The 56888-nt window shown below is 64.3% G+C and carries 54 protein-coding genes (1 of these 54 running past the window's edge); 32 read left to right on the top strand and 22 right to left on the bottom strand.

Translation table 11 applies throughout. The annotated features are described in order from the left end of the window. Window positions 1-38: 38 nt before the first annotated feature. From mreC to ACHAC9_RS18720, 5 genes are read left to right on the top strand one after another with little or no spacing between them, the layout of a single operon-like run. Complete coding sequence (gene mreC, locus ACHAC9_RS18740; RefSeq protein WP_435762147.1) at window positions 39-1163, top strand: rod shape-determining protein MreC; 1125 nt, start codon at window positions 39-41, stop codon at window positions 1161-1163. Then, complete coding sequence (mreD, locus tag ACHAC9_RS18735) at window positions 1163-1678, top strand: rod shape-determining protein MreD (RefSeq protein WP_435762145.1); 516 nt, start codon at window positions 1163-1165, stop codon at window positions 1676-1678. Before mreC ends, mreD begins: the two co-directional genes overlap by 1 nt. Before the next feature lie 40 nt (window positions 1679-1718). Continuing rightward, on the top strand, window positions 1719-3632 hold the full coding sequence (mrdA, locus tag ACHAC9_RS18730) for a penicillin-binding protein 2 (RefSeq protein ID WP_435762143.1): 1914 nt from the start codon (window positions 1719-1721) through the stop codon (window positions 3630-3632). A gap of 10 nt (window positions 3633-3642) precedes the next feature. Next, the gene (rodA, locus tag ACHAC9_RS18725; protein WP_435762141.1) at window positions 3643-4758 is read left to right on the top strand and encodes a rod shape-determining protein RodA; all 1116 of its coding nucleotides are present in this window, start codon (window positions 3643-3645) and stop codon (window positions 4756-4758) included. 15 nt (window positions 4759-4773) lie between these two features. Further along, window positions 4774-5826, top strand: a complete 1053-nt coding sequence (locus ACHAC9_RS18720) for a septal ring lytic transglycosylase RlpA family protein (protein WP_435762139.1) — start codon at window positions 4774-4776, stop codon at window positions 5824-5826. Between the two features lie 28 nt (window positions 5827-5854). Here ACHAC9_RS18720 and ACHAC9_RS18715 read toward each other — a convergent pair whose 3' ends face one another. From ACHAC9_RS18715 to argS, 7 genes are read right to left on the bottom strand one after another with little or no spacing between them, the layout of a single operon-like run. Further along, on the bottom strand, window positions 5855-6577 hold the full coding sequence (locus ACHAC9_RS18715) for an SPOR domain-containing protein (protein WP_435762137.1): 723 nt from the start codon (window positions 6575-6577) through the stop codon (window positions 5855-5857). Continuing rightward, window positions 6571-7320: a type III pantothenate kinase gene (locus ACHAC9_RS18710; RefSeq protein ID WP_435762135.1), complete on the bottom strand. Its 750-nt coding sequence runs from the start codon at window positions 7318-7320 to the stop codon at window positions 6571-6573. Before ACHAC9_RS18710 ends, ACHAC9_RS18715 begins: the two co-directional genes overlap by 7 nt. After that, on the bottom strand, window positions 7321-8088 hold the full coding sequence (locus ACHAC9_RS18705) for a biotin--[acetyl-CoA-carboxylase] ligase (RefSeq protein ID WP_435762133.1): 768 nt from the start codon (window positions 8086-8088) through the stop codon (window positions 7321-7323). After that, window positions 8085-8876 carry an SDR family oxidoreductase gene (locus ACHAC9_RS18700; protein WP_435762131.1) on the bottom strand — a complete coding sequence of 264 codons (792 nt, stop codon included), beginning with the start codon at window positions 8874-8876 and terminating at the stop codon, window positions 8085-8087. The genes ACHAC9_RS18705 and ACHAC9_RS18700 overlap by 4 nt, the downstream gene beginning before the upstream one ends. Beyond that, a complete protein-coding gene (locus ACHAC9_RS18695; RefSeq protein ID WP_435762129.1) occupies window positions 8873-9568 on the bottom strand; it encodes a thiol:disulfide interchange protein DsbA/DsbL in 696 nt (231 codons plus the stop codon). Before ACHAC9_RS18695 ends, ACHAC9_RS18700 begins: the two co-directional genes overlap by 4 nt. Window positions 9569-9580: 12 nt before the next feature. Beyond that, complete coding sequence (locus ACHAC9_RS18690) at window positions 9581-10291, bottom strand: SPOR domain-containing protein (RefSeq protein WP_435762127.1); 711 nt, start codon at window positions 10289-10291, stop codon at window positions 9581-9583. 12 nt (window positions 10292-10303) lie between these two features. After that, window positions 10304-12091 carry an arginine--tRNA ligase gene (argS, locus tag ACHAC9_RS18685; RefSeq protein WP_435762125.1) on the bottom strand — a complete coding sequence of 596 codons (1788 nt, stop codon included), beginning with the start codon at window positions 12089-12091 and terminating at the stop codon, window positions 10304-10306. A 156-nt stretch (window positions 12092-12247) separates the two neighbouring features. Here argS and rsmB point away from each other — a divergent pair, with 156 nt between their 5' ends. The 8 genes from rsmB to ACHAC9_RS18645 all read left to right on the top strand — a co-directional run bounded on the left by rsmB (window position 12248) and on the right by ACHAC9_RS18645 (window position 20602). Then, a complete protein-coding gene (gene rsmB / locus ACHAC9_RS18680) occupies window positions 12248-13807 on the top strand; it encodes a 16S rRNA (cytosine(967)-C(5))-methyltransferase RsmB (protein WP_435762123.1) in 1560 nt (519 codons plus the stop codon). A 44-nt stretch (window positions 13808-13851) separates the two neighbouring features. Then, a complete protein-coding gene (locus tag ACHAC9_RS18675; RefSeq protein ID WP_379726133.1) occupies window positions 13852-14415 on the top strand; it encodes a DUF4390 domain-containing protein in 564 nt (187 codons plus the stop codon). Between the two features lie 3 nt (window positions 14416-14418). After that, window positions 14419-16719: an ATP-binding protein gene (locus tag ACHAC9_RS18670; RefSeq protein WP_435762121.1), complete on the top strand. Its 2301-nt coding sequence runs from the start codon at window positions 14419-14421 to the stop codon at window positions 16717-16719. Window positions 16720-16781: 62 nt separating this feature from the next. Further along, window positions 16782-17504 carry a response regulator gene (locus ACHAC9_RS18665; RefSeq protein WP_435762119.1) on the top strand — a complete coding sequence of 241 codons (723 nt, stop codon included), beginning with the start codon at window positions 16782-16784 and terminating at the stop codon, window positions 17502-17504. A gap of 107 nt (window positions 17505-17611) precedes the next feature. Beyond that, window positions 17612-17962, top strand: a complete 351-nt coding sequence (locus tag ACHAC9_RS18660) for a GTPase (protein ID WP_435762117.1) — start codon at window positions 17612-17614, stop codon at window positions 17960-17962. A 95-nt stretch (window positions 17963-18057) separates the two neighbouring features. Next, the gene (locus ACHAC9_RS18655; protein ID WP_192053224.1) at window positions 18058-18315 is read left to right on the top strand and encodes a BTH_I0359 family protein; all 258 of its coding nucleotides are present in this window, start codon (window positions 18058-18060) and stop codon (window positions 18313-18315) included. Window positions 18316-18442: 127 nt separating this feature from the next. Then, window positions 18443-19222, top strand: coding sequence for a class II glutamine amidotransferase (locus ACHAC9_RS18650; protein ID WP_435762115.1), 780 nt, complete (start codon window positions 18443-18445; stop codon window positions 19220-19222). 105 nt (window positions 19223-19327) lie between these two features. After that, entirely contained in the window at window positions 19328-20602 is a 1275-nt protein-coding gene (locus tag ACHAC9_RS18645; protein ID WP_435762113.1) for an EAL and HDOD domain-containing protein, read from the top strand. A 55-nt stretch (window positions 20603-20657) separates the two neighbouring features. Here ACHAC9_RS18645 and ACHAC9_RS18640 read toward each other — a convergent pair whose 3' ends face one another. Next, window positions 20658-21023 carry an SPW repeat protein gene (locus ACHAC9_RS18640; protein ID WP_435762111.1) on the bottom strand — a complete coding sequence of 122 codons (366 nt, stop codon included), beginning with the start codon at window positions 21021-21023 and terminating at the stop codon, window positions 20658-20660. Window positions 21024-21103: 80 nt separating this feature from the next. After that, on the bottom strand, window positions 21104-24883 hold the full coding sequence (gene metH, locus ACHAC9_RS18635) for a methionine synthase (protein ID WP_435762109.1): 3780 nt from the start codon (window positions 24881-24883) through the stop codon (window positions 21104-21106). A 259-nt stretch (window positions 24884-25142) separates the two neighbouring features. Here metH and ACHAC9_RS18630 point away from each other — a divergent pair, with 259 nt between their 5' ends. After that, complete coding sequence (locus tag ACHAC9_RS18630) at window positions 25143-25376, top strand: BrnA antitoxin family protein (protein ID WP_435762107.1); 234 nt, start codon at window positions 25143-25145, stop codon at window positions 25374-25376. A gap of 45 nt (window positions 25377-25421) precedes the next feature. On the opposite strand, the gene fmt is transcribed toward ACHAC9_RS18630, so the two are convergent. Both fmt and def read right to left on the bottom strand, forming a co-directional pair. Continuing rightward, a complete protein-coding gene (fmt, locus tag ACHAC9_RS18625) occupies window positions 25422-26369 on the bottom strand; it encodes a methionyl-tRNA formyltransferase (RefSeq protein WP_435762235.1) in 948 nt (315 codons plus the stop codon). Window positions 26370-26388: 19 nt separating this feature from the next. Beyond that, window positions 26389-26931 carry a peptide deformylase gene (gene def / locus ACHAC9_RS18620; RefSeq protein WP_435762105.1) on the bottom strand — a complete coding sequence of 181 codons (543 nt, stop codon included), beginning with the start codon at window positions 26929-26931 and terminating at the stop codon, window positions 26389-26391. Window positions 26932-27209: 278 nt separating this feature from the next. Between def and ACHAC9_RS18615 the strand changes: the two genes are divergently transcribed. From ACHAC9_RS18615 to ACHAC9_RS18605, 3 genes are all read left to right on the top strand, one after another. Then, on the top strand, window positions 27210-28307 hold the full coding sequence (locus ACHAC9_RS18615) for a LysM peptidoglycan-binding domain-containing protein (protein ID WP_435762103.1): 1098 nt from the start codon (window positions 27210-27212) through the stop codon (window positions 28305-28307). A gap of 7 nt (window positions 28308-28314) precedes the next feature. After that, complete coding sequence (dprA, locus tag ACHAC9_RS18610) at window positions 28315-29451, top strand: DNA-processing protein DprA (protein ID WP_435762101.1); 1137 nt, start codon at window positions 28315-28317, stop codon at window positions 29449-29451. 161 nt (window positions 29452-29612) lie between these two features. Continuing rightward, entirely contained in the window at window positions 29613-30077 is a 465-nt protein-coding gene (locus tag ACHAC9_RS18605; RefSeq protein WP_136223162.1) for a DUF494 family protein, read from the top strand. An 82-nt stretch (window positions 30078-30159) separates the two neighbouring features. Here ACHAC9_RS18605 and ACHAC9_RS18600 read toward each other — a convergent pair whose 3' ends face one another. Beyond that, the gene (locus ACHAC9_RS18600) at window positions 30160-30585 is read right to left on the bottom strand and encodes an organic hydroperoxide resistance protein (protein ID WP_435762099.1); all 426 of its coding nucleotides are present in this window, start codon (window positions 30583-30585) and stop codon (window positions 30160-30162) included. 148 nt (window positions 30586-30733) lie between these two features. Beyond that, entirely contained in the window at window positions 30734-31189 is a 456-nt protein-coding gene (locus ACHAC9_RS18595) for a MarR family winged helix-turn-helix transcriptional regulator (RefSeq protein WP_435762097.1), read from the bottom strand. Between the two features lie 301 nt (window positions 31190-31490). Here ACHAC9_RS18595 and ACHAC9_RS18590 point away from each other — a divergent pair, with 301 nt between their 5' ends. Beyond that, window positions 31491-34166 carry a DNA topoisomerase III gene (locus ACHAC9_RS18590; protein ID WP_435762095.1) on the top strand — a complete coding sequence of 892 codons (2676 nt, stop codon included), beginning with the start codon at window positions 31491-31493 and terminating at the stop codon, window positions 34164-34166. Window positions 34167-34311: 145 nt separating this feature from the next. On the opposite strand, the gene ACHAC9_RS18585 is transcribed toward ACHAC9_RS18590, so the two are convergent. From ACHAC9_RS18585 to ACHAC9_RS18575, 3 genes are read right to left on the bottom strand one after another with little or no spacing between them, the layout of a single operon-like run. Beyond that, a complete protein-coding gene (locus ACHAC9_RS18585; RefSeq protein ID WP_435762093.1) occupies window positions 34312-34512 on the bottom strand; it encodes an addiction module protein in 201 nt (66 codons plus the stop codon). Window positions 34513-34564: 52 nt separating this feature from the next. Further along, a complete protein-coding gene (locus ACHAC9_RS18580; RefSeq protein WP_435762091.1) occupies window positions 34565-38077 on the bottom strand; it encodes a hypothetical protein in 3513 nt (1170 codons plus the stop codon). A gap of 3 nt (window positions 38078-38080) precedes the next feature. After that, entirely contained in the window at window positions 38081-38974 is an 894-nt protein-coding gene (locus tag ACHAC9_RS18575; RefSeq protein ID WP_435762089.1) for an ABC transporter ATP-binding protein, read from the bottom strand. 250 nt (window positions 38975-39224) lie between these two features. Between ACHAC9_RS18575 and coq7 the strand changes: the two genes are divergently transcribed. Next, a complete protein-coding gene (coq7, locus tag ACHAC9_RS18570; protein WP_435762087.1) occupies window positions 39225-39869 on the top strand; it encodes a 2-polyprenyl-3-methyl-6-methoxy-1,4-benzoquinone monooxygenase in 645 nt (214 codons plus the stop codon). 50 nt (window positions 39870-39919) lie between these two features. On the opposite strand, the gene ACHAC9_RS18565 is transcribed toward coq7, so the two are convergent. The 4 genes from ACHAC9_RS18565 to ACHAC9_RS18550 all read right to left on the bottom strand — a co-directional run bounded on the left by ACHAC9_RS18565 (window position 39920) and on the right by ACHAC9_RS18550 (window position 43808). Continuing rightward, window positions 39920-40345: an OsmC family protein gene (locus ACHAC9_RS18565; RefSeq protein WP_435762085.1), complete on the bottom strand. Its 426-nt coding sequence runs from the start codon at window positions 40343-40345 to the stop codon at window positions 39920-39922. Window positions 40346-40434: 89 nt separating this feature from the next. Further along, window positions 40435-41619 carry an ABC transporter permease gene (locus tag ACHAC9_RS18560; RefSeq protein ID WP_435762083.1) on the bottom strand — a complete coding sequence of 395 codons (1185 nt, stop codon included), beginning with the start codon at window positions 41617-41619 and terminating at the stop codon, window positions 40435-40437. After that, complete coding sequence (locus tag ACHAC9_RS18555) at window positions 41616-42347, bottom strand: ABC transporter ATP-binding protein (RefSeq protein ID WP_435762080.1); 732 nt, start codon at window positions 42345-42347, stop codon at window positions 41616-41618. Before ACHAC9_RS18555 ends, ACHAC9_RS18560 begins: the two co-directional genes overlap by 4 nt. A gap of 12 nt (window positions 42348-42359) precedes the next feature. Then, entirely contained in the window at window positions 42360-43808 is a 1449-nt protein-coding gene (locus ACHAC9_RS18550; protein ID WP_435762078.1) for an alpha/beta hydrolase, read from the bottom strand. Between the two features lie 316 nt (window positions 43809-44124). Here ACHAC9_RS18550 and rplM point away from each other — a divergent pair, with 316 nt between their 5' ends. From rplM to erpA, 6 genes are all read left to right on the top strand, one after another. After that, the gene (gene rplM, locus ACHAC9_RS18545; RefSeq protein WP_192053289.1) at window positions 44125-44553 is read left to right on the top strand and encodes a 50S ribosomal protein L13; all 429 of its coding nucleotides are present in this window, start codon (window positions 44125-44127) and stop codon (window positions 44551-44553) included. A 9-nt stretch (window positions 44554-44562) separates the two neighbouring features. After that, window positions 44563-44955, top strand: coding sequence for a 30S ribosomal protein S9 (gene rpsI / locus ACHAC9_RS18540; RefSeq protein WP_259211456.1), 393 nt, complete (start codon window positions 44563-44565; stop codon window positions 44953-44955). A 230-nt stretch (window positions 44956-45185) separates the two neighbouring features. Then, on the top strand, window positions 45186-45545 hold the full coding sequence (locus tag ACHAC9_RS18535) for a hypothetical protein (protein WP_435762075.1): 360 nt from the start codon (window positions 45186-45188) through the stop codon (window positions 45543-45545). A gap of 174 nt (window positions 45546-45719) precedes the next feature. After that, on the top strand, window positions 45720-46757 hold the full coding sequence (gene argC, locus ACHAC9_RS18530; RefSeq protein WP_435762073.1) for an N-acetyl-gamma-glutamyl-phosphate reductase: 1038 nt from the start codon (window positions 45720-45722) through the stop codon (window positions 46755-46757). A 148-nt stretch (window positions 46758-46905) separates the two neighbouring features. Further along, complete coding sequence (locus ACHAC9_RS18525) at window positions 46906-47304, top strand: bactofilin family protein (protein ID WP_435762071.1); 399 nt, start codon at window positions 46906-46908, stop codon at window positions 47302-47304. A gap of 54 nt (window positions 47305-47358) precedes the next feature. Next, window positions 47359-47727, top strand: a complete 369-nt coding sequence (gene erpA, locus ACHAC9_RS18520) for an iron-sulfur cluster insertion protein ErpA (protein ID WP_136220584.1) — start codon at window positions 47359-47361, stop codon at window positions 47725-47727. Between the two features lie 106 nt (window positions 47728-47833). Here the strand turns inward: erpA and ACHAC9_RS18515 are convergent, their stop codons facing one another. Both ACHAC9_RS18515 and ACHAC9_RS18510 read right to left on the bottom strand, forming a co-directional pair. After that, window positions 47834-48931 carry an anhydro-N-acetylmuramic acid kinase gene (locus ACHAC9_RS18515; RefSeq protein ID WP_435762069.1) on the bottom strand — a complete coding sequence of 366 codons (1098 nt, stop codon included), beginning with the start codon at window positions 48929-48931 and terminating at the stop codon, window positions 47834-47836. Between the two features lie 86 nt (window positions 48932-49017). Then, entirely contained in the window at window positions 49018-50382 is a 1365-nt protein-coding gene (locus ACHAC9_RS18510) for a peptidoglycan DD-metalloendopeptidase family protein (protein ID WP_435762067.1), read from the bottom strand. Between the two features lie 149 nt (window positions 50383-50531). Between ACHAC9_RS18510 and tyrS the strand changes: the two genes are divergently transcribed. The 7 genes from tyrS to purH form a co-directional block, all read left to right on the top strand. After that, window positions 50532-51812: a tyrosine--tRNA ligase gene (gene tyrS, locus ACHAC9_RS18505; protein WP_435762065.1), complete on the top strand. Its 1281-nt coding sequence runs from the start codon at window positions 50532-50534 to the stop codon at window positions 51810-51812. Next, window positions 51809-52267 carry a D-aminoacyl-tRNA deacylase gene (gene dtd / locus ACHAC9_RS18500; RefSeq protein ID WP_435762063.1) on the top strand — a complete coding sequence of 153 codons (459 nt, stop codon included), beginning with the start codon at window positions 51809-51811 and terminating at the stop codon, window positions 52265-52267. Before tyrS ends, dtd begins: the two co-directional genes overlap by 4 nt. Window positions 52268-52319: 52 nt before the next feature. Continuing rightward, on the top strand, window positions 52320-52985 hold the full coding sequence (locus ACHAC9_RS18495; protein ID WP_435762061.1) for a YbhB/YbcL family Raf kinase inhibitor-like protein: 666 nt from the start codon (window positions 52320-52322) through the stop codon (window positions 52983-52985). A 28-nt stretch (window positions 52986-53013) separates the two neighbouring features. Next, the gene (locus ACHAC9_RS18490) at window positions 53014-53667 is read left to right on the top strand and encodes a histidine phosphatase family protein (protein ID WP_435762059.1); all 654 of its coding nucleotides are present in this window, start codon (window positions 53014-53016) and stop codon (window positions 53665-53667) included. A gap of 175 nt (window positions 53668-53842) precedes the next feature. Continuing rightward, window positions 53843-54868: a tRNA dihydrouridine synthase DusB gene (gene dusB / locus ACHAC9_RS18485; RefSeq protein WP_435762057.1), complete on the top strand. Its 1026-nt coding sequence runs from the start codon at window positions 53843-53845 to the stop codon at window positions 54866-54868. Window positions 54869-54956: 88 nt separating this feature from the next. Continuing rightward, entirely contained in the window at window positions 54957-55190 is a 234-nt protein-coding gene (locus ACHAC9_RS18480) for a helix-turn-helix domain-containing protein (protein WP_056338842.1), read from the top strand. A gap of 180 nt (window positions 55191-55370) precedes the next feature. Next, window positions 55371-56888, top strand: partial view of a bifunctional phosphoribosylaminoimidazolecarboxamide formyltransferase/IMP cyclohydrolase gene (purH, locus tag ACHAC9_RS18475; protein WP_435762054.1) — the 5' portion only. The gene runs 84 nt beyond the window's last position; the window shows 1518 of its 1602 coding nt (coding positions 1-1518); its start codon is at window positions 55371-55373; the stop codon falls past the right edge of the window.

Below are 56888 nucleotides of genomic sequence, written 5' to 3'. Positions count from 1 at the left end.
CTACAGCGTTCCCGGCTACGTCGTCAACATTGAAATTCATGGATTACAGTCCTCCGCCGCTATTCAAACAGGGCGCCTCCGCGCGGGTAAAGGTGACGGTGTTCGCGCTCGTGTCGCTGGTGCTGCTGGTGGTCGACGCGCGCCTGCATGTCCTCAATACGGTGCGCCAGGTGGCCGCCACCGTGCTGTACCCATTGCAGATGGCCGCGCTCATGCCGCGCGACGCCGTCGCCAGCATGGGCGGCTATTTTTCTTCGCTCTCGAGCCTGCAGAATGAAGTGCGCGACCTGAAGAACCACCAGGTGGCCCAGGCCCAGGCGATGCAGCAGGCCCAGCTTCAAATGGCCGAGAACGCCCACCTGCGGCGCCTGCTCGAAGCGCGCGAATACCTGCCGGTGCAGTCGATCATGGGCGAGATCCTGTACGACGCGCGCGACCCGTCGACCCGGCGCATCGTGCTCGACCGCGGAACGCGCAACGGCGTGCAGCCCGGCTTGCCGGTGATCGACAACGCCGGCGTCATCGGGCAAGTCACGCGGGTGTTCCCGTTCACTTCCGAAGTCACCCTGTTGACCGACAAGGAGCAGGCCATTCCCGTGCAGGTGCTGCGCTCGGGTTTGCGCAGCATCGCGTATGGCCGCGGCCGTTCGGGCCTGCTCGACCTGCGTTTTGTCGCGCCCGACGCCGACATCCAGGTCGGCGACGTGATCGTCACCTCGGGCCTGGACGGTATGTATCCGGCCGGTCTTGCCGTGGCCAAGGTGATGCAGGTCGAGAAGGTCGCGGCCGGCGCCTTCGGCCGCGTGGTCTGCCAGCCGCTCGGCGGCGTCGACCGCAACCGCCAGCTCCTGATCGTGATGTCGGGCGTGGCCAGGGCGCCGCGTCCGGCAGAGACCCCGCAGCCCGCTGCGCACGGGGCCCCGCGCCGCAACCTGCCGAAGATGGAGCCGGTACCGCTGCCCCCGCTGGCGGCGTCTCCGCTGCCGGCGCAAGGCGTGCCGGGCCAACCCGGTGCTGCACCCGGTTCCGTGGCCGGTACCGGCGGCACGCCGCCGAACGCGCCGGCTTCTCCCTCTGCCGCGCCGGCCGCTGTCCCGGCGCCGGCCCCCACTGGCAGCACCACCTTGCCGGCTGCGCCGGCAACCCGGAAGGAGGGCCTGTGATGGCTGGGCGCCCGAACTACATACTGCTGCCGGTCAGCCCGCTGTTCATCATCTTCAGCCTGACCTGTGCCTTCATGCTCAACCTGCTGCCCTTGGGCCAGTGGATCGGCGCGCCCGATTTCGTGGCGCTGGTGCTGGTATTCTGGGGCATCCACCAGCCGCGCAAGGTCGGCATCGGCGTCGCCTTCGGCATGGGCCTCCTGATGGACGTGCACGACGCCACCCTGCTGGGCGAGAACGCACTGGCCTACACGCTGCTGTCGTACGTCGCCACGATGATCCACCGCCGCGTGCTGTGGTTCCCGGTGCTGACCCAGGCCATGCACGTGTTCCCGCTGCTGCTGCTGGCGCAGGCGATCCAGTCGCTGGTGCATTTCTTCGCGAGCGGCCGCTTCACCGGCTGGCTGCACTTCATCGAAAGCGCCGTCGCCGTCGCATTGTGGCCGCTGATCACCTGGCTGCTGCTGGCGCCCCAGCGCCGCTCGGTCGACCGCGACCATACCCGCCCGATCTGATGACGCCCGTCGCCGACCGCAGCAATGACTGAACGCAGCAATGACCGAAATTAAAGACAGCGACCGCGAGATCCACCACTTCCGGCTGCGCCTGACGGTGCTGCTGGTGCTGGTGTTCGTCTGCTTCGGCATCCTCGTGGCCCGCTTCGTCTGGCTGCAGGTGATCCAGCACGACAAATACCACGCCCAGGCCGAGGACAACCGCATCGCGCTGGTGCCGATCGTGCCCAATCGCGGCCTGATCGTCGACCGCAACGGCGTGGTCCTGGCGCGTAACTACTCGGCCTACACGCTCGAGATCACGCCCTCGAAGCTGCAGGCGAGCATGGACTCGGTGATCGACGAGCTGGCCAAGCTGGTCAGCATCGAGCCGAAGGACCGCAAGCGCTTCAAGCGCCTGCTGGAAGAGTCGCGCACCTTCGCCAGTGTGCCGCTGCGCACCCGCCTGACAGACGACGAGGTGGCGCGCTTCACGGCCCAGCGCTTCCGCTTCCCGGGCGTCGAAGTCCAGGCTCGCCTGTTCCGCCAGTACCCGCTGGGCGAAGTGGCCTCGCACGTGGTCGGCTACATCGGCCGCATCAACCAGCGCGAATCCGAAGTCCTGGCCGAGGGCGACGACGCCGCCAACTACAACGGCACCGACCATATCGGCAAGGAAGGCCTGGAAAAGAAATACGAACGCCACCTGCATGGCACCACCGGCTACGAACAGGTCGAGCGTTCGGCCGGCGGGCGCGCGATCCGCACGCTGTCGCGCCGTCCGCCGGTCCCGGGCAGCAACCTGATCCTGTCGATCGACATCGAACTGCAGAAGGTGGTCGAGGAAGCCTTCGGCGACCAGCGCGGCGCTTTCGTCGCGATCGAACCGGCCACCGGCGACGTGCTGGCCTATGTGTCGCGCCCGGGCTTCGATCCGAACCTGTTCGTCGACGGTATCGACACCCAGAGCTGGAACGAACTGAATACCTCATTGGACAAGCCGCTGATGAACCGGCCGCTGTCGGGCACCTATCCGCCCGGCTCGACCTTCAAGCCGTTCATGGCGCTGGCGGCGCTCGAGCTGGGGCTGCGCCGCCCCTCCGACGCCATTCGCGACCCCGGGTTCTTCATGCTCGGCGGGCACCGCTTCAACGACGACAAGCCGGGCGGCCACGGCTATGTCGACATGTACAAATCGGTCGTCGAATCCTGCGACACCTATTACTACCAGCTCGGCCACGAGATGGGGATCGACCGGATGTCCGCCTTCATGCGTCCGTTCGGCTTCGGCGAGCCGACCGGCATCGACCTCGATCACGAAAAGACCGGCGTGCTGCCTTCAAAAGAGTGGAAGGCGAACCGCTTCAAGCGCAACCGCGCGGCCCAGAAATGGGTCGGCGGCGACACCATCTCGATCAGCATCGGCCAGGGCTTCAACAACTACTCGATGATCCAGCTGGCGCATGCGGTGGCCAACCTGGCCAACAACGGCGTGGTCATGAAGCCGCACCTGGTCAAGCTGATCGAGGACGGCGCCACGCGCCAGCGTACCCTGACCGTGGCGAAGGAAACCCGCCGCATTCCGCTCAAGCAGGCGAACATCGACTTCATCAAGAGCACGATGGTCGGCGTGACCCAGGAGGCGAACGGCACCGGCCGCCGCGCCTTCGCCAACGCCGGCTACATCTCGGCCGGCAAGACCGGCACGGCGCAGGTGATCGGCCTGAAAGGCCAGAAGTACAATGCCAACGCCATCGACGAACGGCACCGCGACAATGCGCTCTACACCGCGTTCGCGCCGGCCGACACGCCGCGCATCGCGATCGCGATGGTGGTCGAAAACGCCGGCTTCGGCGCGGCCTCGGCGGCGCCGATCGCGAGAAAAGCGCTCGACTATTACCTGCTCGGCAAGCGCCCGGCGCCGCCGAAACCAGGTGCTGTTGCCGCCAAGCTGGCCGCGCCGGCCCATCACTAGGAGTCAGAAGATGGCCTATTATCCCGAACGGCGTTCCCTCGGACGCCGGCTCAAGCCGTATTTCACCGTCTTCGACTGGCCGCTGGCGATGATCCTGTTCATGCTCGCCACCACCAGCATCATCACCATGTCCTCGGCCGGCGTGGAGTTTCCGGGCCGGGTTGAAGCACAGATGCGTAACTTCCTGCTCGCCTTCGTCGTCATGTGGGTGGCCTCGCTGATTCCGCCGCAGACCCTGATGCGCCTGGCCGTGCCGATCTATACCTTCGGCATCACGCTCCTGATTGCAGTGGCCATGTTCGGCATCATCAAGAAGGGCGCGCGGCGCTGGCTGCACCTGGGTGTCGACATCCAGCCCTCCGAAATCATGAAGATCGCCACCCCCCTGATGATCGCCTGGTATTTCCAGCAGCGTGCCAAGCTGGGAGACTGGAAATCCTTCGTGGTGTCGGGCGTATTGCTCCTGATTCCGTTCGTACTGATCGCCAAGCAGCCCGATCTCGGCACGGCGCTGCTGGTCGGCGCCTCGGGCTTCTACGTCATTTTCCTGGCCGGCCTGTCGTGGAAGGTGCTGATCGGGCTGGCCGTGGCCGCTGCTGCCGGGATGCCGGTCGCCTGGTCGATGCTGCACGACTATCAGCGCGAACGCGTGATGACGCTGGTCGACCCGACCTCCGACCCGCTGGGAAAGGGCTTCCACATCATCCAGTCGACCATCGCGATCGGTTCGGGTGGCGTCACCGGGAAAGGCTATACGCAGGGCACGCAGGGCCAGCTCGAATTCGTGCCCGAGCAGACCACCGACTTCGTGTTCTCGGTCTATTCGGAAGAATTTGGACTGGTCGGCAACCTATTTCTTTTGGTAATCTATCTGCTGCTGATCGGCCGCGGCGCGATGATTGCCGCGAATGCCCCGAACACGTTTTCGCGTCTGCTAGCCGGCGCGATCACGATGATTTTTTTCACGTATGCATTTGTCAACATGGGAATGGTGAGTGGGATCCTGCCGGTGGTAGGAGTTCCGCTTCCATTCATGAGCTACGGCGGTACCGCGTTCATCACGCTGGGCCTCGGCGCTGGTATATTGATGAGCATACAAAGGCACCGGAAACTGGTGCAGACCTGAATGGAGGAGGATGCGATGACCGCTCCGAGACATCTCCCAGCGGTCATTGCCCTCGCGGCATTGTTGACCGGATGCGGATCGACTGGCGAACATAAACGCCTGGTGCCGCTACCCTGGAACCATAAAATCACGCCCAACCATGGCGCCGTGCCACTGCCGCCGGCCGGCTCCGGCCGTGGCGGCTATTACAAGGACGACGGCCCGGGCCGTAACATTCCGCTCGGCCTGGACCTGGTGCCCGACGCCATCGTGCGCGCCGAGCCCTACGCGAAATGGGCAAACCGTCCGTATTCCATATTCGGCCGTACCTACAACCCGATCCTGCACGAGGAGCCTTTTACGCAGCGCGGGGTCGCCAGCTGGTATGGCGTGAAGTTCCACGGCCAGCGCACCTCCTCGGGCGAACCCTACGACATGTACAAGATGACGGCCGCGCATCCGACGCTGCCGATCCCGTCCTACGCGCGCGTCACCAGCACCACCACCGGCAAATCGGTGGTGGTGCGCATCAACGACCGCGGTCCTTTCCACGCCAGCCGCATCGTCGATGTCTCGTACACGGCAGCGCTGAAGCTCGGCCTGCTGGGCAAGGGCAGCCATGAAGTCGAGCTCGAACGTCTGTTCCCGCAGGACCAGAGCCGGATTGCCACGCTGCGCCGCGCCGCGACCTCGCTGGCCCAGGCCTTGAGCCCCGCGCCCGCCAAGGCGCAGGCCTTGAACGTCAGTCCGCCGCCGCCCGACATTGCCGCGCTGATGCTGGAAGACCGTGTCCAGTCCGACAGCGCCGCTGCGGTGCCGGCGGCGCCGGCCGGGCAAGACCTGGCGACGTCGAACGCGGTGGCCGGCTTCTACCTGCAGCTGGGCGCCTACAGCCGCGCCGACAAAGCGCAGGAAATGGGCCGCCAGCTGGCCGACGCCGGGGTCGAAGTCGGCAAGCTCGAAGTGGCGCCTTCAGGCGGCGTGCACCGGCTCTATGGCGGGCCGTTCGAGTCGCGTGCGCAGGCGCAGGAGGCGGCCAGGGCGCTGCCGTCGGGCTTGGGGTTGAAGCCGATTGTGGTGAAGCGGTAATCCAGGCGCGGCTTCGGGGAATCAACCCTTACCGGCAAATATGCAGCACCGCTGCCGGCATGCCGCGCCCGGCCTCGACGAGCCGGCCACGAATCTCCGCATCGATATCCCGGAACCGGTACGCGAAGCGCTGCGATTGCGGGCCGCGCGGCAGGATGCGCACGTTCGCCACGCCCTGTTTCGCCAGTTTTGCCGACTCGGTACGCGCTGCCGCCTCGGTCTTGAACACGCCCAGCGAAATCGCCCATTTCAAGGGCGACTCGCCCTGCATCACGAAGGAATTGGTCACGCCGCGCTCGCGCAGTTCGGCTGTGCGGCGGTCCGCCCCTTCCTTGCCGCCCTGCGGCGCCAGGTAGACCATGTAGCTGCTCACTTCCTGGAAGGGCAGCGTCAGGCGGGTCTGGCGTGCACCGAGGTCCAGGCGCGCCAGGCGCGTCTCGAAGCGGCGCGCATCGAAGGCCGTGAAGGCGTCGGTCTCGACACAGGCGACGGCAGGCGCGGCCGCCGGCGCTGGTAGCGTCGGCACTTGCGCCGCTGCGGTCGTTTCAGCGGCAGCCTCGACAGGCGCGGCGGCGCGCGCCACCGCCTGCGCCTGGGCGCCGCTCAAGAGCACCAGCTTGTCTGCGGCGAGCTGGCTGCGCAGGCGCGCCGGCTCGCGCGCTTCACCCTCGAAACTGCCGAGAAAGCCGCGTCCATACGCGAACAGCAGCGCGTTCGCGCACAGTAAAGCCCAGAATACGAATCTCAACACCTCTTGTCCCCCATTGGCGTCGCGGCCAGCGCCACGGCGTGCAGCCCGACCAGCACGATATTATCGACCAGTTGATGTCCGTACTTGAGGGCCGGTGCGATATACCGCGCGGCCCCGCCGGACAGGATGCAGGCTGCGCCCGCGTGTGCAGCGAGCGCGCGCTCGATCGCGCCGGCCTGGGCCGACAGGCAGCCGGACACGATCGCGTCCATCGTATTGTCGGCGAACAGCGGCGGCGGATTGACGCCGGGCACGGCCTGCGGCAGCTGCGCCGTGTTGCGCGCCAGCGCGCCGGCCATCAGCGCCAGGCCCGGCAGGATCATGCCGCCGATGAAGCGGCCGTCGCTGGACACGGCATCGACCGTCGTCGCTGTGCCGCAGGTGGCGACGATCAGCGCCTGGCCGGGCGCCAGCGCGCGTGCGCCGATGGCGGCGGCGAAGCGATCGCAGCCCAGGCGTTCCGGTTCGCGGTAGCCGTTGACCAGACCGGCGCGCTCGGCGTTCGATGCAAACCATTCGGTGGTGATCGGTTGCAGCAGGGCGGCAAGGCGCTCGCGCAGGACGGCGCCGGCCACGTTTGAGACAATCGCACTGCTGACACCCTGGCCATGCCAGCTCGCGGCAGCGGCGTCGAGGTCGGCATGCGGGGCTGCACCGACTGCAAGCCAGTCGCCGGCAGCCGCGCCAGGCGCGGCCAGTGCCCACTTCACGCGGGTATTGCCCGCATCGATCAACAGCAGCATCTAGGCGCCTTTCACGCGCAGCGACACGTCGCCGGCCAGCACCGCGATGCGGCCTTCGCTTGTATCGAGCAGCAGGCGGCCGGCGTCGTCCACGCCGGCGGCACTGCCTTCATGCAGCACGGCGCCGCCGTCGAGGATCATGACAGTTTCGCCCTGCCAGGCGTGGCGCCGATTCCAGCGCGCGGCAAAGGCCGGAAAGCCGGCGCGCTCGAATTCGCGCAGCGCGCCGGCCAGGCCGTCGAGCAGGGCGGCCAGCAGCGCCTCCCGGTCCATGCGCGCCAGCCAGGGGAGCGATGCGACGCTGCGCCCGATCCGCGCTTCGAGTTCGTCGGGTATGACCAGGTTCAGGCCGATGCCGATCACGGCCCACAAGGCGCCGCCTGGTGCCGCTTGCGTCTCGATCAGGATCCCGGCCAGCTTGTCGCCGTCGCGCAGCACGTCGTTCGGCCATTTCAGGCCCACTTGCACGCCGAGGCCCTCCAGGGTTTCGGCGAGCGCGACGCCGATTGCCAGCGGCAGCCCGGTCAGGCGCGGCAAGCCGCCTTCAAAAAACCAGGCCAGCGAGAAGGTCAGCGACCCCTCGCTTGACGACAGCCAGCTGCGGCCGGCGCGGCCGCGCCCTGCCGTCTGCTCCCGTGCAACGAGCAGCAAGGGCGCATTCAAACGCGCGGCGCGCGCCAGCAAGTCGGCATTCGTCGAGCCGGTTTCCTCGACCACTTCGACGGCAACTCCGGCCTTCGACAGCGCAGCAATCGCAGCGCCGTTCATGCGGCCTCCTTGCGCGGTTTCGTTGGCGCGCGTGCGAACAAGAAATCGAACACGCTATTCGGCAGCGCGCGCAGCAGCTTGGCGACGAAACCCATCTGCCAGGGCAGCACGCGGTAGCTGTCGCCGCGCGCGATTGCGCGCACGGCAGCGGCTGCAAAACGCCCGGCCGGCATCAGGAAGGGCATGGGGAAACGGTTGTTGCGGGTCATGGGCGTATCGATATAGCCAGGCGCGATCGTCACGACCCGAATGCCGGACGATTTCAATTCGAGGCGCAGCGACTCGCAATACGCGTGCACCGCGGCTTTGGAGGCGCAATACGCGCCGGCGCCGCGCATGCCGCGCACGCCGGCAACGCTGCCGATCGCCACCAGGCGGCGCATGCCGGACTGCGCTTTCATCGGCGCGACGAAGGGCGCGAACGTGGCAACGGTGGCGTTGACGTTGGTGGCGAACACGGCCTCGAACACGGCCAGGTCTTCAGGCCGTTCGGTGAGGGTGCCGTGCGAGATGCCGGCGCAGGCGATGACGATGTCGGCGCCGCCGGCAGCGGCCATGAAATCCTGCGCCGCCGCGGCCAACGCGGCGTGGTCGAGCACATCGACCGCATAGCTGCGGTGGCGTTCGGGATGGGGGAGGGAAGCGCTGAGCGCGCCGAGTACCTCGCCGCGTCGCGCGACCAGGCCGAGGATGGCGCCGCGCGCCGCGTATTCGCGCGCCAGCGCCGCGCCGATGCCGCTCGAGGCGCCGGTGATGAAGACCCGGTCGGCTCCAGCCTCCGCGGTCATTTTTTGTCCGCTTTGGCGCGTCCCACCAGTGCATCCATCACCTGCAAGGCCACCTTCTGCTGTTCGAGTTCGCTATGCGCGTGGGAACCATGTGCGTGCGACTCGTCCGGGTTCGCCATCGAAGGCGACGTGATGAAGCGGCCGTCGATGGCGATCATCGGCCAGTGGTCGATCTGGTAGTCTTTCATCATGTTGGTTGCGCGGCGTACCCTCGACTGCACGCCCATGGAACGATAGGCGTCGGAAAAGCGCGCGCGGTCGATGCCGGCCTTGGCTACCCAGTCGAGCACTTCCTCATCGTCGGCGAAGCGCACGCCTTGCTGGTGCATGGCGGCGAACAGCTTGGTGTGGTACTGCTCGACCAGGCCGAGCGCCTCGAGGGTGCTGTACATGCGCAGCTGCGGCAGTGCACGCGCGCCGCCCGCCACGTGGACACGCTTGAAGACGATGTTGTTGCCCTGCTTTTTCACCCACTCGGCCAGCAGCGGCTCGAACACGTTGCAGTGCGGGCAGGCGTACGAGAAGAACTCGATGACTTCGACCCCCTTGCCGGCGGGCGTCTCCAGTTTCTGCGGCAGTACCTTGTAGTGCACGCCTTCTTTCGGCGCGGCAGGGGCAGCAGGGGCGGCAGCGACAACGCCGCTCAGGGTCAGCAGGGCGGCGGTACAGAGCAGGCGGCGGAGCATGTGCATCGAGTTTTCCTTTTACTTTTGGTTGCGGACGATGGCGACGTCGATGCCGCTGTCGAGCAGCTTGGCGCGCGCCTTATTCACGGCTTCGACCTGGCTGAACGGACCCAGGCGCACGCGGTGCAGCGTGCCGCTGTCGCTTGGACGGTCGCTGATCGCGGCCTCGAAACCGAGCAGGGCCAGCTTGGCACGGGTGTTCTCGGCGTCCGATATGTCGCGGAAGGCGCCCGCCTGCAGGTAATAGATGTACTTGTCGTCGCCGCCGGCCGCGGTGGCGGCGGGCGCCGCCGGGGAGCCGGCGGGCGCTGCGGCCGGGGCAGGGGCGGCAGCTGGTGCGGCTGCGGGTTTCTCGCTGGCGGCGGTCATGCCGGCAATAGCCTGGCCCAGCGGATCGGCTTGGCTGGCAGCCGCCGGTGCCCGTGCCGGCGTCGCCGCTGGCGCTGCCGCTTTCGCAGCCTGCTTCGCTTCGCGCTCGGCCAGCTGCTTTGCCGCTTCGCGTGCGGCGTCGCGGTTACCGTACATCGGCTTGTTCGGGTCGTTTGCCTGGCTCGGCTCGAGGTCGGCCGGACGGCCCATCTTGTTCGAGCGGTCGGTGAAGGGCGATGCGCCCTTGGTGATCATCAGCGCAACGACGACCGCGATACCCAGGCCGATGATCAGGCCGATGATGATGCCGGTCAGGGTGCTGCCGCGCTGGCGGGAAGGGAAACGAAGGAGGGCGGTCATGGTCGCTTGGGTTTACACGTGTGAATCGGCTTGTGAATCGGCTTGTGGATCGGCTTGTGGTTCGTCTTGTGCTTCGGTCGGCGCGCGTTCCATCTTGTTCGGCGCCGAGACGCCGATCAGGGCCAGGCCGTTGCGCAGCACCTGGCGCGTTGCCGTGGCCAGGGCCAGGCGCGCCAGCTTGAGCGTTTCGTCGCCGTCGAGCAGCCACTTGTGCGCAAAATAATAGCTGTGCAGTTCGCCGGCCAGTTCGCGCAGGTAGAAGGCTACCTGGTGCGGGCCGAGCTCGGCCTGGGCGCGCTGCAGCACTTCCGGATAAGCGGCCAGCTTCGACAGCAGGCTCGCCTCGTGCGGGGTGCTCAGGAGCGACAGGTCGACGTTTGCCAATTGCGCTTCGTCGCCGCCCCAGTTGGCAAGGGCAGAGCAGATGCGCGCGTGGGCGTACTGCACGTAATACACCGGGTTCTCGTCCGAGGTTTTCAGGGCGACGTCGACGTCGAATACGAATTCGGTGTCGGCCTTGCGCGAGATGAGGAAGAAGCGCACCGCATCGCGCCCGCGCGTGACGTCGCCGTTGCCCGACCATTCGATCAGGTCGCGCACGGTGACGTAGGAGCCGGCGCGCTTGGAGATCTTGACCTCTTCGCCGTTCTTCATGACGGTGACCATCTTGTGCAGCACGTAGTCCGGGTAGCCCTGCGGCACGCCGATGTTCACCGCCTGCAGCCCGGCGCGCACGCGCGCGATGGTGCCGTGGTGGTCGCTGCCCTGGATGTTGATGGCCTGGTCGAAGCCGCGGCGGAACTTCTGCATGTGGTACGCGACGTCCGGCACAAAGTAGGTGTAGGTGCCGTCGGACTTGCGCATCACGCGGTCCTTGTCGTCGCCGTAGTCGGTGGTTTTCAGCCACAGCGCGCCGTCCTGCTCGTAGGTGACGCCGGCGTCGACCAAGGCTTCGACAGCGTGTTCCACTTTGCCGTCGGCGTACAGCGACGACTCGAGATAATAATTGTCGAACTTGACGCCGAAGGCTTGCAGGTCCTGGTCCTGCTCGTTGCGCAGGTAGGCGACGGCAAAGCGGCGGATCGATTCTAGGTCGTCGGCATCGCCGCTCGCGGTGGCTGGCTCGCCATCGCTGGCGGAGACGGTTTTCTTGGCCAGGAAGTCGTCGGCGATGTCGGCGATGTAGTCGCCGTTGTAGGCTGACTCGGGCCACCCGGCGTCGCCCGGCTTGACGCCGCGCGCGCGCGCCTGCACCGAGTTGGCCAGCGTGGCGATCTGCACGCCGGCGTCGTTGTAGTAAAACTCGCGGGTGACTTCATGGCCCTGCGCTTCGAACAGCGAGGACAAGGCATCGCCCAGCGCCGCCTGGCGGCCGTGGCCGACGTGCAGCGGACCGGTCGGATTGGCCGAGACGAATTCGATGATCGCGTGGTGGCCTTCGCCCGCGGTGCCGCGGCCAAAAGCGTCGCCCTGCGCCAGGATCGTGCGCACCACCGACTGCTTGGCGCTTGCCGCCACACGCAGGTTGATGAAGCCGGGACCTGCGACGTCAGCCGATTCGACCAGGCCGGCAGCCTGCGGGTCGGCCAGCAGGGCTGCGACCAGGCGCGTGGCCAGTTCGCGCGGGTTGGTCTTCAGGGGCTTGGCCAGCTGCATGGCGATATTGCAGGCAATGTCGCCGTGGCTTGGGTCGCGCGGACGCTCCAGCACGATGTTGGGTGTCAGATCGGTGCCGGCGACGATCGGCGCAAGGGCGGCCTGGAAGAGGGCAACGATCTCTTGTTTTTGTTGGGCGAGCATAAGTTCGGTCGGTAAGCGGTCGGTAAGTTCGGTGAAGCGGTGGCGCGGCCACGGGAAAACAAGGGTTCATTATACTGGTTTGCCGCAGCGCCGAATACGGCCGGAGCCGCTGCTGCTGCCGTCCGTTTAAGCCCGGCCAAAGACGGACCCGGTACAATGCGCATCTTTCCCGTATTGACCGCTACCATGACCGACAAGCGCCGCACGCTCTCCATCCAGCCCAAGGCCGCCCAAGCCAAGGCGTCCAAGCCCGCCGGAAATCCGGCCGCCCAGTACGCCCGGCCGAAGGCGCAAGCGAAGCCGGCGGCCAAGCCCGAGAGAAAACCGGAAGCAAAGCCGGCGCCGCGCAAGAGCGCGCCGGCGGTGCGCCCAAGCCACGAGGTCAAGCCGCAGTTCCAGCAGGAGTACCGCCCGGACCTGCCGGGCGACTCGCTGGCGCTGGCCATGCTGGGTGCGGCCAGCGCGGTGGCGCAAGTACGCGCCGGTACGGCCTTGCCGCAGGCGCTGTCGAACGTGTTTGCCGCTTTTAATGCCACGCCGCAGAGCCGCGGCGCGATCCAGGACCTGGCCTACCGCACGATGCGCGGACTGGGGCGCGCCGAGACCCTGCTCGGCCTGATGACGACCAAGGCACCGGACGTGCCGATGCTGGTCGGCCTGATCCATTGCGCATTGGTCTTGCTCGACCCGCCCGAGGGCGAGAGCGCAGCCTACGAGCCGTTCACCGTGGTCGACCAGGCGGTGACGGCGGCCGCGAAGCATCCCGATCTTGCCCACGCCAAGGCGATGGTGAACGCCGTGCTGCGCCGCTTCCTGCGCGAGCGCGACGACCTCCTCGCGACCGCCCTGGCACAGCCGCTGGCGCAGTGGAATTATCCGCAGTGGTGGATCGATGCCATGCGCGATGCCTATCCGCGCGACTGGGAAGCGATCCTGGCAAGCGGCAACCGCCAGCCACCGCTGACCCTGCGCGTGAACATCCGCAAGATGAGCGTCGAAGACTACCTGCGCCTGCTTGAAGAAGCGGGCATGGCAGCCGACGTGGTCGGTGTTCAGGCCTTGCGCCTGAAGCAGGCGGTGAATGTGGCGCAGATCCCCGGTTTCCACGACGGGCTGGTCTCGGTGCAGGACGCCGGTGCCCAGCTGGCCGCATCGTTACTGGACCTCGAGGACGGCATGCGCGTGCTCGATGCCTGCGCCGCACCGGGCGGCAAGAGCGGCCATATCCTCGAGATGGCGGATGTGCAACTCACCTCGGTCGACTCCGATGCGCAGCGCCTGGCGCGCGTGGGCGACAACCTTGGCCGGCTCGGCCTGTCGGCGACGCTGGTGACGGGCTTAGCGCAGGCGCAGTACTGGTGGGACGGCCAGCAGTACGACCGCATCCTGGCCGACGTGCCTTGCACGGCCTCGGGCATCGTGCGCCGGCACCCCGACATTCGCTGGCTGCGGCGCAAGACCGACACACGCCAACTTACAACACTTTCCGCTGAGATACTCGACAATCTTTGGCAGATGCTGCGGGCCGATGGTAAATTGTTGTTCGTGACATGTTCGCTCTGGCCCCAGGAATCGGAGGCGCAGGCGGCCGCGTTTGCGGCGCGCCACGACGACGCCATCCGCCTCGATGCGCCAGGGCAGCTGCTTCCCTCGAGCGGCGCCGGGCTCGATCATGATGGACTGTTCTACGCCCTGTTCCAGAAGAGAGCGGCGTAACAGTCCCGCACAATCCGCTCAATTTATTTAGGTTCCGGCCCTCTGTGACTCTACGATTTTTCCGCCTCCTCGCCTGCCAGCTCCTGCTGGTCTTCGCGTGCGCAACGGCGCAGGCGGCCGACGGGATCGACATCACGCTGGCGAAAATCGAGGCGACCGACGAAGGCTACCGGCTCGGGGCGAACTATGCGTTCGACCTGAACCGCGACCTGGAAGACGCCCTCCAACACGGCGTCAAGCTCTACTTCACGACCGAAATCGAACTCACGCGCCCGCGCTGGTGGTGGCGCGACGACCGCGCCGTGTCCTCGAAGCGCACGGTCAGCATCTCCTACGACGTGCTGCTGCGGCAGTACTACGTGTCGATGGGCGGCAGCGTCCAGCAGACCTTCCAGACCCTGGATGAAGCGATGTTCCAGATCCGGCGCCCCGGGCGCTGGGTGATCGCCCCGAAAGGCGCGCTGAAACAAGGTGAAACCTACGAGGTTACCCTGCGCATGTACATGAACCGCGACCTGCTGCAAAAGCCGCTGCAGGTCAACGCGTTCAGTAATTCGGACTGGCACCTCGCCTCGAACCGAAAGACCTTCACCTACCGTGCGGAGTAAGTCTTGAACCAGGCCATGCGCTACGCGCTGGTAGTCGGCGGCGCGGTCGTCTCGATCCTGCTGTTCCTGCTTGCCTCGGCGTCCGACAACTCCGGCTTCTTCGACCGCTACTACTCCTGGCTGCTCGGGCTGAACGCGACGATCGCGTTCCTGCTGCTGATCCTGGTCGTGGTGGCCCTCGGGCGCCTGTATTCGCGCTATAAAGCCAAACGCTTCGGCTCGCGCCTGATGGCGCGCCTGGTGCTGCTGTTCGCCGGCATCGGCATCCTGCCGGGCCTGGTCATCTTCATGGTGTCGGTGCAGTTCGTCTCGCATTCGATCGAATCCTGGTTCGACGTCAAGATCGAGGCGGCCCTGCAATCGGGCCTGAACCTGGGCCATGCGGCGCTCGACGAGTCGCTGGCCGAACTCTCCGCCAAGAGCCAGACGGTGGCTGCCACCCTGTCCGGCCAGGGCGACAGCGGCGCCCAGATGGCGCTGTCGCAGTTGGTGTCCGATACCGACGGCATGCAAAGCGCGCTCCTGCTCGACGCCACCGGCAAGCTGGTCGCGAGCGCCAGCCAGGACAAGCGCGCCGACCTGACAAGCGATCTGCCGAACCCGCAGATGGTGCGCCAGGCCGCCATGCCCGGCGGTTATGCGCGGGCCGAGGGCGGCATCGAACTCGACTTCCGCGAAAACGCCGGCGGCGCCAATTCCAGCGTGCTCGACGCCGCCACCGGCCTGCGCCTGCGTGTGGTGATCTCCGTGCCCGAGCCGCCGGGCGCGGCGCCGCGTTATCTGCAACTGATGCAGACGGTGCCGGTGAACCTGGCCTCGAACGCCCAGGTGCTGCGCAGCGCTTTCAGCGAGTACCAGCAGCGCTCGGTGGCGCGTACGGGCCTGCGCCGGATGTACATCGAAACCCTTACCCTGACCCTGCTGCTGGCCATTTTCGGCGCCATCGGCAGCGCGGTCCTGATCGCCGGGAACCTGGCCCAGCCGCTGCTGGTGCTGGCCGAAGGCACGCAAGCGGTGGCCGAAGGCGACCTGTCGCCGCGTCCGATCGTCGAGACCAATGACGAACTGGGCACGCTGACGCAGTCGTTCAATGCCATGACGGGCCAGCTGTTCGAAGCGCGCAGCGCCGTCGAACGCAACCGCGCGGCCCTGCAAAGCGCCAAGGCCCACCTCGAGTCGGTATTGGCGAACATGTCGGCCGGCGTGCTGGTGCTGGACGCCGAAGGCACGGTGGTGAACTCGAACGAGGCCGCCTGCCGCATCCTGCAGATGGAGCAGTGCCAGCTGAACGGGCCGTTGTCAAAAATCGAGGGACTGGAAAACTTCGCCACCACTGTCACGCGCGCCTTCTCGACCCAGAGCGCGCAATCGGCCGCCGGCACCACGCGCCAGCGCACCCACTGGCAGCAGGAAATCGAGATCCCGCGCCGCGCTCCCGGCGAAGACCACGACACCACCATCCTGGCGCGCGGCTCGCGCCTGCCGGTGGGCGTGGGCAGCGGCTTCATCGTCGTGTTCGACGATATCTCGGACGTGATCTCGGCGCAGCGCTCGGTGGCCTGGGGCGAGGTCGCGCGGCGCCTGGCGCACGAGATCAAGAACCCGCTGACGCCGATCCAGCTGTCGGCCGAACGCCTGCAGATGAAACTGGAAGGCAAGCTCGAGCCGCTCGACGCGGCCCTGCTGGCGCGCGCGACGACCACCATCGTCAACCAGGTCGACGCCATGAAGCGCATGGTCGACGACTTCCGCGATTACGCACGTACGCCGCCGGCGGTGCTCGAACCCCTCGACTTGAACGGCCTGATCGGCGAAATCCTGACGCTGTACCTGGCCGAGGACGCCTCCGACATCATCCACGCCAAGCTCGCGCCGAACCTGCCGCGCGTGATGGGCGACGCGACCCAGCTGCGCCAGGTGATCCACAACCTGCTGCAAAATGCGCAGGATGCACTGGCGGATCGAGACTTGAACGCGCGCGACATCAATGCCCGGGAACCACGCATTGATGTCGCCACCGAGATCATCCGCTTCAAGGGCGCCGACGGCACGGCGGGCGAGGCCGTGCGCCTGGCGATCCTCGATAATGGCCCGGGTTTCGCGCCGAAAATTCTGGCCCGCGCGTTCGAGCCGTACGTTACCTCGAAGGCGCGCGGCACGGGTCTGGGCTTGCCGATGGTGAAGAAGATCGTCGATGAGCACGGTGGCCGCATTGACGTTCAGAACCGTCCGGACGGAAGTGGCGCGTCGGTATTCATTTTGCTGTTAAAGTTGGCACAAGAGACAAACTTGGCTGAACTGTAAATCAGGCATAGAATCATGACACGAAGCACAACAGTTACTCGGGTGGAGACGGAAGGCGAACGATGGCAAACATACTCGTAGTTGATGATGAAATGGGCATCCGCGAGCTCCTCTCGGAAATTCTGGGAGACGAAGGACACGCAATCACGCTCGCTGAAAATGCGCAGCAGGCACGCGAAGCGCGTGCCGCAGGCGCACCTGACCTGGTCCTGCTCGATATCTGGATGCCCGATACCGACGGCGTCACGCTGCTCAAGGAGTGGCAGCGCGATGGCTTGCTGACCATGCCGGTCATCATGATGTCGGGCCACGCCACCATCGACACGGCCGTCGAGGCTACCCGCATCGGCGCCCTGAATTTCCTTGAAAAACCGATCGCCCTGCAAAAACTGCTGAAGGCCGTGCAGCAGGGCCTGACCCGCGCCCAGGAAGTGGCGCGTGCCCCGGTTCCGCCGCCACGTCCGGCGATGCCGGCGCCGATTCTCGAAGCGCCGCCCGTCAGCAACCCGATGTACGCGGCCCAGCCCGTGCCCGCACCCCTGAACGGCGCCCGCGTGGGCGTGATCGGCCATGGCGAAACCCAGGGCTATACGCTCTCGTTCGATTTGCCGCTGCGCGAGGCACGCGACGCTTTTGAACGTATGTACTTCGAACACCACCTGGGCCGCGAAGGCGGCAGCATGACGCGCGTGGCCGAAAAGACGGGACTCGAGCGCACCCACCTGTACCGCAAGCTCAAGCAGCTCGGCGTCGAACCGGGCAAGCTCGGCAAGCGGGGCGGATGAACGGGGATGGTCCGGGGGACCGTCCTCGGACGGCTACCCCTGGCGCCGGTCCCCGGGTCGCCGGATCCTTCTCTTCTCACTCCTCTTTGCGTCATCCGATTCCTACGGTGCTCGTCACCGGTTCCAGCGCGGCTGCGCGCGAAGCGGCCATCGCCCACGCGATCGTCCTCTCTACGCCCGGTAACGATGGGGCTGCTGTCATCCTCGAAGGCATTTCCAACGGCATTCCCGTGCTGGAAGCATCGAGCAAACTCCTGATGTCGCGCATCGCGCCCGGCTGCCTGTGCTGCGCGGGAAATCTGGTGATGCGTGTTACATTAAATCGTCTGCTGCGCCAAGGTCCGGCGCGCCTGTTCATCGGCGTCGCGGACACGGCACATCTTGATCAGTTGCGATCATGGTTAAGTAAGCCGCCATACGATCAACTGCTGGCTCTCGCGCCCGACCTGCACTCTTGAAATTGGTCGGGCCAGCCCCACCTCTTCACTAAGTTAAAGCTGTTCGCCCGCCGCCGCGCGAATGGTCATCACTCTGATCAAGAGAAGGAGTCACCATGAACATGATTTACAACAGCGAACAGTACAGCGTGGTCGAATTTGGCGTCGATCGCGACCTCGAAGCCCTGCGCTTCGGTGGTTACGAAATCGTCGACAAAGCTGGCCGCCGCGAAGCGTTCATCGGCGGCAAACTGGCGCAATCGTTCCGCCGCGACGTCAACAACCTCATTGCAAGCGAGCCGACCATGGAAGAAATCGACGATTTCCTCGGTTCCTACGACACGATGATGAACCAACCGGTCGTGCTGCATTAAGCAGTCCCCCTCAGCTGGAGGACCACCACACAGACGGCCAGGGACATAAGGGGATGCAGGCACCAGACTGATGCCGGCGTCCGCCCTGCGCCTCGCCTTACCCGCGTGACATGGTAAGCTTCCTGCCATGTGCCAACTCCTTGCAATGAACTGCAATGTTCCGACCGACATTGTGTTTTCCTTCACCGGTTTCGCCCATCGCGGCGGCCGCACCGATACCCACCATGATGGCTGGGGCATTGCTTTCTTCGAGGGCGCCGGCGTGCGCCATTTCGTCGACCACCAAGCCGCGATCGCCTCGCCAATCGCCGAACTGATCAAGCGATATCCGATCAAGTCGACGAATGTCATTGCGCATATCCGCAAGGCCACCCAGGGACAAGTCGCGCTCGAAAATTGCCATCCCTTCGTGCGTGAACTCTGGGGCCGCTACTGGGTGTTTGCCCACAATGGCGACCTGAAAGAGTTCAAGCCGCAGCTCGACGGCGCCTTCCGCCCGGTCGGGACCACCGACAGCGAGCACGCCTTCTGTTTTCTGTTGCAGGAACTGCGGCGCCGCTTCGGCAACCATCCGCCGGCGCTGCCCGCCTTGCGCGCCGCCCTGGGCGAACTGGTAGGCGCCGTCTCGGCTTACGGCACCTTCAACATGATGCTGTCCGACGGCACGGCCCTGTTCGCGCACTGTTCGACCAAGCTCAGTTATGTTGTGCGCCAGTATCCCTTCGTCACCGCGCGCCTGTCCGATGAAGACCTGTCGGTCGATTTTTCGCAGGTCACGACGCCCCAGGACCGGGTCGCCATCATCGTCACCGAACCGCTGACGACGAACGAGACCTGGACGGCGTTCGCTCCCGGGGAACTGCTGGTGTTCATCGACGGCGCCCCGGTACCCGCTACGATTCAGTAATTTTTAGCTTTTCGACATCAACTTTTCGAAAAAATGATGCCCGGAATCCACTAATTGATGAGAATGGGGTAGAGTGGGCGGCTTGAATGTGACCACGGGACCGCGATGACGAATACCGCCAGCCTTGACCAGGCATCCCAGCCTCTGCAGCTGCGCAATTTCTACCTGGCGCGCCAGCCGATGCTGGACCGCAACCAGGCTCTGTTTGGTTACGAACTGCTGTTCCGGCGTACCGCGAACAACAACGCCGAGATTGAAACTGACATGGCGGCCACGGCCGCCGTGCTGGCCCACGCGGCCCAGCTAGGCTTGCCGCGCGCGGTGGGCGACGCCGTCGCTTTTCTCAACGTCGACACTGAAGTGTTGATGAGCGATATCTTCGCTTTCCTGCCGCGCGAGCACACCGTGCTCGAACTGGTCGGCTCGGTCGAAGCCACCGAGCCGGTGCTGTGGCGCCTGGCGGAACTGTCCGGCCACGGTTTCAAATTTGCCGCCGAGGCCAGTGCCCACGGCAGCCGCCTGGGGCGACTGCTGCCGCTGCTCGATTACGTGAAGCTCAACCTGCGCACGATGCCGGTGGTGACCATGCTGTCCCTGGTCCCACGACTTCGCGGCACCGGTAAACGCCTGATCGCGGAAAAGGTCGAGAGCCAGACCGAATACCGGACCTGCCTCGACCTCGGCTTCGATTACTTCCAGGGCTTTTATTTCGCGCGCCCGTCGGTGATTGAGGGGCGCAAGCTCTCGCCTTCGCAGCTGGCCCTGGTCGACCTGATGAACCTGGTCGTGTCGGATGCCGACAATATCGAGATCGAACGTGCGATCAAGCGCGACGTGACCTTATCCATCAACCTGCTCCGCATCGTCAACACGCCGGCGGCCGGGCTGCGCCAGCGCATCGATTCGCTGAGCCAGGCCCTGATCGTCGTCGGACGGCGCCAGCTGCAGCGCTGGCTGCAGATCATGCTGTATGCCGAACCGGGTACCAGGGGCCACACCCAGACCCCGCTCCTGATGCTCGCCAGTACCCGTGCGCGCCTGATGGAGCTGCTCGCCGGCCGCCTGCGCCCTGGGCAGCGCCATGTGGCCGACATGGCCTTCACAGTCGGCATCATGTCGCTGATGGACACGCTGTTCTGTGTGCCGATGGCCGACCTGGTCGAGCAGATTCCGGTGAGCGACGAAGTGTCGAGCGCGCTGCTGCGCCGCAGCGGCTTCTTCGGCGAACTGCTGCGCCTGACCGAATCGTTCGAACGGATGGAAGAGGGCGACGACATGCTGCCGGCGCTGTCCGAACTGGCCAGCCGTGGGGACGACCTGGTCGAACTGGAAATGGCCGCTTTCGAGTGGAGCGGACAGGTCGTCCGTAGCGCCTTGTAAGAAGACGTGAGCCGCGTGGCTCACGTCCGGTGCTGCTGCATCGATCACCAAGAGCTTAAGTGCCGGCCCACTGCTGGTGCAGGTCGGGGTCGGTACGCAGTTCCCACATGCCAAGCACGATCGTGGCGAGGCCGACGATCAGCATGCTGCCGCTCATTGCCAGGTCGGTCATGACGTCCACCAGCCAGGGCGATATCGCAACCCAGATGCCGATGACGATATTCATGAACACAGCCCAGGCATAGGTTTTGTAGAGGTCGAAAGTGGCCAGGGCCGCCATCATGGCGCCTGCGATACAGGCGTTGACGGCGGGCGGCGAATCGCTCGGGTAAGCCATCACCCAGGGCGATACGAACAGCCAGACGCCAAGCAGCAGGATCACCTGGTCCTGCCAGCGCCGGGTCGAGAGATGCATTGCCATGACCTTCTCCTGAAAAACATGGGACCAGATCCCATGACGCTTTAGACAACAGCGCAGTTTCCCAGTTCAGGGAGGGCGCCTTACGACAAATTCGGCGCCAAATGGCGTTCGATCTCGAGCTTGTCCATCCCGCGCCGCTGCGCCATGTCGGTCACCTGGTCGTCGCCGATTTTTCCGACCACGAAATACTTCGATTCCGGATGCGCCAGGTAGAAGCCCGATACCGCCGCGCCCGGGTACATGGCGTAGGACTCGGTCAACTGCATGCCGATCTCCTCGGCCTGCAGCGTCTCGAACAAGGCCTTCTTGACCGTGTGCTCGGGGCAGGCCGGATAGCCCGGCGCCGGGCGGATGCCGACGTATTTTTCTGAGATCAGGTCCGGGTTGCTCAGGTCTTCGTCGGCGGCATAGCCCCACAGGTCGGTACGCACGCGCTCGTGCAGGTATTCGGCGAACGCTTCGGCCAGCCGGTCGGCCAGGGCCTTGAGCATGATCGACGAGTAGTCGTCGTGCGCCTCTTCGAAACGCTGCTCGTATTTTTCGATACCCAGGCCCGCAGTGACGGCGAACATGCCGATGTAATCGGCCACGCCCGATTCTTTCGGGGCGATGAAGTCGGACAGGCACTGGTTCGGACGCTGCACGCCGTCGACGACCGGCTTGACGCCTTGCTGGCGCAAACCGTGCCAGGTGAACGCGACTTTGTCGCGCGATTCATCAAGATAGATCTCGATGTCGTCGGCGCGCACGCTGTTGGCCGGCAGCAGGGCGATCGCGCCATTGGCCGTCAGCCAGCGCCCGTCGATGATTTTCTTGAGCAGCGCCTGGCCTTCCTCGAATACCTTCGAGGCCGCTTCACCGACGACTTCGTCGGTCAGGATGGCCGGGAAGGGGCCGGCCAGGTCCCAGGTCTGGAAGAACGGGCCCCAGTCGATGTAGCGCGCCAGCGTGCCCAGTTCGACGTTCTTGAAGACGCGGCGGCCGATGAACTTCGGCTTTTTCGGCGCGAACGCCAGTTTCGCCTTGTTGCCGCGCGCCTGCTCGAGCGTCAGCATCGGCAGCGCCTTCTTGTTGGCGTGCTGCTCGCGGATGCGCTCGTAATCGAGTTTGATCTCGGCCATGTACTGGTGGCGCGATTCTTCGGTCAAGAGCGACTGGCCGACCGCGACCGAACGCGAGGCGTCCGGCACATAGATCACCGGGCCGTCGTAGTGCGGCGCGATTTTTACCGCCGTGTGGGCGCGGCTGGTGGTGGCGCCGCCGATCAGCAAGGGAATGCCGCGTTCGCGGAACCACGGGTCGCGCTGCATTTCGCGCGCGACGTGGGCCATCTCTTCCAGCGACGGCGTGATCAGGCCGGACAGGCCGACGATATCGGCGTTCTCCGCCTTGGCGCGCGCAAGGATGTCGGAGCAGGGCACCATCACGCCCATGTTCACGATCTCGAAGTTATTACACTGCAGGACCACCGAGACGATGTTCTTGCCGATATCGTGCACGTCGCCCTTGACCGTGGCAATCACAATCTTGCCCTTCGGTTTCGCGACGATCCCGGTGCGCGCTTCCTCGCGCGCCTTTTCTTCCTCGATGAACGGAATCAGGTGGGCCACCGCCTGCTTCATGACGCGTGCCGATTTGACCACCTGCGGCAGGAACATCTTGCCCTGGCCGAAGAGGTCGCCGACGATGTTCATGCCATCCATCAGCGGGCCTTCGATCACGTGGATCGGACGGCCCTCGGCGGCGAGCACCGCCTGGCGCGCTTCCTCGGTGTCTTCGACGATCCACTGCGTGATGCCGTGCACCAGTGCGTGCGCGAGGCGCTTTTCGACCGGGCTGCTGCGCCACTCGAGGTTCTGTTCCTGCTTGCCGCCGCCGGCCTTGAGCGTGCCGGCAATCTCGATCATGCGCTCGGTCGCGTCTTCGCGCCGGTTCAGCACGACGTCTTCGACACGCTCACGCAGTTCGGCAGGCAGGTCGTCGTAGACGCCGACCATGCCGGCGTTCACGATGCCCATCGTCATGCCGGCCTGGATCGCGTGGTACAGGAACACGGTGTGGATGGCTTCGCGCGCCGGGTCGTTGCCGCGGAAGCTGAACGAGACGTTCGAGACGCCGCCCGACACTTTCGCGTGCGGCAGGTTCTGGCGGATCCAGCGCGTGGCGTTGATGAAATCGACCGCGTAGTTGTTGTGTTCTTCGATGCCGGTGGCAATCGCGAAGATGTTCGGATCGAAGATGATGTCTTCCGGCGGGAAGCCGACCTGCTCGGTCAGTACCTTGTAGGCGCGCGCGCAGATCTCGGTCTTGCGCTCGAAGGTGTCGGCCTGGCCCTGTTCGTCGAAGGCCATCACAATGACCGCGGCGCCGTAGCGGCGGCACAAGCCGGCCTGGCGCAGGAACTCGGCTTCGCCTTCCTTCATCGAGATCGAGTTGACGATGGCCTTGCCTTGCACGCATTTTAAACCGGCCTCGATCACGCTCCATTTGGAGGAGTCGATCATGATCGGCACGCGCGAGATGTCGGGCTCGGAGGCAATCAGGTTCAGGAAGCGCGTCATGGCCGCCTGCGAGTCGAGCATCGCTTCGTCCATGTTGATGTCGATGACCTGGGCGCCGTTCTCGACCTGCTGGCGCGCCACCGACAGCGCCTCGTCGAACTGCTCGTTCAGGATCATGCGGGCAAACGCTTTCGAGCCCGTGACATTCGTACGCTCGCCGACGTTCACGAACAGCGAACTCTCGTCGACCGTGAACGGCTCCAGGCCCGACAGGCGCAGCGCGGTCGGGATCTCCGGCAGGGCACGCGGTTTGGCGCTCGACAGGAGTTCGGAAATGGCCGCGATGTGCTCGGGCGTGGTGCCGCAGCAGCCGCCGGCGATGTTGACGAAACCGGCGTCGGCGAATTCGCGCAGCAGGGCCGAGGTGTCGGCCGGCAGCTCATCGAAACCCGTGTCGCTCATCGGGTTGGGCAGGCCGGCGTTCGGGTAGATGCAGACAAAGGTATCGGCGATCTGCGACAGCTCCTGGGCGTAAGGGCGCATCAAGGCCGCGCCCAGCGCGCAGTTCAGGCCGATCGTCAGCGGCTTTGCGTGGCGTACCGAATTCCAGAAGGCGGGCACGGTCTGGCCCGACAGGATGCGGCCCGAGGCGTCGGTGACGGTGCCCGAGATCATGATCGGCTTGCGTACCGTCTCAGGATGCTCCTCGAAATACAGGTCGATCGCGAACAGCGCCGCCTTGCAATTGAGGGTGTCGAAGATGGTCTCGACCAGCAGCACGTCGACACCGCCCTCGACCAAACCGCGTACCTGTTCGTGGTAGCTGGTGACCAGCTGGTCGAAGGTGACATTGCGCGCCGCCGGATCGTTGACGTCGGGCGAGATCGAGGCGGTCTTCGGGGTCGGGCCGAGGGCGCCGGCGACGAAGCGCGGTTTGTCGGCACTTGTAAATTTGTCGCAGGCGGCGCGCGCAAGTTGTGCGGCTTGCACGTTCATCTCGTAGGCCAGGTGGCCCATGTGGTAATCGTCCTGGGCCACGCTGGTAGCGCCGAAGGTATTCGTTTCGATCAGGTCGGCGCCGGCCGCAAGGTAGCGCTCGTGGATTTCCTGGATGATCTGCGGCTGAGTCAGCGTCAGCAGCTCGTTGTTGCCCTTCACGAAAAGTTCGCGCGCGCCGCTGCCCTGCGGCGCGGCGAATTCGGCAAAGCGGCCCCCCGGCCCGCCGCGGTAAGCGGCTTCATCGAGTTTGTATTGCTGGATGATGGTGCCCATGGCGCCATCCAGGATCATGATGCGGCGCGCCAGGATCTCGCGCAGCTGGGTTTCGATCGGGGATGGGAGGAAGGTCGGGGCAGTCATGGGTCACTTTCAGGATGCGTGCGGGACAGGTACAAGCGCGCGGGCACGGTGGGGGCGATCTGAAATTATACGTCAATGCCGTGTTTTCCCGTCCCGGCCGGGTCAGCCACGGCAGATTGTATCGTTATGTGTTTATGTATCCGATTGTTACACGGTGTTACAAAACCCGCCGATTTCGCAATGTTGCGGATACATACAGCGGTGACAATAAATGGTGGCCACGAAGAACATGGCAGGTATTCATACAGGATGGGATAGCATGAACAAAGAGTACGAACCCGATTGGGATCATCAGCCTTCCCTGCACAGCCAGATGGCGGCAGCAGAGTCAAAAGCAACGCCGTCGGGCGCCAAGCAGATTGTGACGATCCGCCTGGACGTCGACATGCTGGACTGGTTCAAGGCAGCCGGCCCGGGATACCAGACCCGCATCAACCAGGTCCTGCGCGAGCACATGGACGTCCAGCGCGCGGCTGAGCTGGAAGGCAATTAAGTAGCTGGTGTGTTGCAACGCGCCCGATGGGCGCGTTGTTCGTTGCTACTCGAACGCCAGGCCTGCGAGCGCAAAGCCTTTCAGGAATTCCGCTGCCGCCAAGCGCTTGCCACCCGGCTTTTGCAACTGCAGCAGACGGAGCGCACCTTCGCCGCAGGCAATCACGATGCCCTGCGCGTCGGCCGACAGCACCTGTCCCGGCTGCCCGGCGCCGTCGGCCAGTTCCGCTCCCCAGATCTTGATCGCCGTCCCGTTCACCGTGCCTTGCGCACCGGGGAAGGGGTTAAAAGCGCGCACCTTGCGCCACAGATCAAGCGCCGGAAGGTGAAAATCGAGCTTCGCTTCATCCTTGCTGATCTTGGCCGCATAGGTCACGCCTTCCTCGGGCTGCGGCGTGGCCGGCAACTCGCCCTGCGCCAAGCGATGCAGGGCCTCGACAATCATGCGCGCGCCGAGCGCGGCCAGCGTGTCGTGCAGGCTGCCGGTGGTGTCGGCATCCTCGATGGCGACGCGTTCGATGAGCATCATCGGACCGGTGTCGAGCCCTTCTTCCATGCCCATGATCGTCACGCCCGTCTCTCGGTCTCCGTTTTCAATCGCGCGGTGGATCGGGGCGGCGCCGCGCCAGCGTGGCAGGAGCGAACCGTGGATGTTGATGCAGGGTGCGATGTCGAGCGTGCTGCGCGGCAGGATCAGGCCATAGGCCGCCACCACCATCACGTCGTACTCACACGACACCAGGCGTTCATGGGCGGCTTCGGCCTCGAGCGCACGCTGGGGATCTTTACTGTCGGTGCGCAGCGACAGCGGCTGCAGCACGTCGATGCCATGTTCCAATGCGACCTGCTTCACGCTCGATGCTTGCAACTGCATGCCGCGCCCGGCCGGACGGTCGGGCTGGGTCAGCACCAGCGGGATCTCGCATCCGGCAGCGATCAAGGCGCGCAGGGCGCAGGCGGCAAACTCCGGCGTGCCGGCGAAGACGACTTTCAGTGGCGCCTGAATCATCGGCTTAATACCGGCGGCCGGCAGCCTTCAGGGCCGCTTCGCGTTCCAGGCCGCGCTCTTCCTTCTGCAGCTTGGCCTTGATGCGGTTGCGCTTGAGTGGCGACAGGTATTCAACGAATACCTTGCCCATCAGGTGGTCCATCTCGTGCTGGATGCAGACGGCCAGCAAGCCTTCGCAGTCGAGCTCGAAGAACGCGCCTTTCGCATCCTGGGCACGCACTTTGACGCGCGACGGGCGCTCGACGCCGTCGTAGACATTCGGCACCGACAGGCAGCCTTCGTCGTAGACCTGCTTGTCGTCGCTGGACCAGGTGATCTCGGGATTGACGAACACGAGCAGCTCGTCGTGCGTCTCGGTGGTATCGATCACGACCACGCGCTCATGCACGTCGACCTGGGTCGCGGCCAGGCCGACGCCGGGTGCGTCGTACATGGTCTCGGCCATGTCGGCCACCAGCGTGGCCAGGCGCTCGCCAAATTCGGTGACGGGCGCAGCCACCTTGTGCAGGCGGGGATCGGGATAGCGCAGGATGTTCAGGAGGGCCATATGAGCGTGTTCAGTAATAGTTATATAAGGTTTGTCGTGGACGGTCGGCGGATCGGCGCGCAGGAGCAGGAATGCAACACATCGCCCGGCTGGCAAGACGCGGTTTGTCTTGCCAGTTCAAGGATTTGTGTGCAGAATTTGATTCAGTAGGGCAACCCTTTGTGATCCGCAAGTGCGGGAAGGGAGTGTCATCGTGCTGTCTCTTGCGCCGCGGCTGGCCGAGTGACGGGCGCAGCCAGCAATTCCGTTGTCAATGCCGCACTTTACGGACGTCTTCAATGAAAAATTTTAGCACAGTCGTGACCCGCGCTGCAGCCGCAGCGCTCGTCGCGTGTGTTGTGGCTGGCCCTGTCCAGGCCGCCGAATGCAGCTTCAAGGCAAATGCCCCCGACCAGCATCGCGTCGTCAAGGGCGATACCCTGTGGGATATTTCCGGCGCCTTCCTCGATCATCCCTGGTGCTGGCCCCAGGTGTGGGGCATGAACCGTGAGGAAATTCGCAACCCGCACTGGATTTATCCGGGCCAGATCGTCTACTTCGACCGCGCACGCGGCCGCCTGTCGCTCACCAGGCCCGGTGCAAGCGATGGCCGTGGCGAGCCGTCCCTGCTGCGCCTGTCGCCCCAGGTGCGCAGCGAAGGCCTGGAAGGGGGCGCGATCGACGCGATTCCCGCGGGCATGATCGAACCGTATCTCACCCAGCCGCTCGTGGTCGAAAAAGATGCCCTGGCCACTGCGCCGCGCATTGCCGCCTCGGAAGCAGGCCATTTGTATCTCGGCACGGGCGACCGCGTGTATGTGCGTGGCGACCTCAAGGGCGCGACCGAGTTCCAGGTGTTCCGCCAGGGTGGTCCATTAAAAGATCCGCAGAGCGGCGCCGTGCTGGCGCATGAGGCCGCCTATGTCGGCACCGTCAAACTGGTCAAAGCGGCCGTACCCGGCGTCGACGTGCACAGCATGCTTGTATCGAACGCGGTGAGCGAGATGGGGGTCGGCGACCGCCTGATGCCGGCGCCGCCGCCAGCGGTGCGCAACTATGTGCCGCATGCGCCCTTGAGCACCATCGATGCGCGCGTCATGTCGATTTATTCCGGCGTGGCCTACGCCGGACAGAGCCAGGTCGTCACTGTCAACCGTGGTTCGATTGACGGGCTCGATGTCGGCGCGGTGCTGCAGCTCTATCATCTCGGGAAGACGGTGGCCGATCCCGAAGGGAACAAGGGTTTGTTCGGATTGAAGCGCCCGACGATGAAGCTTCCCGATGAACAATATGGCAGCCTGTTCATCTTCCGAGTGTTCGGGCGCGTGTCGTATGGCCTGATCATGCAAGTGACGGCGCCGGTTGAAGTCGGCGACGTGGCGAAATCACCGGAGTAAATCCACCGTGCAGGACACGGACCCCATCCCCGCCAGCCGCGTCACCACCCTCACCGACTGGCTGCGTCTGGAAAGCGCACGCGGGGTGGGGCTGCGCACGGCGCAGCTGCTGCTCGCCGCCTTCGGTTCGCCGCGTGCCATTTTTGAAGCCGGCCATGCGGCCCTCGCCGCACACATCGGCCCCTCGCTGGCGCGCACCCTGTGCGCGCCAGCTTCAGGCAGCACCCTCGAACTGATCGACACCACCCTTGCGTGGCTGCGCGCGCCTTCGCATCATGTGCTGGCGCTGGGCGAGGCTGCCTATCCGCAAGCGCTCGCCAACATTCCCGATCCGCCACTGCTGCTCTATATAAGAGGGCGCATCGACCTGCTCGCGCGACCCGCGCTGGCGATCGTCGGCAGCCGCGATGCGACGGTGCAGGGAAAAGCCAATGCGCATGCCTTCGCCACTGCGCTCTCGCACGCGGGCATGTGCGTGGTCTCGGGCCTCGCGCTCGGGATCGATGCCGCGGCGCATGAGGGCGCATTGCGTGGCGCGGGATCGACGATTGCCGTGGTCGGCACCGGCGCCGACTTGTTCTATCCGGCGCGCAATCGCGCGCTCGCCGAACGCATCGCCAATGAAGGCTGCATCGTCAGCGAATACGCGCTCGGCACGCCGCCGATCAGCGGGAACTTCCCGCGCCGCAATCGCATCATCAGCGGCTTGTCGGGCGGCGTGCTGGTCGTCGAAGCGGCGGCGCAATCGGGGTCCCTCATCACCGCGCGCGTGGCCGCCGAACAGGGCAGGGAAGTGTTCGCCTTGCCCGGCTCGATCCACGCGCCGCTGGCCAAGGGTTGCCACAAGCTGATACGCGATGGCGCGCGGCTGGTGGAGACGGTGCATGAAATTATGGAAGCGATGCAGGTGTCGCCGCTGCTGTCCGCGCCGTCATTGACGCACGCTTCTGCGAATGCCTTGCCGACCGAAACGGACTGCACGCATCTGCTCCTGCAACTCGGACACGAAGCGCTCGATGTCGACGATTTACTCGAGCGCACCGGGACCAGCATCGGGCAATTGAGCATGGGGCTATTGGCGCTCGAAATGGCGGGCATGATCGAGCGTCTGCCTGGAGGAAAAGTGCAGCGCGTATACGGTTGATGCAAGGTGAATAGGATATTAAAAAGGCGCATCATATGGATAATTATTTACAAGCCTATATGAACCGATAAGGCGGAAAAACGACGATTTTTGTTCGCCGGATACGCACACACGCAGCAGGCTTGTACCTGTACGAGCTTAGCTGCTACAGTAGCGTCACTATGTTCGACATCCTGGTCTACCTCTACGAGACGTACTATCGTCCCGAAGCCTGCCCCGAGCCGGCTGCATTGGCACGCAAACTCTCCGCCGTCGGCTTCGACGACTTCGAGATCTGCGAGGCCATCGATTGGCTTACGGGTCTTACTGAAATGGCCGGCGAAGAGCTGGCCGACGTGGTCGCCTCCACCGGCACGCGTTACTACGTGGACGAGGAATATAACGAGCTCGGCAGCGCCGCGATCGGTTTCATCCAGTTCCTCGAGAGTGCCAAGCTGCTCACGCCTTTGCAGCGCGAAATCGTCATCGAGCGCGCACTCGCGGTGGACGAGTCGCCTGTCACCCTGAGCAAGCTGAAGATCATCGTCCTGATGATGATGTGGAGCCAGAACAAGGAACCGGACGCACTGATCTTCGACGATCTGTTTGGCTCCGACGACGAACAAATCCCGCGTCAACTGCATTAAGAATGCCTACCTGCCGCATGGGCAGGTAAAACGACAACAACTGCCGCATTGCGGCAGTTGTTGTTTCAAGCCTTTAAATCTTTTAAACAATATTCAAGGTCACATCGACGTTGCCGCGCGTTGCATTCGAGTACGGGCAGACCACGTGCGCCTTCTTGACCAACGATTCGACCAGCTCGCGCGCCAGGCCCGGAACTGAGACATTGAGTGTCACTTCGATGCCGAAGCCGGTTGGCAGCGGACCGATGCCGACATCGGCTGCGATCGACGTGTTCGCAGGCAAGGCGACCTTTTCTTTTGCCGCCACGACTTTCAATGCGCCGATGAAACAGGCCGCATAGCCGGCCGCAAACAGCTGCTCGGGATTGGTGCCGGCGCCGCCCGCGCCGCCCAGTTCGCGCGGCGTGGCAAGTGCGACATCGAGCTGCGCGTCGGACGACACGGCGCGGCCATCGCGGCCACCGGTGGCAGTTGCGTGAGCGACATACAAAGTTTTTTCGAGGGACATTTTTTTTCTCCAAAGTCGTGGTGATCAGAATACAGCGCCGCACGACGGAATCAGTCGCTGTCGATTAAATCGCGCACTATGTAAATGCGCGAATTTTTGATTCAGCGCACTGCGTGCGCCGGCATGCCGGCGCGGCGCGCAATATCAATCAGGTATGTTCAGCCAGGCTCGCCCGCAGTTGTTCAAGATCGCGCCGGATCGCCTGCAATTCTTCCGGTTTGCAACCGGTCGCGCAAAACGCACTTTCCGGCACCGCGCGCGCCCTGGCACGCAGCGCCTGGCCTTCGTCCGTCAGACTGACCAATACCTGGCGCTCGTCTTCCACGCCGCGTTCGCGCAGCACCAGGCCGGCGCTTTGCAACCGCTTGAGCAGGGGCGTCAGCGTGGCCGAATCGAGGAACAGGCGCTCGCCCAGGTTGGACACCGTCAACCGGTCGCCTTCCCACAGCACCAGCATCACCAGGTATTGTGGATACGTCAGGCCCAGGTCGGCCAGCAGGCGCCGGTACACCTTGGTCATGGCGAGATTGGCCGAATACAGGGCGAAGCACAGCTGGCTGTCGAGGCGAAGCAGGGCGTCGGTCTTGGCGGATTTGCTTGTCATGTCTGCACTTTATATCGCGCGCTATCTAATTGCAAGCGATTTAAATGTCCAGGCCTTCGTGTCTGGTGTGTGGACGACACGTCGTCGTTGCGCACGCGCCACGACCGTGCAACTGGTGCACATTCCATGGCGCGTTGCACAAGCCAGGTGCAGAGGCTACTTGCGAACAGCGCGATAAGGCGCTTATCATTGGCCGCTCATTGCGGACTGTTACTACTAAGACACTAGTGCCGCGGCGGCGCCGCCAAAGCATGTATGATGCGCAGGCCAAACACCTAATATAAGTACGACGAGAAACTCTATGACCAAAACCCTCATCATCGCCGAGAAGCCGTCTGTCGCGAACGACATCGCCAAGACGCTGGGCGGCTTCACCAAGCACGATGAGTATTTCGAATCCGACGAATACGTCCTTTCGTCCGCCGTCGGCCACCTGCTGGAAATCGCGGTGCCCGAGGAATACGACGTCAAGCGCGGCAAATGGAGCTTTACGCACCTGCCGATGATTCCGCCCTACTTCGCGCTGAACCCCATTGCGAAAACCGAATCGCGTCTCAAGGTGCTTAACAAGTTGATTAAGCGCAAGGACGTCACCACCCTCATCAACGCCTGTGACGCGGGGCGCGAAGGTGAACTGATCTTCCGTCTGATCGCCCAGAATGCAAAGGCGAAACAGCCGGTGAAGCGCCTGTGGCTGCAGTCGATGACGGCCAACGCCATCAAGGAAGGCTTCAAGCAGCTGCGTAGCGACGAGGACATGCTGCCGCTGGCCGATGCCGCGCGCTGCCGCTCGGAAGCGGACTGGCTGATCGGCATCAACGGCACCCGCGCCATGACCGCGTTCAACTCGAAAGAGGGTGGGTTCTACCTGACCACCGTCGGCCGCGTGCAGACGCCGACCCTGTCGATCGTGGTCGAGCGCGAAGAAAAAATCAAAAAATTCGTGTCGCGCGACTACTGGGAAGTGCGCGCCGAATTCGTCTGCGCCGCCGGCATCTACGAAGGGCGCTGGCTCGACCAGAAGTTCAAGAAAGACGAGAACGATCCGGAGAAGCGCGCCGAGCGCCTGTGGAGCAAAACCGCTGCCGACTCGATCGCCGCCGCCTGTCGCGGCAAGCAGGGCGTGGTCAGCGAGGAGTCGAAGCCGACCACCTCGATGGCGCCGGCCCTGTTCGACCTGACCTCGCTCCAGCGCGAAGCCAACGGCCGCTTCGGCTTCTCGGCCAAGAACACACTGGGCCTGGCCCAGGCCCTGTACGAAAAGCACAAGGTGCTGACCTACCCGCGTACCGATTCGCGCCACCTGCCGGAAGACTACATCCAGACCGTCAAGGACACGATGACCGCGCTGGCCGACACCAACAACTACAACCAGTTCGCGAAGCAGGTATCGAAAAATGGCTGGGTCAAGCCGAACAAGCGCATCTTCGACAACACCAAGATTTCGGATCACTTCGCGATCATCCCGACCGGTGTCGCCCCAAAGAACCTGACCGAGCCGGAACAAAAGCTGTATGACTTGGTCACGCGCCGTTTCCTGGCCGTCTTCTTCCCGCCGGCCGAGTTCCTGGTCACGACCCGCTTTACTGAAGTGACGGGCCACCAGTTCAAGACCGAAGGCAAGGTCATGACCAACCCGGGCTGGCTCGCCGTCTACGGCAAGGACACCACCGGCGACGACAAGGATGGCGCCACGCTGGTCCCGGTCGCGAAGGGCGAGAAGGTCCTGACCGACAAGATCACCGCGAACGCCCTGGTCACCAAACCGCCTGCGCGCTACAGCGAGGCGACGCTGCTCTCGGCCATGGAAGGCGCGGGCAAGCTGCTCGATTCGGACGAACTGCGCGACGCGATGGCGGGCAAGGGCCTCGGCACGCCGGCCACGCGTGCGGCCATCATCGAGGGCCTGCTGAACGAGAAATATTTGATCCGCGAAGGCCGCGAACTGATCCCGACCGCGAAAGCGTCGCAGCTCATGACGCTGCTGCGTGGCCTCGGCGTGAACGAACTGACCGCGCCGGAACTGACCGGCGAATGGGAATACAAGCTGTCGCAGATGGAGAAGGGCAAAATTTCGCGCGAAGAGTTCATGCTCGAAATCGCGCAGATGACCCAGATCATCGTCAAGCGCGCCAAGGAATACAGCAACGACACCATTCCCGGCGATTACGCGACCCTGGTCACGCCGTGCCCGAACTGCGCCGGCGTGGTCAAGGAAAACTACCGCCGCTTCGCCTGCACCAAATGCGAATTCTCGATGAGCAAGACGCCGGGTAGTCGCCAGTTCGAGATCAACGAAGTCGAAGAGCTGCTTGAGAAGCGCACCATCGGTCCGCTGCAGGGCTTCCGCTCGAAGATGGGCCGTCCGTTCGCGGCGATCCTGCGCATCGTGCGCGACGAAGACATCAGCAACTTCAAGCTCGAATTCGATTTCGGCCAGGACCAGGAGGGTGGAGAGGACGGCGAGGGCGTCGATTTCACCGGCCAGACCGCGCTTGGACCATGCCCGAAATGCTACGGCGGCGTCTACGAGATGGGCCTAGCCTATGTCTGCGAGAAGAGCGTCGCCAAGCCGAAGACCTGCGACTTCCGTAGCGGGCGCATCATCCTGCAGCAGGAAATCCTGCCCGAGCAGATGGCCAAGCTGCTGGGTGAAGGCAAGACTGATTTGCTGCCGGGCTTCGTGTCGCAGCGTACGCGCCGTTCGTTCAAGGCTTTTCTGACGCGCGCGAAAGACGGCAAGATCAGCTTCGAGTTCGAGGAGCGAAAGGCCAAGGCGCCCGCCAAGGGCAAGGCGGCGGCAAGCGATGCTGCGCCCGAGGGCGAGGGCGAGGGCGTGGCCGTGGCGGCCAAGGTGGCGAAGAAGCCGGCGGCCAAAGCTGCGACGAAGACGGCCGCCAAGCCGGCCGCCAAGCCGGCCGCGAAAAAGACGGCCGCGAAAAAGCCGGCCGCCAAGCGCGCCCCCGCGAAGAAATAAGCGCCGGCGGTATCGAACCCCCAAAAAAAAACCGCGGCCCTCGGGTCGCGGTTTTTTTTACGTCGATTTACTGTGTATTCTGTTTATACGGTTACCCGATTCGGGTAACCAACACGGTGCGCTTACGCGTTCGCCGCCAGGCGGATTACTCCTGCCAGTCCTGCAGCGCGCGGATCGCGGCTTCGCCGTTGTGGATCGCTTTCACGCGGCGCACGACTTCGTCGCGCCAGGCTTCGTCGGCATCCTGGTCAGGCATGTCGTCGATATCCTGCAACAGGACGCGCAGCACTTCATGCTTTTCCTCGTCGCTGAGGAGCTGAATCTTTTGGCAAACTTCGGCAAGCATGGTCGACATCGTAAAACCTCACTGTAATAGTAATTCGATGATAACGCGTGTTTTACCCGTTGTCGACAAGAACCATGTTATCTGTCGGCTTCTTGTCGATCAACTTGTGGTCCGGGTCGATGCCGGCGCGTCCGGGACGGCTCGCAACGATGAAAACAAGGGTCTGGGCGCGTCCGCGTACCAGGCGGCGTTCGCGCACCAGGGGATTGCCGGCACGGTCGTCGACGCCGAACTCGATGTAGTCGGCCAGCGGCAGATCCTGTTCGCTCGGGGCTGCGGCGCGTACCTTGGCGGCGCTGGCGCGCAGCGTCACTTCGTACTTGCCATCCGGGCGCAGGCGCGCGCTGGCGCTGTCGGCGCGATTTTCATACAACACGATGTCCTCGAACAGGTCGCGCACCAGGTAGGCCTTGTCGGGCGGCGCCACCGCGCGCAGGCTTGCGGCCAGCGCGGCCATGTGGGGGGCATTCGCGCCGCCGCGGGTGGACAGGGAGCGCAGCACGCCGTTGACGCGCTCTTCGCCCAGCAAATCTTGCAGCAGGTAGAGCGCAAGCGCTCCCTTGCGCTGGCGTAGCCACGGCTCGTCCTGGTTCCTGATGAGCGGCTGTTCGCGGCTGGTCGCCAGTGCCCTGCCCATCAGGTAGGCGCGCAGGTTCTCGCGCAGGTAGGGCCGCATCGCGGGCGCGCCGCTGCTGCTTCGGATCGCCATCAGCGCGGTGTATTCGGCCAGGGTGTCGGCCAGCAGCAAGCCGCCCGGCTGGCGTTTCCACCACTGGTGCGCCGTGCTCCAGGCGCCCATGTAGAACGGGTAATCGATGCTTCCCGCTTTGCCATCGAAGCGCGCGATGAAGGCGCCGTCTTCGGGCACGGCCAGCATGCCGGGGAAGGCGCGCGTCTCGCCAAGCGCGCGCGGCGTCTCGACCAGGCGCAGGTCATGCTGGCCATATGGGCCGAACTGGTGCGTGCCGTAGTCGAGCACGGCGCTGGCGCCGCGCACCAGGCGCTGGGCGTTGTCGGCGTGCGTCTGGTCGAAATAGGCATCGATGGCGACGTCCTGCCAGCGCTCGTTGCGCACCGCATAGCGCGCCGAGGCGATCGCGTAATCGTTCGGCATCAGGCCTTCGGAGCGGTAATGGAAGTGGCGCCGCTCCTGGGAGATCCACTCGCGTTCGAGCGCGCCCGGGGCCACCGCCACCTGGTCGGGGGCGGTGCTGACGATGGCGCTGAAGGCGATGCGCTCGTTCGATGCGGGATTGAGGCGCGGCGACCGCGGCCTCAGGCCATGGCGGCGGCGGTCGCGCACGTCCTGCAGCTCGACTTCGCTTTGATAGCCGATGCGCGGCAGCGCTTCGTGAGTGAAGAAGCTGCCGTTTGCCGCGACCGGCGTGTCGCTGCCGATGCCCAGCAGGCCGCCCGGTGCGCTACTGAGGTCGAAGGCGAGGGCGATGCGCGCGCCTGGTGGCAGCGGCGTGGCCAGGCGGTAGTGGAAGAAGCCGCGTTTGCGGTCGGCGCCCACCAGGCTGGCGCGCTGCGACAGGCGGGCTGCGAGATCGAAGCCCGGCTGCTGGTACAGGATCAGGTCGGAAAGCGCTGCGCCCGTGCGGTTCTCGAGCTGGTAGTGGCCCTGCACCACCAGCACGCGGCTGCGCGGATGCAGGTCGACGCGCAGGTCGACGCTTGCCAGCTGCGGCTGCGGCAGCTGCGCGAAGCGGCGGTAGCGCGTCTCGTAGGCGGCGCGGCGCGACTCTTCGGCATGCGCGGAGCGGTAGTTGCCTGCCACGCCCAGCTCGTACCAGAGCAGGGCGCCGGTCGCGCCAAAGACCAGCAGGCTGGCGCCGAGTACGATCAGCGTTGGCAGCGTCAGGTTGCGGCGCGCCAGGCGCAGGCGGCTCTTGAATTCGGCGTTCACGCCGCGCGGCCACAGCACCACCGTGGTCACCAGCAGTGCCAAAGCCAGGCCGCTCCAGTACAGCGCCAGCATGCGCTCGCGCAGCAGGTGGTGGCCGTAGCCGTTCATGGTCGAATAGTCGAGCGGGGGGAAGCCCACATACGGCAGCAGCATATGGTCGAACCCGCGGCCCCGCAGCGCGATGGCTGCCACGCAGAGCGCCACCAGCACGGCATAGCCGAGGTATTTGCGGCCGCACAGCGCCTGCACCGCGATCGCCAGCACCGCCAGCAGGGCGTATTGCGGCAGCAGGATCGTGAACAGGGTTTGCAGGTAGAGTCCCGGCTCGAGCGCGAAATAACCGCGCAGCAGCTGGCACAGCATCGCGCACAGCATGGCTAGCAGCAGCAGCAGCGCCTGCATTGCCACCAGGGCCAGGGTTTTCGAGACCGGCGCCAGCCAGCCCGGGATCGGCAGCGCGTCGAACAGCTGATAGGTTGCCGCATCACGCTCGCGCCACACCAGCTGGGCAGCGTAGAAAGCGGTAACGACCAGGATATACACCGAGAACACGTCGCGCACCAGTTCCAGCATCTGCCAGGTCACGGGATAGGTGCGCGCGCCGTGCAGGTGGCCGACGTCGAAGCTGCTCGCCACCAGCAGCGCCATGCCGACGAAGGCGATCAGCGCGAACGGCAGTGTCGCCACCGACTGGCGCAGGTGCAGCGCCGCTTCCCTGGCCAGCAGCAGGCCCAGGCTGCGCCGTGCGAAGTCGGGTTGCTCGCGCGTGTTGATGGCCGCTTGCGACAGGCTCGGCGCTGCCTCGTCCTGTCCGCGCGGGTCCGGCCCGCGCGTTTCCAGCAGGCCCACCAGGTGGAAGCGCCAGTAGCCCAGCAGCAGGACAGCCAGGCCGAAACCGCACCAGATCAGGCGGTTGGCGAGATAGACGCCCTCCAGCAGGACCGGGCGCGCGTTGCGCTCGGCGACCGGCCAGTATTCGGTCAGGTGGACGAGCGCCGTGGTGCCGAAGGGGTCGATCAGCGCGGCCAGGGTTTTATAGTCGAAGTCGCGCGCCAGCGATGGCGCGATCGTATAGCCCACCATCAGGACGATGCTGGCGACGTACACCGGCAGCATGCGCCGCGTCAGCGCCGCGAGCACGAAGAAGATGGCGCCGAAAATGAACAGGTTCGGCAGCAGCGTGAGCAGCCAGGGCAGCACATAGGTGAGCGCCCCGGCCGCGCCGACGCGGTCCGGATCGATCCCCGGCAGCAGGGTGCCGAGCCAGGCGCCGAGCGGAATGCCGGCAAAGATGAAGGCGAGCGTGACCCAGGCGCCGACGAAGCGCCCGAATACATAGGCCGGTTTCGAGATCGGGGCGCTGAAGAAGAAGTGGTGCATCCCGTGCTCGAAGTCCTGCTGGACGGCGCGGCCCATGATGGCAGCCGTCACGACCACGCCCACGCAGCCGAGGAAGGCCACCGACAAGGCCACCTGGCGCGGCCCGTCGATCAGCACGCGCGAACCGAAAGCGACGATCGTGTCCTTGAACACGCCCCCGGCGGCTCCCGTCCACAGCACCGTCAGGACGACGAAGGCGAAGAAGCAGGCCCAGGTCGAGACCTGGCCACAACGCTGGCGCAGTTCGAAACGGGCGATGGCGAAAAGCGCAGGCATCGATCAGCAGCTTCCGGCCTGAAGGTTGTGGCGACCGGCGATGGTAGCGAAATACACGTCCTCGAGCGTGGCCTGAGCCTCTTCGAAACCCATGCCGGGGTCGCCCTCGGCAACCACATGGATCAGGGTGCGCCCGGCGCGCAGGCGCGTCGAAATCACCGTGTGCTGCTTCTGGAACAGCGGCAGGTCCGCCTTGTCGACGAAGCGCGCCCAGATGTGCTCCTCGATGCCCTCGATCAGGCGCGTCGGCTCGCCGCACAGCAGCACGTGGCCCTTGTGGATGATCGCCATGTTGGCGCACAGGTCGGCCACGTCGGAGACGATATGGGTCGACAGCAGCACCGTCTTGTCGGCGCCGATGTCCGACAGCAGGTTATGGAAGCGCACCCGCTCCTGCGGGTCGAGGCCGGCGGTCGGCTCGTCGACGATGATCAGCTGCGGGTCGCCGATCAGGGCCTGTGCCACGCCGAAGCGCTGGCGCATGCCGCCCGAGAAGGTGCCGAGTTTCTGGTGGCGCACTTCGAACAGGTTGGTTTGCTGGAGCAGGCCATCGACGACTTCGCGCCGCCGTCCCTTGCTGGCGATGCCTTTCAGCTGGGCGAAGTGGTCGAGCAGTTCGTAGGCGGAGACTTTCGGATACACGCCAAAGTCCTGGGGCAGGTAGCCGAGCATGCGGCGCACCTCGTCCTTTTCGTCGAGGACGTCGATATCGCCCGCGAAGACCGAGCCGGCATCGCATTCCTGCAGCGTGGCGAGGATGCGCATCAGGGTCGACTTGCCAGCGCCGTTCGGCCCCAGCAAGCCGAACATCCCGGGCGGAATGTTCAGCGTGACCTTGTCCAGCGCCACGACACCGTTGGCGTAAGTCTTGGACAAATTGCGGATGCGTAATTCCATGCGGACTCCAGATGAACTTTGCATGGCGCTTACTTTCATTTCCGCCAAGCCTTTTTTGACGAGTGCATTGTATGCCCTAATGGCTGACTCGGGCGGTCCGGTGCGACGCACGGCGCGAAGCGCAGCCCAGAGTGCAGAAATGCGGTGCAGGGCGGCTCGCGCCAGGCGCTGCAGTGGGAAAGCACAGGCGCGCGGCGAGTGACTCTGACGAGGCCTATAATGTGGTTTTCCTGCTACTAATTCGAATCCTATGCGAGCCAACCGTTTCATCAGTCCCCTCGACGACCTGATCGTCGGCTTCGACAAGGCGCTGCGCGTGGTCGGCGGCGTGGCCTCGGCATCGCGCGCGAACCCGGCGGCGCACGCGGTCGATTGCGAACTCGACGAGCGCGAGCAGCGCCGCAGCGCCGGCCTGATGCGCGTCAACCACGTCGGCGAAGTCTGCGCCCAGGCGCTCTACGACTCGCAGGCGCGCCACGCGCAAAGCCCCGGCATGCGCGCCCAGTTCGAGCAGGCCGGCCGCGAAGAGGAAGACCACCTGGCCTGGACCGCGCAGCGCCTCACCGAACTGGGCTCGCAGCCGAGCGTACTGAATCCGCTCTGGTATGCGGGGGCGTATGCGATGGGAACGGTGGCCGCCAAGCTGGGCGACGCGCGCAGCCTGGGGTTTGTGGTCGAGACCGAGCGCCAGGTGGAAGCGCACCTGAACCTTCACCTCGATCAGCTGCCGCCGGGCGACGCCAAGTCGCGCGCGATCGTCGAGCAGATGCGGGCCGACGAAGTCGCCCATGGCGCGGCCGCCCAGGCACTCGGCGCGGCCGAGATGCCGGTGCCGGTCAAGCTGGCAATGCGGGCGATGGCGAAGGTGATGACGACGACGGCGTATTATTTATAAGCGCGGCTGGGTGACGGTATCGGAGCCGATACCGTCGACATGCATTGACATTACCCGGCGTCGACGATCTCGATCGAATGCGTGATCTCGGCCATCGCCGCCAGCATGATCGAGGCCGAGCAATACTTTTCGTGCGACAGCTTCACCGCGCGCTCGACGGCCGCCGGTTTCAAATTGCGCCCCGTGACGACGAAGTGGAAATTGATCTTGGTAAAAATCTTCGGGTCGACGTCGGCCCGCTCGGCCTGCAGCGTGACGTCGCAGCCAAGCACGTTCTCGCGCCCGCGCTGCAGGATCAATACCACGTCGTACGCGGTGCAGCCGCCGGTCCCGACCAGCACCATCTCCATCGGCCGCGGCGCCAGGTTGTGGCCGCCGCCATCAGGCGCGCCGTCCATGGCCACCATGTGGCCCGACCCGGTCTGGGCGCGAAAACTCATGCCCGAGGGGCCGTTCCAGCTGACTTTGACTTCCATGTGCGCTTCTCCACGATGATAGGGTGCGCTCATTGTAAAACAGCCCCGGCCGGTGCGCCGGGCGGGGCTGTTTTCCTTGATGTTCCCTTTTACACCGCCAGCACGTAGCGCTCGCTCTTCATGCGCCAGCCGGCAAAGGCCACGACGGCCAGCGCCGGCAGCGCCGCACTGACAAAGGTGAGCAGGAAGGGCAGCGTGCCGACCTCGACGCCTTTCGATATTTCGCGCAGCAGCGTCTGGTTCGACAGCATCGGCACCGCATACATCCAGACCGAGGTTTTGAGTTCCATCATCGAGACCACGACCCCGGGCAGCATCGGAATGAACAACGCGATGCTGAGCAGGCTTTGCGCTTCCTTGAACGACTTGGCGTTCATCGCCAGCGCAATCTGCAGGGCCGCCGCCAGCAGCGCCAGCGGCAGTGCGACGATGCAGATCGTGGCCACGTCGAGCCAGGTCAGACTCCACGACATGCCCAGTTCCTCGAGCGGCAGCCAGGTCAGCACCGCGTGCGCCAGGATCAGTTCGAGCGTCAGGCCGACGATGGCCAGCGCCCCGGCCATGAGCCACTTGCCGGCCACGATTTCCCAGGCCCGCGCCGGCTGCGCCATCAGCACCTCCATCGAACGCCGTTCGCGCTCGCCGGCGGTGCTGTCGACCGCGGCCGACATGCCGCAGAAGAAGGCCGGGAAGAACAGCATGCTGAGCATGCTGCCGATCAGGCCGGCCGAGCGCGACGCGGTGGTGCCGGTGTCGTAGCGTTGCACCTCGATCGGCGCCAGCGTTGCCGGCGACACCCCGTGCGCCAGCAGGCGCGCGCTGGCGACGTTCGCGCCGTAGGCGTCGAGCACCTCCTCGATGTCGCGCCGCTGCGATCCCTTCTCGGCCGCGGAGTCGTACCACAGCTCGATCCGGGCGGGGCGCATCGCCGTGTAGTTGTCGGTGAATTTGTCCGACAGGCGCAGCACCCCGGCCACCTTGCCTTTCTGGAGCAGGGCGCCAATGGCCTCCTCGTCCATTGGGGCGGTGTCGAGGACTGTGATGTTTTTCTGCTTGAGCTGGGACATCAGCGTGGGCGCCTTGGCCGCGCCAATGACGGCCAGTTCGATCCCTTCGCGCTCGGAGCGGGTGCTGCGCTCGATCAGCTGATGCATCAGGACGCCGATCATCAGCGGGTACATCAGCGTCACGAGCACCAGCAGCCCGACGGTGCGTTTTTCGCGCAGGGTTTCGCGCATTTCCTTGATGAAGATGGTCAGGAATGGTGGCTTCATGCTGCAATCCCTTCTTCGCCGACCAAGCTGACGAATGCGTCTTCGAGGTTTTCGATGCCGGTGCGCCGGCACAGGTCAAGCGGCGTGCCCTGGGCCACCGTGTGGCCCTTGGCGATGACGATCACGTCGTCGCACAGGTGCGTCACTTCCTGCATCACATGGGTGGCCATGATGACGCAGCAGCCGTCCGCGCGCAGCGCCACCAGGGCGCGCCGCAAGGCGCGCGTGCTCATCACGTCCAGGCCGCGGCTTGGTTCGTCGAGCAGCAGGTTGCGCGGGCGGTGCAGCAGCGTGCGCGCCAGCGCCACCTTGATGCGCTGGCCTTGCGAGAAGCCCTTGGTGCGGCGCTCGAGGATGTCGTCCATCGACAGCAGTTCCGAGACCTCGTCGATCCTTGTTGTCAGGGCGGCGCCGCCCATGCCGTTCAGTTCCCCGAAATAGGCCAGGTATTCGCGCGTGGACAGGCGTTCGTAGAGGCCGAACTGGTCGGTCAGGAAACCGATATTCCGGCGTACCGTGAGCGGATCCTTTTCCGGGTCGACGCCGTCGACGGAAATCGTGCCGTGGTCGCGCTTGAGCAGGGCGACCAGGGTGCGCAGCAGGGTGGTCTTGCCGGCGCCGTTGGGGCCGAGCAGGGCCGTGATCTGGCCGTCGCGCGCGCTGAAACTGACGCCGCCGAGGGCTTTTACGTCGCCGAACTGTTTACGTACATCGTGTACTTCGATCATGGGTCGCTCGATTCAGGGTTGCGGCCCGGCGCTGCCGAGCTGGAAGGTCGGGGGCGGAATCTCGGCCAGGCAGGCGGCGTCGAGCCTGGCGGTCGGCTTGTCGAGGAATTCGCGCATCAGGCGCGGCACGCAGCCGAGTTGGGAGACGCCGTGGCCGGCATTGCTCACGACCAGATGCCGGGCACTGCGCATGTGGCGCGCGGCGCTTTCCGCGCGCCGCGGCGCCGTCACCGGATCGAGCGCGCCCGACAGCAGCAGGGCGGGCGCCTCGATCATCGAGGGCTGCACGTAAGGCACCGCCGGCACATTCATGGTCTTGCAGATCGCCGGCATGCGCGTGGCCCAGGCACGCGTGAGCAGGGCGTCCTCGTCCTTCATCAGGCTCGGGGTCATGCGCGGAACATCCTCGGCGCAGACCACGGCCAGGTGCAGCAGGAAGGCGCTGGTCGATTCGGTCGTGAAATCGCCACCGACGTTCTGGCGCGCGATGAAAGGCTCCCAACGTCCCTGGTAAGCGCTATGGATCAGGAACGGCAGGCGCCGCGCGTCGGCCTGCGAATACAGGATGCTGTGGACGGTACCGTTGAAACGTGGTCCGGACATCGTGACGGTGGTCGGCTGCGCGGTGCGCGGGTTGGCGATCGAGAGCTTGATGCCGGCGTCGGCACGCGCGGCCAGGCTGTCGAATTCGGCGCGCAGGTTCGGGTAGGCCTTGCTGCAGCCTGCATCCCTGGCGCAGTGCTCGAACAGCTTGTCGAGCGCGGCCTGGCCGTCGCGGCCGGCGGCCGGAACCACCTGCTCGGGCGCCGCCACGCCGTCCAGGATCAGCGAACGCACACTGCCCGGGAAGGCGCGCGCGTAGGCCTGGCCAAGCCGGGTACCGTAGGAGCCGCCCCAGACGTTGACTTTGCCGTAGCCGAGTGCGCGCCGTACTTCCTCGAGGTCGCGCGCGGCGTTTGCCGTGGTGTAAGCGGCGAACGGGGCGCGGCTGGCCTTGATGCAGCGGTGGATTTCCGCTTCCTGTTCGGCGTCGCTCATCGTCTCGTGCTCGGGCCGGCTCTCGCAATCGAGCTTGCCCGACAGACCGGTGCCGCGCTGGTCGATGAAGACGATGTCGCGCGTGGCGCGTATGCGCCTGAGCGCGGCCGGCAGCAGCCTGATCACCTCGCTGCCGGCCTGGCCGGGGCCGCCGGCCAGTATGAACAGCGGGTCGGCCCTGGCGCCCTCGCGAAACGCCGGCGCGACGGTCACGTGGATCTTCAAGCCGCCGGCCGCCGGTTTCGCGTAATCGAGCGGCACCGGGACCGAGAGACAGCGCAGCGAGCCTTCGACGCCGGGCAAGTGACAGGTACGTGGGACCGGCTTGGCTGAGCGCGGCGCCTCTGGAGCGGCGGCCGCCGGTGCACTACCCGACGAGAGCAGCAGCCCCAGCAGGACGGGCAGGATGGAACGTGTATTCACGAAGACTCCTCAGATAGTTGACCAATAGTAATTTGGTATCGTTTCTTCGGTCAACAGATAGTTTCGCTAGGGAATGGTCGAGCTGAGTCTAGCCCGCTGCGCAACAGATTGATTGTCCCAGGTCAGCGCATGAACACGCGAGTCGCAGGGAAAGCGGTACGGATGCGACACGCTTCTGGGAGTCACCTTGACCCATGGCAGAGAAATGAAGTATCATCGCTGGCTTTCCATTTGCTCTGGAAAAGACAATAAGGCAGAGTCCGCAGTAACCATTGCGGAACCACCATTTGAGCAATTTACCTATTAGGAAGTCAACATGAAAACTTTTTCCGCTAAGGGCCATGAAGTCCAGCGCGACTGGTTCGTGATTGACGCGACGGACTTGGTCCTCGGACGTGTTGCCAGCGAAGTGGCACTCCGACTGCGCGGCAAACACAAACCAGAATTCACTCCGCACGTCGATACCGGTGACTACATCGTCGTCGTCAACGCAGGCAAGCTGCGTGTGACCGGCACGAAAGCCACCAACAAGACGTACTACCGTCACTCGGGCTACCCGGGCGGTATCTACGAAACCAACTTCCTGAAAATGCAACAGCGTTTCCCGGGCCGCGCGCTCGAGAAGGCTGTCAAGGGCATGCTGCCTAAGGGCCCGTTGGGCTATGCAATGATCAAGAAGCTGAAAGTGTACGCGGAAGGTTCGCACCCACACGCAGCTCAGCAACCACAAGCACTGACTCTCTAAGGAACTGACATGATCGGTAACTACAACTACGGCACCGGCCGTCGCAAGAGTGCAGTCGCTCGCGTGTTCATCAAAGCCGGCACTGGCCTGATCATCGTGAACGGCAAGCCTGCGAACGAATACTTCTCGCGTGAAACCGGCCTGATGGTCATTCGCCAGCCGCTGGAACTGACCGGCAACGTCGAGCGTTTCGACATCAAGGTCAACGTGCATGGCGGCGGTGAGTCGGGCCAGGCTGGCGCCGTTCGTCACGGCATCACCCGCGCTCTGATCGACTACGATGCAGGCCTCAAGGGCGACTTGGCACGTGCCGGTTTCGTCACCCGTGACGCCCGTGAAGTCGAGCGTAAGAAAGTCGGCCTGCGTAAAGCACGTCGCGCCAAGCAGTTCTCGAAGCGTTAATCGTTTCAAGCAGCCTTCGTGCTGCTTATTGCTGGACAGAAAGCCGCCTTCGGGCGGCTTTTTTTATTGCCGCGCTTATTTGTTGACACAGGGTGGCGAACGGTGCTGCTGGGAGGCCACGATAATCTACTCGTTGGACATAACGCGGAAGCAGTAAATGGCAATCGGAATCAAGCGAATCAGCCTCGGGCTGCAAGGTGGGGGCTCGCCGGGGCGCCTTTGGATGGGGTGTGCTTGACCGCTGCTGGGACATCCAGAGCCGCACCAGCGAGATCGCCTTCAACATCAGGCTCGTGCGCGAGGTCAGCGCCATCCGCAACGTCGGTGCGCTGGTCGACGCCGACGAGAGCGACGTGGTGCATGCGGCCAGCGTCCGCCTGCACTTGATCACCGGTAACGAGGAATTGCAGCAACTGCACCTGTCGAGCAAGTTCAACACCGAGCTGTCCTTTCTGCTGCACCTGCGTGGACTGGGCGTGGCGACGGCCGAGCGCTGGCTGGAAGAGAATTTCGACCACATCGGCAAGGTGTCGACGCTCGATCCGATCCCGGTGCACGACGCTCAATTGTTGACCGGCACCGACGCCTGAACAGCGCCTTAGGATATTTGCAAGGTAGGCCGATCGTGCAAATAATGTTTGCACGGCAGCGCCGCAGGCCCCCTGCACGCGCCGCGCCGGCCGTACTGCGCGGCCTCGCTTGGCAAGGCTGTTAAAATTGCACTCCTGGCCTGTACGGGCACCATTTTTTTTGAAGGATTAGACATGATCAAAGTTGGCATCGTTGGCGGAACCGGTTACACGGGCGTGGAATTGCTGCGGCTGTTGGCCACCCACCCCGGCGTGGAGCTGACCGCGATCACCTCGCGCAAGGAAGACGGCCTGCCGGTGGCCGACATGTTCCCGTCGCTGCGCGGGCGCGTCGATCTCGCCTTCTCGGCGCCCGACAAGGCCGACCTCACCAAATGCGACGTTGTCTTCTTTGCGACCCCGCACGGCGTGGCCATGGCGCAAGCCCCGGCGCTGTTGACCGCCGGCGTGAAGGTCATCGACCTGGCCGCCGACTTCCGCCTGAAGGACCGCGCAAGTTTTGAAAAGTGGTACAAGATCGAGCACACGGCGCCCGAACTGATCGAGGAAGCCGTGTATGGCCTGCCGGAACTGAATCGCGAAGACATCAAGAACGCGCGCCTGATCGCCAATCCGGGCTGCTACCCGACCACGATGCAGCTGGGCTTCGTGCCGCTGCTCAAGGCTGGCCTGATCGACGCCGGCAACCTGATCGCCGATGCCAAATCGGGCGTGTCCGGCGCGGGCCGCAAGGCCGAGATCGGCACGCTGTTCTCTGAGTCGAGCGACAACTTCAAAGCCTACGGCGTTGCCGGCCACCGTCACACCCCGGAAACCTCGGCCCAGCTGCAGCGTTTTACAAGCGACAAGGTCGGCCTGGTCTTCACGCCGCACCTGGTGCCGATGATCCGCGGCATGCACGCCACGCTGTATGCGCGCCTGACGAAAGAAGTCGACGATGCCCAGCTGCAAGCCTTGTTCGAGGAAACCTACCAGGATTCGCCGTTCGTCGATGTGATGCCCTTCGGCTCGCATCCGGAAACGCGCTCGACCCGCGGCTCGAACATGCTGCGCCTGGCGCTGCACCGTCCGGAGGGCGGCAACACCGTCGTCATCCTGGTGGTGCAGGACAACCTGGTGAAAGGCGCGTCGGGCCAGGCAGTGCAGTGCATGAATCTGATGTTCGGGTTTGATGAGACGACCGGTTTACAACAGATCGCACTGTTGCCATAACAAAGCAAAGCGGCATCCCTGTGAAGTTTCCGCCGTGCACTGCTTGATAAGAGCTAGATCAAGGCGGCACCTGTTGGGAACGGTAAATTGGCCGATGCGGTGGTCGGGTTTTTCCGATCAACTTCATCCATCTCACAGGGGTGCCACCATGTTCGGTCGCAACGCAAAAAGCGAAATTGACAGCCTGATCGGCATTGCCGCCCGGATCGAGGGCGACCTGTGTTTCAGCGGCGGCTTGCGCATCGATGGCGAGGTACACGGCAACGTCATCGCCAGCGAGGGTGTGGACAGCGTACTGATCGTCTCCGAGCACGCGCGCATCGAGGGGGAAGTGCGCTGCGCCAACCTGGTGGTGAACGGTTTCATCGCCGGCTCGGTGCATTCGACGGAACTACTTGAATTACAGCCGAAAGGCCGCATTCATGGAGATGTCCATTACAAACTGCTCGAGATGCACGGCGGCGCCCTGGTCACGGGCAAGCTGACGCACCATCCGGCGGGCGAGCCAGTGTTCCATCTGGCAGAGGCGGTGGCCGTCGAAGCGTGACCGGCACGAACAGTCTATAATGGAAGAAATCCGAATTTAATCAGGAGTTTATCCATGACTGCAGTTGCTGAAGTAGTAGACTTTGACACCATCCCGACTCCCATCGTCTTCACCGACAGCGCTGCTGAAAAAGTGGCGCAACTGATCGAGGAAGAGGGCAATCCCGACCTGAAACTGCGCGTGTTCGTGCAAGGCGGCGGTTGCTCGGGCTTTCAGTACGGCTTCACCTTCGACGAAATCGTCAACGAAGACGACACGACCATGGAGAAGAACGGCGTCCAGCTGCTGATCGACTCGATGAGCTACCAGTACCTGGTCGGCGCCGAAATCGACTACAAGGACGACCTCGAAGGCGCCCAGTTCGTCATCAAGAACCCGAATGCAACCAGCACCTGCGGCTGCGGTTCCTCGTTCTCGGCGTAAGTTGGCGTACAGCCCGGCTCGGCCGGGCGTTGACATCGGATCCGGGCAATGCCCGGATTTGTTTTTGTGCGGAGATTTTCCATACGCCAGCAACGATAGTGACGTTTCATGCGGGATAAAGCGCGCCCAGGATGCGTAGTCCCTTCGCCCCGGTCACCGCCGGCATATTGCCCGGCTGCCGCGCATTGAACCGATACCCCAGCCAGGCAAACGCCAGCGCCTCGACCCGGTTCGGCGCGATACCGAGCGCCGCGGTCGAGTCCACCGGCATATTGCCGCCGAGCGCTGCCGCCAACGCACGCAGCAGCGCGCCGTTGTAGGCCCCACCGCCGCAGACATACACCGCGTCCACCGCCACACCTTCGAGGAGGATCGCGCGCGCGATGGTCTCCGCCGTCAGCGCCGTCAGCGTCGCCTGCACATCGGCGCTCGGCACGTCGGTAAAATCCGCCAGCCGCGCATCGAGCCATTCCATGTGGAACAGGTCGCGTCCCGTGCTTTTGGGGGCAGGCTGGTGGAAATACCGCTCCTCCAACAGCGCCGACAGCAGGGTGGCATGCACCGTCCCGCGCGCCCCCCAGGCGCCATCCTCGTCGTATTCCTTGCGCTGATGACGCCCGATCCAGCCGTCCAGCAATACGTTGCCGGGTCCCGTGTCGTAGCCGGTCACGCGGCCGTCGCCGTGCAGCACGCTGATGTTGCCGATGCCGCCGATGTTGACGACCACGCGCGTCGTACCGGAGGTACCGAAGGCGGCGGCGTGGAACGCCGGCACCAGCGGCGCGCCCTGACCGCCGGCGGCGACGTCGCGGCTGCGGAAATCGGCGATCACGTCGATACCGGTCAGTTCGGCCAGCAGGGCAGGATTGTTGGTCTGGCGCGTAAAACCGAGCTCGGGCCGGTGGCGCACGGTTTGCCCGTGTACGGCAACGGCGGCCACCGGGCCTGGGGCATACAGCTTCAACGCCTCGACGCACTCGGCATAGGCATGCGCCAGACCATTGGCGGCCATCGCCTCGCGCTCGATCTCGTTGTGTCCGCTGACCTGCAGGGCCATCAGTTCGGCGCGCAGCGCGGCCGGGAAGGGCACGAAGGCAGCCTCGAGGGTACGGATCGCGCCGCCTGCGAAGTCGGCCAGCACGCCGTCTACGCCGTCGAGGCTGGTGCCCGACATCAGGCCGATATAAAGGGAGGAAGTCATCATGTGCTCATCATAATCGAGACCCACGTAAAAACGCCTTCCGGGCAGATGCGCGGAAGGCGTTTTTATGGAAACGTTGTGCGTTGTGCTTAGCGGGCAGCCATGGCGTTGCCGCCCGGGGTCAGCAGCGAGAAGCGGTGGTTCATTTCCGCGGCAGCCATCTTGAAGCGCGCCATTTCGCCAGTGGTCAGTGGTGCGGCCATCAGGTTCTTGAGCGTGTTCGGATCGCGTGCGACATTGGCGACGCGGAATTCGTAGTGCAGGTGGGCGCCGGTCGACCAGCCGGTCGAGCCGACATAGCCGATGATCTGGCCTTGGGTGACCTTGGCGCCTTTGCGCAGGCCGCTGCCGAAACGGCTCATGTGAGCGTAGGCGGTGGTGTAGTTCGACCAGTGCTTGAGGACGATCATGTTGCCGTAGCCACCGGAGACGCCGACGGACTCGACCGTGCCGTCGCCCGCAGCGCGGATCGGGGTGCCGAGCGAGGCTGCGTAGTCGATGCCTTTATGCGCTTTCCATTGGCCCGAGATCGGGTGCACGCGGTTCGAGAAGCCCGACGAGACGCGCGAGAATTCGAGCGGCGACTTGAGGAAGGCTTTTTTCAGCGATTTGCCGTCCAGGCCATAGTAGCCGCCCTGCTTGGTGACCGGGTCTTCGAACCACACGGCCTGGTAGCTGGCGCCGCGGTTGATGAATTCGCCTGCCAGGATGCGGCCGGTTTTCACCAGTTCGCCATCGAGCCAGAAGGTTTCGTAGACGACGTTGAAACGGTCGCCGCGCTTCAGGTCGCCGCGGAAGTCGATGTTGGTCGAGAACATCTGGATGATTTCGCCGACGATCGAATCCGGGATCGAGCCGCCGTCGACGTTCGCGTCGGTGGCCGAGTAGAGCGAGGAGCTGGTGATTTCGCGCGAACGCATTTCGACCCGGCGCTCGAGCTTGGCAGGGGCTTCGGAAGCCTTGAAGCTCTCGCCATGGCGTGCGATGGTGAGCGTGGTCGGCGCGCTATTCTTGTCGGTGAGGGTGGCGCGCAGCGACAGCAGCAGGCCGTTCTCGTCGGTCTCTGCCTGCAGGCGCTTGCCATCTTTCAACGACAGGATGCGGCGGGCGAGCTTATTGGAGCGGATGAAGTTCTGCGCCTGGGCATCGTTCACGCCGAGGCGGCCGAGCATGGTGCCCAGCGAGTCGCCCGAACGGACGCGCTCTTCGTGAATGAATTGCTGCTCGTCCTGCTGGAGGGCGGCGATCTGGTCGGAGAGGTTGGGCAGAGCCAGGTTCTCGGCGACCGAGACTACCTGGACGTTGCTGTCATCCTGGGCGATGGGGGCAGTCGCAACAGCACCGAATGCGCACAGGGCGAGGGCGAGGGCGCCTGCACCGACGATACGGGTCTTGCGACGCATATTGGTCAGGCTGGACAGGCTGTTACCGGCGATTTTTTGGATAGGGTTCATGCAATCAGTTAAAATTTACCGCCTGAACTTAGCACCACTATTTTTCTTGTTGTTTTAAAAAGTTCTCTTGCGGCAAGATTGATGGGATCGAGCATTGTACCAAATTAACGCGTCCTACAACCGTTTTAGCCAAACTCCTACAAAAATTTATGACAGTCCCTGCGTCTTGTAGTAATAACAACTCTGCTTCCTCCCCCTCGTTACCGCTGTCCGACAAGGTCCAGGAAGCGCTCGCCATTACCAAACGCGGCGTCGACGAACTGCTGATCGAAAGCGAATTTGTACAAAAGCTGGTGCGCTCTGAAAAGACCGGCACGCCACTGCGTATCAAGCTGGGCCTGGACCCGACTGCGCCCGACCTGCACCTGGGCCACACCGTGGTGCTGAACAAGCTGCGCCAGCTCCAGAACCTGGGCCACCAGGTGATCTTCCTGATTGGCGACTTCACCTCGATGATCGGCGATCCGTCGGGCCGCAACGTGACCCGTCCGCCGCTGACCCGCGAGCAGGTCGAGGAAAACGCCATGACCTATTTCCGTCAGGCTTCCCTCGTGCTCGACGCCGAACGCACCGAAATGCGCTACAACTCCGAGTGGTGCGACCCGCTTGGCGCGCGCGGCATGATTCAATTGGCCTCGCGCTATACCGTCGCCCGCATGATGGAACGCGACGACTTCACCAAGCGCTACAAGAGTGGGACTCCGATTGCTGTGCATGAGTTCCTGTATCCGTTGATGCAGGGCTACGATTCAGTCGCTTTGAAATCAGACCTTGAGCTAGGTGGAACGGACCAGAAGTTTAACTTGCTGGTGGGACGCGAACTCCAGAAGGACTACGGACAAGAGCCACAGTGCATCCTGACCATGCCGCTGCTCGAAGGCCTGGACGGCGTCGAGAAGATGTCTAAGTCGAAGAACAATTACATCGGCATCACCGAAGCGCCGAACACCATGTTCGCCAAGCTGATGAGCATTTCGGACGTGATGATGTGGCGCTATTTCGAGCTGCTGTCGTTCCGCTCGCTGGAAGACATCGCAGCCTTGAGGGCAGCGGTCGAGGGCGGCGCCAACCCACGCGACGCGAAAGTGGCGCTCGGCCAGGAAATCGTGACCCGCTTCCATTCTGCGCAAGCGGCCACCGACGCGCTGGCCGACTTCGTCAACCGCTCGAAGGGCGGCATCCCGGACGACGTGCTGGAAGTGGCGCTCTCGGGTGCCCCACTCGGCGTGGCCCAGCTGCTGAAGGCGGCCGGCCTGTGCGCGTCGACCTCGGAGGCCATGCGCATGGTCGACCAGGGCGGCGTGCGCATCGACGGCGATGTGGTCAGCGACAAGAGCCTGTTGGTCGGGGCAGGCAGTTTCGTGATGCAGGTGGGCAAGCGCAAGTTTGCGCGCGTGACCTTGTCGCGGTCCGGCAATCCGGCCGCATGATCGGCCTGTTGCAACGCGTCAGCCACGCCAGCGTCGTGGTTGACGGCGCCACCGTGGGCGCTATTCAAGGCGGCCTGATGGTCCTGGTCTGCGCCGAAAAGGGCGACACCGAGCGCGAGGCCGACGCCTTGCTCACCAAACTGCTGGGCTACCGGGTCTTCTCCGACGACGCCGGCAAGATGAACCGCAGCGTGGTCGACACGGCCGGCGCACTGCTGCTCGTGCCCCAGTTCACGCTGGCGGCCGATACCCGCTCCGGCACCCGTCCCTCGTTCTCGCCGGCGGCCAGTCCCGACGAGGGCCGGCGCCTGTTCGACTATGTCGTGCGCCAGGCGCAGGCGCGCCATGGCAAAGTTGAAACAGGTCAATTTGGCGCAGACATGAAAGTGAGCCTGACGAATGACGGTCCGGTAACCATCTGGCTGCGTGTTGATCCTGTCGTTGTTTCGCGTTGAAACCCCTACTGCAGTGCGTGGTCAAAAATATGGAGGCCCAGTGGAGTCGAAGATGAACATCTGGAGTGATTCGTTTACCGAGGGCGGCCTGATTCCGCCCGAGTGTGCGTTCGCGGTCATCGACCCGGCGACGCACGTGCGCTTGTCGGCCAACCGCAATCCGCACCTGGCCTGGGACGACGTGCCCGCCGGCACCCAGTCGCTGGTGATCCTGTGCGTGGACGGCGACGCCCCCTCCGACGGCACCGACGTCAACAAGGAGGGCAGGAGCGTGCCCGAGTCGCTCAAACGTGCCGATTTCCATCACTGGGCGCTGGTCGACATTCCGCCCAGCCTGAAGTCGATCGCCGAAGGCCAGTTCTCCGACATGGTCACGCCCGGCGGCAAGAACGGTCCGAACGTCTCCTTCCTCGTCAAGAACGGCACCGAGCACCAGCTGCGCCAGGGCGTCAACGACTATACGAGCTGGTTCGCAACCGATCCCGCCATGGCCGGCGAGTACTTCGGCTACGACGGGCCGTGCCCGCCATGGAACGACGAGCGCGTCCACGCATACGTGTTTACAATCTATGCGCTCGACATACCCGAGTTGCCGCTCGACGGCAGTTTCACCTGCGCCGAGGCGCAGCTCGCGCTGACCGGCCACATTCTCGACGAAGCGCAGATTTTCGGTATCTATTCGCTGAACCCCGCTATCGCGCCGACGCTCTCCACATAACCACGCCCGCAAGCGCGGGCGCATCCGCATGCACAATGACACCCCCACCCGGATCGTACTGATCCGTCATGGCGAAACCGCCTGGAACGCCGAACGTCGCCTGCAGGGCCACCTCGACATCGACCTGAACGAAGAAGGGCAGCGCCAGGCGCGCGCCCTGGCAGCGAGTCTGGCGGATGAACACTTCGACGTGCTCGTCTCGAGCGACCTGGCGCGTGCCACCGAGACCGCCAAGGCGCTCGGCGACGCCACCGGCCAACCCCTCTATATAGATGGACGCCTGCGCGAGCGTTGTTATGGCGGTTTCGAAGGCTTGCTGTATGCCGACATCGCCGAGCGTTTCCCAAAGGAGTTCGCCGCCTGGCAGGGGCGCGATGTAGACGCTCAGCTGCCACCGGGAAAGAACCGGGGCGAAACCTTCCGTGAATTCTACGACCGGGTCACGGGTGCCGTGCTCGGCTGGGCGGCGGACAATCCTGGCAAGTCGCTGGCGATCGTCGCCCATGGGGGCGTGCTCGAATGCATCTACCGCGCCGCCCTCGACCTGTCGCTGGAAACGCCGCGCGATTTCAAAGTGCTCAATGCCAGTATCAACCGGTTTGTCGTACGAGACGGCAAGCTGGAGTTGGTGAGCTGGGGCGAAGTCGCCCATTTGCAGCCGGCCGTCCTCGACGATATTTGAGCGCGTGCTGTTGTAGGGTGCGCGCATGCCTGCTGGGTAATATCTAAGCATTTCTTTGCCTTTTGTCTACACGGTTTTGTCCGGTCCGCGACAGTTTCGAAAAAATATTGCCCGGAAATTGAGCAGCGGTTCGGGTAAAATAGCTGGTTCCCATCCATTCCTGTCTGGTCCCGCTGTGCACATCGGCCCCTATACACTGCGCAATAACGTCTTCGTCGCCCCCATGGCCGGCGTGACCGATCGTCCGTTCCGCCAGCTGTGCAAACAGCTCGGCGCGGGCTATGCCGTGTCCGAGATGGCGGCCTCGAATCCGCGGCTGTGGGCCAGCGAAAAGACCAGCCGCCGTACCGATCACGAAGGCGAGATGGAGCCGAAAGCGGTGCAGATCGCCGGTGCCGACCCGCAAGACCTGGCCGATTGCGCCCGTCACAACGTCGAGCGCGGCGCCCAGATCATCGATATCAACATGGGGTGCCCGGTAAAAAAGGTGTGCAACAGCTGGTGTGGTTCAGCCTTGCTGCAGCACGAGGACTTGGTCGAGCGCATCCTGCATGCGGTGGTGCAGGCCGTCGACGTGCCGGTGACCCTGAAGTTCCGTACCGGCTGGGATCGCCAGAACAAGAATGCGCTGACCATTGCGCGCATGGCCGAGCAGGCCGGCATCCAGATGCTGACCCTGCACGGACGCACACGCGCCGACGGCTACAAGGGCGAGGCCGAATACGACACGATCCGGGCCGTGAAAGCGGCGGTCGGCATTCCGGTGGTCGCCAACGGCGACATCACGACGCCGGAAAAGGCGAAGTTCGTGCTCGACTACACGGGCGCGGACGCCGTCATGATCGGCCGCGCGGCCCAGGGCCGGCCCTGGATCTGCCGCGAGATCGACCACTACCTGCGCACCGGCGAACACCTGCCGGCGCCGACAGTGGAAGAAGTGCGGCATCTCATGAACGAACACTTGCCGGCGCATTACGCCTTCTATGGCGATTACATCGGCGTGCGCAGCGCGCGCAAGCACATCGGGTGGTATGTCGAAGATTTGCCGGGCGGAGAGGAATTTCGTCAGCGCATGAACCTGCTGGAGACGACCGCCGAGCAACTCGCGGCAGTCGATAATTTTCTCGAATCACAACTTCATCATGGGGAGCGGTTACAATACCGGCCCGCGCAGCCTGCCCTCCAGGCAATGGCGGCTTGAAAAGCACGTAGAACAACAAGAACCATTTTTGGGGACAACGCTGACGCAGTTCAGCGGAGCAATCACTAACCAGGATGAAGCAGCAGACATGAGCAAAGAAAGTATCCAGGAAGTTGTCCAGAAGAGCCTCGAGGACTATTTCAATGACCTGGGCGAGCAAAAGCCGACGAACATCTACGACATGATGGTGATGACCGTCGAGAAGCCGATCCTCGAAGTGGTGATGACGCGCGCCGACGGCAACCAGTCGCACGCCGCCCAGATGCTGGGCATCAATCGCAATACCTTGCGCAAGAAACTGCAAGAGCACGGGCTGCTCTAAGCTATACCGGCGTGGCCGCGTAGGCGCGGCGAGCGCCTGACAAAATTCCCATGGCTGCGTTGCACCGTCTCGCCGTACCAGCGTACTGTCTTCGACGATGCGCCTTGCCCTGGAAGTTTTGTTAGACGCTCTAGAACGCGCCGGGGATCCTACCGAATTCTCATCAACAGTGGCCACCCCATGATCAAACAAGCTCTCATTTCCGTCTCCGACAAGACCGGCGTGCTCGACTTTGCGCGCGCGCTGTCTGCGCTCGGCGTGAACATCCTGTCCACCGGCGGCACTGCCAAGCTGCTGCAAGACAATGGTGTCCCGGTGACCGAAGTTGCCGACTACACCGGTTTTCCGGAAATGCTCGACGGCCGCGTCAAGACCCTGCACCCAAAAGTGCACGGCGGCATCCTCGCGCGCCGCGATTTTCCAGAGCACGTGGCGAAGCTGGAAGAGCACGGCATCCCGCAGATCGACATGGTCGTGGTTAACCTGTACCCCTTCCAGGCGACCGTTGCCAAGATTGACTGCTCGCTGGAAGATGCGATCGAGAACATCGACATCGGCGGCCCGACCATGCTGCGCTCGGCAGCCAAGAACCACCGCGACGTCGTTGTCGTTTGTGACCCGGCCGACTACGGCGTCGTGCTTGCCGAAATGAAGGGCGTCGGCGGTGGAGCCGACGCTCGCTCGGCCGGCGCGGTGAGCTACGACACCAAGTTCCGCCTGGCCAAGAAAGTCTTCGCGCACACGGCGCAGTACGATGGCGCCATCACGAATTATCTGACCAGCCTCGGCGAAGACAAGGTCCACGCCACGCGCTCGAGCTATCCAGCAACCATCAACATGAGCTTCGAGAAGGTGCAGGACATGCGCTACGGCGAGAACCCGCACCAGGGCGCGGCGTTCTACCGCGATGTGGTCTCAATCGATGGCGCGCTCGCCAACTACCGCCAGCTGCAGGGCAAGGAACTGTCCTACAACAACATCGCCGACGCCGATGCTGCCTGGGAATGCGTCAAGTCGCTGGGCGGCTTTGCGCAACCGGCGGGCTGCGTGATCGTCAAGCATGCCAATCCATGCGGCGTGGCGATCGGCACCGACGCACTCGATGCGTATACCCGGGCGCTGCAGACCGATCCGACCTCGGCCTTTGGCGGCATCATCGCTTTCAATGTGGAGGTCGACGGCCGCGCCGCGGAAGCGCTGTCGAAACTGTTCGTCGAAGTGCTGATCGCACCAGGCTTTACCGAAGATGCACGCCGGATCATGGCGGCCAAGCAGAACGTGCGCCTGCTGGAGATTTCTCTGGGTAAGGGCCAGAACCCGTACGACGTCAAGCGCGTTGGCGGCGGTTTGCTGGTGCAGGCGCCGGACGCGAAGAACGTCGGCCTCGGCGACCTGCGCGTGGTTAGCAAGAAACAGCCGACCCAGCAGCAGCTGCAGGATTTGATGTTCGCCTGGCGCGTGGCCAAGTTCGTCAAGTCGAACGCGATTGTGTTCTGCGGTAACGGCATGACGCTGGGCGTCGGCGCCGGCCAGATGAGCCGTATCGACTCGGCGCGTATCGCCTCGATCAAGGCGCAGAATGCCGGCTTGTCCCTGAGTGGCTCGGCGGTGGCGTCGGATGCCTTCTTCCCGTTCCGCGATGGTCTCGACGTCGTGGTCGATGCGGGCGCGACCTGCGTGATCCACCCGGGCGGCTCG

Source organism: Massilia sp. CMS3.1, assembly GCF_051262535.1.
Lineage (GTDB): Bacteria > Pseudomonadota > Gammaproteobacteria > Burkholderiales > Burkholderiaceae_D > Telluria.
This window is presented reverse-complemented; position numbering and strand designations above follow the sequence as displayed.

Coding starts and splice junctions, on each gene's coding strand:
- mreC (WP_435762147.1), top strand. CDS start 39: ATGGATTACAGTCCTCCGCCGCTATTCAAACAGGGCGCCTCCGCGCGG.
- mreD (WP_435762145.1), top strand. CDS start 1,163: ATGGCTGGGCGCCCGAACTACATACTGCTGCCGGTCAGCCCGCTGTTC.
- mrdA (WP_435762143.1), top strand. CDS start 1,719: ATGACCGAAATTAAAGACAGCGACCGCGAGATCCACCACTTCCGGCTG.
- rodA (WP_435762141.1), top strand. CDS start 3,643: ATGGCCTATTATCCCGAACGGCGTTCCCTCGGACGCCGGCTCAAGCCG.
- ACHAC9_RS18720 (WP_435762139.1), top strand. CDS start 4,774: ATGACCGCTCCGAGACATCTCCCAGCGGTCATTGCCCTCGCGGCATTG.
- ACHAC9_RS18710 (WP_435762135.1), bottom strand. CDS start 7,320: ATGCTGCTGTTGATCGATGCGGGCAATACCCGCGTGAAGTGGGCACTG.
- ACHAC9_RS18705 (WP_435762133.1), bottom strand. CDS start 8,088: ATGAACGGCGCTGCGATTGCTGCGCTGTCGAAGGCCGGAGTTGCCGTC.
- ACHAC9_RS18700 (WP_435762131.1), bottom strand. CDS start 8,876: ATGACCGCGGAGGCTGGAGCCGACCGGGTCTTCATCACCGGCGCCTCG.
- ACHAC9_RS18695 (WP_435762129.1), bottom strand. CDS start 9,568: ATGCACATGCTCCGCCGCCTGCTCTGTACCGCCGCCCTGCTGACCCTG.
- ACHAC9_RS18690 (WP_435762127.1), bottom strand. CDS start 10,291: ATGACCGCCCTCCTTCGTTTCCCTTCCCGCCAGCGCGGCAGCACCCTG.
- argS (WP_435762125.1), bottom strand. CDS start 12,091: ATGCTCGCCCAACAAAAACAAGAGATCGTTGCCCTCTTCCAGGCCGCC.
- rsmB (WP_435762123.1), top strand. CDS start 12,248: ATGCGCATCTTTCCCGTATTGACCGCTACCATGACCGACAAGCGCCGC.
- ACHAC9_RS18665 (WP_435762119.1), top strand. CDS start 16,782: ATGGCAAACATACTCGTAGTTGATGATGAAATGGGCATCCGCGAGCTC.
- ACHAC9_RS18655 (WP_192053224.1), top strand. CDS start 18,058: ATGAACATGATTTACAACAGCGAACAGTACAGCGTGGTCGAATTTGGC.
- ACHAC9_RS18650 (WP_435762115.1), top strand. CDS start 18,443: ATGTGCCAACTCCTTGCAATGAACTGCAATGTTCCGACCGACATTGTG.
- ACHAC9_RS18645 (WP_435762113.1), top strand. CDS start 19,328: ATGACGAATACCGCCAGCCTTGACCAGGCATCCCAGCCTCTGCAGCTG.
- ACHAC9_RS18640 (WP_435762111.1), bottom strand. CDS start 21,023: ATGGCAATGCATCTCTCGACCCGGCGCTGGCAGGACCAGGTGATCCTG.
- metH (WP_435762109.1), bottom strand. CDS start 24,883: ATGACTGCCCCGACCTTCCTCCCATCCCCGATCGAAACCCAGCTGCGC.
- ACHAC9_RS18630 (WP_435762107.1), top strand. CDS start 25,143: ATGAACAAAGAGTACGAACCCGATTGGGATCATCAGCCTTCCCTGCAC.
- def (WP_435762105.1), bottom strand. CDS start 26,931: ATGGCCCTCCTGAACATCCTGCGCTATCCCGATCCCCGCCTGCACAAG.
- ACHAC9_RS18615 (WP_435762103.1), top strand. CDS start 27,210: ATGAAAAATTTTAGCACAGTCGTGACCCGCGCTGCAGCCGCAGCGCTC.
- ACHAC9_RS18605 (WP_136223162.1), top strand. CDS start 29,613: ATGTTCGACATCCTGGTCTACCTCTACGAGACGTACTATCGTCCCGAA.
- ACHAC9_RS18600 (WP_435762099.1), bottom strand. CDS start 30,585: ATGTCCCTCGAAAAAACTTTGTATGTCGCTCACGCAACTGCCACCGGT.
- ACHAC9_RS18595 (WP_435762097.1), bottom strand. CDS start 31,189: ATGACAAGCAAATCCGCCAAGACCGACGCCCTGCTTCGCCTCGACAGC.
- ACHAC9_RS18590 (WP_435762095.1), top strand. CDS start 31,491: ATGACCAAAACCCTCATCATCGCCGAGAAGCCGTCTGTCGCGAACGAC.
- ACHAC9_RS18585 (WP_435762093.1), bottom strand. CDS start 34,512: ATGCTTGCCGAAGTTTGCCAAAAGATTCAGCTCCTCAGCGACGAGGAA.
- ACHAC9_RS18580 (WP_435762091.1), bottom strand. CDS start 38,077: ATGCCTGCGCTTTTCGCCATCGCCCGTTTCGAACTGCGCCAGCGTTGT.
- ACHAC9_RS18575 (WP_435762089.1), bottom strand. CDS start 38,974: ATGGAATTACGCATCCGCAATTTGTCCAAGACTTACGCCAACGGTGTC.
- coq7 (WP_435762087.1), top strand. CDS start 39,225: ATGCGAGCCAACCGTTTCATCAGTCCCCTCGACGACCTGATCGTCGGC.
- ACHAC9_RS18565 (WP_435762085.1), bottom strand. CDS start 40,345: ATGGAAGTCAAAGTCAGCTGGAACGGCCCCTCGGGCATGAGTTTTCGC.
- ACHAC9_RS18560 (WP_435762083.1), bottom strand. CDS start 41,619: ATGAAGCCACCATTCCTGACCATCTTCATCAAGGAAATGCGCGAAACC.
- ACHAC9_RS18555 (WP_435762080.1), bottom strand. CDS start 42,347: ATGATCGAAGTACACGATGTACGTAAACAGTTCGGCGACGTAAAAGCC.
- rplM (WP_192053289.1), top strand. CDS start 44,125: ATGAAAACTTTTTCCGCTAAGGGCCATGAAGTCCAGCGCGACTGGTTC.
- rpsI (WP_259211456.1), top strand. CDS start 44,563: ATGATCGGTAACTACAACTACGGCACCGGCCGTCGCAAGAGTGCAGTC.
- argC (WP_435762073.1), top strand. CDS start 45,720: ATGATCAAAGTTGGCATCGTTGGCGGAACCGGTTACACGGGCGTGGAA.
- ACHAC9_RS18525 (WP_435762071.1), top strand. CDS start 46,906: ATGTTCGGTCGCAACGCAAAAAGCGAAATTGACAGCCTGATCGGCATT.
- erpA (WP_136220584.1), top strand. CDS start 47,359: ATGACTGCAGTTGCTGAAGTAGTAGACTTTGACACCATCCCGACTCCC.
- ACHAC9_RS18515 (WP_435762069.1), bottom strand. CDS start 48,931: ATGATGACTTCCTCCCTTTATATCGGCCTGATGTCGGGCACCAGCCTC.
- ACHAC9_RS18510 (WP_435762067.1), bottom strand. CDS start 50,382: ATGAACCCTATCCAAAAAATCGCCGGTAACAGCCTGTCCAGCCTGACC.
- tyrS (WP_435762065.1), top strand. CDS start 50,532: ATGACAGTCCCTGCGTCTTGTAGTAATAACAACTCTGCTTCCTCCCCC.
- dtd (WP_435762063.1), top strand. CDS start 51,809: ATGATCGGCCTGTTGCAACGCGTCAGCCACGCCAGCGTCGTGGTTGAC.
- ACHAC9_RS18495 (WP_435762061.1), top strand. CDS start 52,320: ATGAACATCTGGAGTGATTCGTTTACCGAGGGCGGCCTGATTCCGCCC.
- ACHAC9_RS18490 (WP_435762059.1), top strand. CDS start 53,014: ATGCACAATGACACCCCCACCCGGATCGTACTGATCCGTCATGGCGAA.
- ACHAC9_RS18480 (WP_056338842.1), top strand. CDS start 54,957: ATGAGCAAAGAAAGTATCCAGGAAGTTGTCCAGAAGAGCCTCGAGGAC.